The 54290-nt window shown below is 69.5% G+C and carries 62 protein-coding genes and 2 pseudogenes (1 of these 64 running past the window's edge); 22 read left to right on the forward strand and 42 right to left on the reverse strand.

Features of this window, described 5'->3' with window-relative positions:
• Nucleotides 1-80 precede the first annotated feature (80 nt).
• The 4 genes from ACWC09_RS21825 to ACWC09_RS21840 form a co-directional block, all read right to left on the reverse strand.
• Nucleotides 81-2588: a heavy metal translocating P-type ATPase gene (locus tag ACWC09_RS21825; protein ID WP_450852229.1), complete on the reverse strand. Its 2508-nt coding sequence runs from the start codon at nucleotides 2586-2588 to the stop codon at nucleotides 81-83.
• Nucleotides 2589-2668: 80 nt separating this feature from the next.
• Entirely contained in the window at nucleotides 2669-2833 is a 165-nt protein-coding gene (locus ACWC09_RS21830) for a hypothetical protein (RefSeq protein WP_450852230.1), read from the reverse strand.
• A 179-nt stretch (nucleotides 2834-3012) separates the two neighbouring features.
• Nucleotides 3013-3300 carry an SHOCT domain-containing protein gene (locus tag ACWC09_RS21835; RefSeq protein WP_450852231.1) on the reverse strand — a complete coding sequence of 96 codons (288 nt, stop codon included), beginning with the start codon at nucleotides 3298-3300 and terminating at the stop codon, nucleotides 3013-3015.
• A 135-nt stretch (nucleotides 3301-3435) separates the two neighbouring features.
• Entirely contained in the window at nucleotides 3436-4329 is an 894-nt protein-coding gene (locus ACWC09_RS21840; RefSeq protein ID WP_450852232.1) for an LVIVD repeat-containing protein, read from the reverse strand.
• 306 nt (nucleotides 4330-4635) lie between these two features.
• On the opposite strand from ACWC09_RS21840, the gene ACWC09_RS21845 reads away from it, so the two are divergent.
• Nucleotides 4636-4953 (forward strand): metal-sensitive transcriptional regulator, encoded by a 318-nt coding sequence (locus tag ACWC09_RS21845; RefSeq protein ID WP_450852233.1) that lies wholly within the window; start codon nucleotides 4636-4638, stop codon nucleotides 4951-4953.
• Nucleotides 4954-5262: 309 nt separating this feature from the next.
• Here the strand turns inward: ACWC09_RS21845 and ACWC09_RS21850 are convergent, their stop codons facing one another.
• From ACWC09_RS21850 to ACWC09_RS21860, 3 genes are all read right to left on the reverse strand, one after another.
• A complete protein-coding gene (locus tag ACWC09_RS21850) occupies nucleotides 5263-5481 on the reverse strand; it encodes a heavy-metal-associated domain-containing protein (protein WP_450852234.1) in 219 nt (72 codons plus the stop codon).
• Between the two features lie 1222 nt (nucleotides 5482-6703).
• Nucleotides 6704-8980, reverse strand: a complete 2277-nt coding sequence (locus ACWC09_RS21855) for a heavy metal translocating P-type ATPase (protein WP_450852235.1) — start codon at nucleotides 8978-8980, stop codon at nucleotides 6704-6706.
• A 109-nt stretch (nucleotides 8981-9089) separates the two neighbouring features.
• Complete coding sequence (locus ACWC09_RS21860) at nucleotides 9090-9398, reverse strand: heavy-metal-associated domain-containing protein (RefSeq protein ID WP_450852236.1); 309 nt, start codon at nucleotides 9396-9398, stop codon at nucleotides 9090-9092.
• Nucleotides 9399-9721: 323 nt separating this feature from the next.
• On the opposite strand from ACWC09_RS21860, the gene ACWC09_RS21865 reads away from it, so the two are divergent.
• On the forward strand, nucleotides 9722-9898 hold the full coding sequence (locus ACWC09_RS21865) for a hypothetical protein (protein WP_450852237.1): 177 nt from the start codon (nucleotides 9722-9724) through the stop codon (nucleotides 9896-9898).
• Here ACWC09_RS21865 and ACWC09_RS21870 read toward each other — a convergent pair whose 3' ends face one another.
• From ACWC09_RS21870 to ACWC09_RS21930, 13 genes are all read right to left on the reverse strand, one after another.
• A complete protein-coding gene (locus ACWC09_RS21870; RefSeq protein ID WP_450852238.1) occupies nucleotides 9899-10777 on the reverse strand; it encodes a transposase family protein in 879 nt (292 codons plus the stop codon). It lies immediately after the preceding gene.
• A gap of 368 nt (nucleotides 10778-11145) precedes the next feature.
• Nucleotides 11146-11679 (reverse strand): cupin domain-containing protein, encoded by a 534-nt coding sequence (locus tag ACWC09_RS21875; RefSeq protein WP_450852239.1) that lies wholly within the window; start codon nucleotides 11677-11679, stop codon nucleotides 11146-11148.
• Nucleotides 11680-11830: 151 nt separating this feature from the next.
• The gene (locus ACWC09_RS21880; protein WP_450852240.1) at nucleotides 11831-12202 is read right to left on the reverse strand and encodes a DoxX family protein; all 372 of its coding nucleotides are present in this window, start codon (nucleotides 12200-12202) and stop codon (nucleotides 11831-11833) included.
• Nucleotides 12203-12258: 56 nt separating this feature from the next.
• Nucleotides 12259-13029 carry an SDR family NAD(P)-dependent oxidoreductase gene (locus ACWC09_RS21885; RefSeq protein WP_450852241.1) on the reverse strand — a complete coding sequence of 257 codons (771 nt, stop codon included), beginning with the start codon at nucleotides 13027-13029 and terminating at the stop codon, nucleotides 12259-12261.
• 47 nt (nucleotides 13030-13076) lie between these two features.
• Nucleotides 13077-13370: a hypothetical protein gene (locus ACWC09_RS21890; RefSeq protein WP_450852242.1), complete on the reverse strand. Its 294-nt coding sequence runs from the start codon at nucleotides 13368-13370 to the stop codon at nucleotides 13077-13079.
• Between the two features lie 192 nt (nucleotides 13371-13562).
• On the reverse strand, nucleotides 13563-13757 hold the full coding sequence (locus ACWC09_RS21895; protein ID WP_450852243.1) for a hypothetical protein: 195 nt from the start codon (nucleotides 13755-13757) through the stop codon (nucleotides 13563-13565).
• 9 nt (nucleotides 13758-13766) lie between these two features.
• Entirely contained in the window at nucleotides 13767-14057 is a 291-nt protein-coding gene (locus tag ACWC09_RS21900; protein ID WP_450852244.1) for a nuclear transport factor 2 family protein, read from the reverse strand.
• A 74-nt stretch (nucleotides 14058-14131) separates the two neighbouring features.
• Entirely contained in the window at nucleotides 14132-15070 is a 939-nt protein-coding gene (locus ACWC09_RS21905; protein ID WP_450852245.1) for a dioxygenase family protein, read from the reverse strand.
• A 1-nt stretch (nucleotide 15071) separates the two neighbouring features.
• The gene (locus ACWC09_RS21910) at nucleotides 15072-15461 is read right to left on the reverse strand and encodes an NAD(P)H-binding protein (RefSeq protein WP_450852246.1); all 390 of its coding nucleotides are present in this window, start codon (nucleotides 15459-15461) and stop codon (nucleotides 15072-15074) included.
• Nucleotides 15462-15672: 211 nt separating this feature from the next.
• Nucleotides 15673-16395 (reverse strand): SDR family NAD(P)-dependent oxidoreductase, encoded by a 723-nt coding sequence (locus ACWC09_RS21915; RefSeq protein WP_450852247.1) that lies wholly within the window; start codon nucleotides 16393-16395, stop codon nucleotides 15673-15675.
• A 90-nt stretch (nucleotides 16396-16485) separates the two neighbouring features.
• A complete protein-coding gene (locus tag ACWC09_RS21920) occupies nucleotides 16486-17151 on the reverse strand; it encodes an NAD(P)-dependent oxidoreductase (RefSeq protein WP_450852248.1) in 666 nt (221 codons plus the stop codon).
• A gap of 36 nt (nucleotides 17152-17187) precedes the next feature.
• Nucleotides 17188-17832 (reverse strand): FMN-dependent NADH-azoreductase, encoded by a 645-nt coding sequence (locus ACWC09_RS21925; RefSeq protein ID WP_450852249.1) that lies wholly within the window; start codon nucleotides 17830-17832, stop codon nucleotides 17188-17190.
• Between the two features lie 68 nt (nucleotides 17833-17900).
• Nucleotides 17901-18614 carry a DsbA family oxidoreductase gene (locus tag ACWC09_RS21930; RefSeq protein WP_450852250.1) on the reverse strand — a complete coding sequence of 238 codons (714 nt, stop codon included), beginning with the start codon at nucleotides 18612-18614 and terminating at the stop codon, nucleotides 17901-17903.
• Nucleotides 18615-18733: 119 nt separating this feature from the next.
• Here ACWC09_RS21930 and ACWC09_RS21935 point away from each other — a divergent pair, with 119 nt between their 5' ends.
• The 3 genes from ACWC09_RS21935 to ACWC09_RS21945 all read left to right on the forward strand — a co-directional run bounded on the left by ACWC09_RS21935 (nucleotide 18734) and on the right by ACWC09_RS21945 (nucleotide 20154).
• Complete coding sequence (locus ACWC09_RS21935) at nucleotides 18734-19144, forward strand: winged helix-turn-helix transcriptional regulator (protein WP_387533094.1); 411 nt, start codon at nucleotides 18734-18736, stop codon at nucleotides 19142-19144.
• 237 nt (nucleotides 19145-19381) lie between these two features.
• Nucleotides 19382-19603: a hypothetical protein gene (locus ACWC09_RS21940; RefSeq protein WP_450852251.1), complete on the forward strand. Its 222-nt coding sequence runs from the start codon at nucleotides 19382-19384 to the stop codon at nucleotides 19601-19603.
• A gap of 86 nt (nucleotides 19604-19689) precedes the next feature.
• Entirely contained in the window at nucleotides 19690-20154 is a 465-nt protein-coding gene (locus tag ACWC09_RS21945; protein WP_207921682.1) for a DUF2231 domain-containing protein, read from the forward strand.
• 554 nt (nucleotides 20155-20708) lie between these two features.
• Here the strand turns inward: ACWC09_RS21945 and ACWC09_RS21950 are convergent.
• The 3 genes from ACWC09_RS21950 to ACWC09_RS21960 form a co-directional block, all read right to left on the reverse strand.
• Nucleotides 20709-20942, reverse strand: coding sequence for a hypothetical protein (locus ACWC09_RS21950; RefSeq protein ID WP_450852252.1), 234 nt, complete (start codon nucleotides 20940-20942; stop codon nucleotides 20709-20711).
• A 1-nt stretch (nucleotide 20943) separates the two neighbouring features.
• Nucleotides 20944-21237, reverse strand: a complete 294-nt coding sequence (locus ACWC09_RS21955; protein WP_450852253.1) for a DedA family protein — start codon at nucleotides 21235-21237, stop codon at nucleotides 20944-20946.
• A 186-nt stretch (nucleotides 21238-21423) separates the two neighbouring features.
• The gene (locus ACWC09_RS21960; protein WP_450852254.1) at nucleotides 21424-22356 is read right to left on the reverse strand and encodes an oxidoreductase; all 933 of its coding nucleotides are present in this window, start codon (nucleotides 22354-22356) and stop codon (nucleotides 21424-21426) included.
• Between the two features lie 114 nt (nucleotides 22357-22470).
• Between ACWC09_RS21960 and ACWC09_RS21965 the strand changes: the two genes are divergently transcribed.
• On the forward strand, nucleotides 22471-23064 hold the full coding sequence (locus ACWC09_RS21965) for an acyl-CoA-like ligand-binding transcription factor (RefSeq protein ID WP_132888402.1): 594 nt from the start codon (nucleotides 22471-22473) through the stop codon (nucleotides 23062-23064).
• A 215-nt stretch (nucleotides 23065-23279) separates the two neighbouring features.
• A pseudogene (locus ACWC09_RS21970) lies at nucleotides 23280-23714 on the forward strand (CbtA family protein); the annotation flags it as partial.
• Nucleotides 23715-23724: 10 nt separating this feature from the next.
• Here the strand turns inward: ACWC09_RS21970 and ACWC09_RS21975 are convergent.
• Both ACWC09_RS21975 and ACWC09_RS21980 read right to left on the reverse strand, forming a co-directional pair.
• Entirely contained in the window at nucleotides 23725-24603 is an 879-nt protein-coding gene (locus ACWC09_RS21975; protein WP_450852336.1) for a DUF5134 domain-containing protein, read from the reverse strand.
• A 223-nt stretch (nucleotides 24604-24826) separates the two neighbouring features.
• A complete protein-coding gene (locus ACWC09_RS21980) occupies nucleotides 24827-25222 on the reverse strand; it encodes a hypothetical protein (protein ID WP_450852255.1) in 396 nt (131 codons plus the stop codon).
• Nucleotides 25223-25547: 325 nt separating this feature from the next.
• Between ACWC09_RS21980 and ACWC09_RS21985 the strand changes: the two genes are divergently transcribed.
• A complete protein-coding gene (locus ACWC09_RS21985) occupies nucleotides 25548-26051 on the forward strand; it encodes a hypothetical protein (RefSeq protein ID WP_450852256.1) in 504 nt (167 codons plus the stop codon).
• Nucleotides 26052-26848: 797 nt separating this feature from the next.
• Here the strand turns inward: ACWC09_RS21985 and ACWC09_RS21990 are convergent.
• On the reverse strand, nucleotides 26849-28063 hold the full coding sequence (locus ACWC09_RS21990; protein ID WP_450852257.1) for a L,D-transpeptidase: 1215 nt from the start codon (nucleotides 28061-28063) through the stop codon (nucleotides 26849-26851).
• Nucleotides 28064-28501: 438 nt separating this feature from the next.
• Between ACWC09_RS21990 and ACWC09_RS21995 the strand changes: the two are divergent.
• Nucleotides 28502-28714: pseudogene (locus ACWC09_RS21995) on the forward strand (multicopper oxidase domain-containing protein); the annotation flags it as partial.
• A gap of 163 nt (nucleotides 28715-28877) precedes the next feature.
• Here the strand turns inward: ACWC09_RS21995 and ACWC09_RS22000 are convergent.
• The 9 genes from ACWC09_RS22000 to ACWC09_RS22040 form a co-directional block, all read right to left on the reverse strand.
• Entirely contained in the window at nucleotides 28878-29681 is an 804-nt protein-coding gene (locus tag ACWC09_RS22000) for a C40 family peptidase (RefSeq protein ID WP_450852258.1), read from the reverse strand.
• Nucleotides 29682-30251: 570 nt separating this feature from the next.
• Nucleotides 30252-30608 (reverse strand): hypothetical protein, encoded by a 357-nt coding sequence (locus ACWC09_RS22005; protein WP_450852259.1) that lies wholly within the window; start codon nucleotides 30606-30608, stop codon nucleotides 30252-30254.
• A 182-nt stretch (nucleotides 30609-30790) separates the two neighbouring features.
• Nucleotides 30791-31612, reverse strand: a complete 822-nt coding sequence (locus ACWC09_RS22010; RefSeq protein ID WP_450852260.1) for a tyrosinase family protein — start codon at nucleotides 31610-31612, stop codon at nucleotides 30791-30793.
• A gap of 488 nt (nucleotides 31613-32100) precedes the next feature.
• Entirely contained in the window at nucleotides 32101-32376 is a 276-nt protein-coding gene (locus ACWC09_RS22015) for an aminotransferase class V-fold PLP-dependent enzyme (protein ID WP_450852337.1), read from the reverse strand.
• Nucleotides 32377-32594: 218 nt separating this feature from the next.
• On the reverse strand, nucleotides 32595-33632 hold the full coding sequence (locus tag ACWC09_RS22020; protein WP_450852261.1) for an NlpC/P60 family protein: 1038 nt from the start codon (nucleotides 33630-33632) through the stop codon (nucleotides 32595-32597).
• Between the two features lie 397 nt (nucleotides 33633-34029).
• The gene (locus ACWC09_RS22025; protein WP_450852262.1) at nucleotides 34030-34590 is read right to left on the reverse strand and encodes a hypothetical protein; all 561 of its coding nucleotides are present in this window, start codon (nucleotides 34588-34590) and stop codon (nucleotides 34030-34032) included.
• A gap of 255 nt (nucleotides 34591-34845) precedes the next feature.
• Complete coding sequence (locus ACWC09_RS22030; protein ID WP_450852263.1) at nucleotides 34846-35757, reverse strand: M56 family metallopeptidase; 912 nt, start codon at nucleotides 35755-35757, stop codon at nucleotides 34846-34848.
• Nucleotides 35754-36128: a BlaI/MecI/CopY family transcriptional regulator gene (locus tag ACWC09_RS22035; RefSeq protein ID WP_450852264.1), complete on the reverse strand. Its 375-nt coding sequence runs from the start codon at nucleotides 36126-36128 to the stop codon at nucleotides 35754-35756. Before ACWC09_RS22035 ends, ACWC09_RS22030 begins: the two co-directional genes overlap by 4 nt.
• A 192-nt stretch (nucleotides 36129-36320) precedes the next feature.
• Nucleotides 36321-36971 carry a hypothetical protein gene (locus tag ACWC09_RS22040; RefSeq protein ID WP_450852265.1) on the reverse strand — a complete coding sequence of 217 codons (651 nt, stop codon included), beginning with the start codon at nucleotides 36969-36971 and terminating at the stop codon, nucleotides 36321-36323.
• 78 nt (nucleotides 36972-37049) lie between these two features.
• Between ACWC09_RS22040 and ACWC09_RS22045 the strand changes: the two genes are divergently transcribed.
• A complete protein-coding gene (locus tag ACWC09_RS22045) occupies nucleotides 37050-37568 on the forward strand; it encodes a helix-turn-helix transcriptional regulator (RefSeq protein ID WP_450852266.1) in 519 nt (172 codons plus the stop codon).
• Between the two features lie 153 nt (nucleotides 37569-37721).
• Here ACWC09_RS22045 and ACWC09_RS22050 read toward each other — a convergent pair whose 3' ends face one another.
• The 4 genes from ACWC09_RS22050 to ACWC09_RS22065 all read right to left on the reverse strand — a co-directional run bounded on the left by ACWC09_RS22050 (nucleotide 37722) and on the right by ACWC09_RS22065 (nucleotide 40582).
• On the reverse strand, nucleotides 37722-38723 hold the full coding sequence (locus ACWC09_RS22050) for a glycoside hydrolase family 43 protein (RefSeq protein ID WP_450852267.1): 1002 nt from the start codon (nucleotides 38721-38723) through the stop codon (nucleotides 37722-37724).
• Nucleotides 38723-39040, reverse strand: a complete 318-nt coding sequence (locus ACWC09_RS22055) for a DUF1905 domain-containing protein (RefSeq protein ID WP_450852268.1) — start codon at nucleotides 39038-39040, stop codon at nucleotides 38723-38725. The genes ACWC09_RS22050 and ACWC09_RS22055 overlap by 1 nt, the downstream gene beginning before the upstream one ends.
• Nucleotides 39041-39146: 106 nt before the next feature.
• Complete coding sequence (locus ACWC09_RS22060) at nucleotides 39147-40322, reverse strand: flotillin family protein (protein WP_450852269.1); 1176 nt, start codon at nucleotides 40320-40322, stop codon at nucleotides 39147-39149.
• Nucleotides 40323-40333: 11 nt separating this feature from the next.
• Nucleotides 40334-40582, reverse strand: a complete 249-nt coding sequence (locus ACWC09_RS22065) for a hypothetical protein (protein WP_450852338.1) — start codon at nucleotides 40580-40582, stop codon at nucleotides 40334-40336.
• Between the two features lie 157 nt (nucleotides 40583-40739).
• On the opposite strand from ACWC09_RS22065, the gene ACWC09_RS22070 reads away from it, so the two are divergent.
• Nucleotides 40740-41855 carry an acyltransferase family protein gene (locus tag ACWC09_RS22070; RefSeq protein WP_450852270.1) on the forward strand — a complete coding sequence of 372 codons (1116 nt, stop codon included), beginning with the start codon at nucleotides 40740-40742 and terminating at the stop codon, nucleotides 41853-41855.
• A gap of 33 nt (nucleotides 41856-41888) precedes the next feature.
• The gene (locus ACWC09_RS22075; RefSeq protein ID WP_450852271.1) at nucleotides 41889-43922 is read left to right on the forward strand and encodes a heavy metal translocating P-type ATPase; all 2034 of its coding nucleotides are present in this window, start codon (nucleotides 41889-41891) and stop codon (nucleotides 43920-43922) included.
• A gap of 24 nt (nucleotides 43923-43946) precedes the next feature.
• Here the strand turns inward: ACWC09_RS22075 and nac are convergent, their stop codons facing one another.
• On the reverse strand, nucleotides 43947-44885 hold the full coding sequence (gene nac, locus ACWC09_RS22080) for a nitrogen assimilation transcriptional regulator NAC (protein ID WP_450852272.1): 939 nt from the start codon (nucleotides 44883-44885) through the stop codon (nucleotides 43947-43949).
• A gap of 275 nt (nucleotides 44886-45160) precedes the next feature.
• Between nac and ACWC09_RS22085 the strand changes: the two genes are divergently transcribed.
• From ACWC09_RS22085 to ACWC09_RS22115, 7 genes are all read left to right on the forward strand, one after another.
• Nucleotides 45161-45943: a LamB/YcsF family protein gene (locus ACWC09_RS22085; RefSeq protein WP_450852273.1), complete on the forward strand. Its 783-nt coding sequence runs from the start codon at nucleotides 45161-45163 to the stop codon at nucleotides 45941-45943.
• Entirely contained in the window at nucleotides 45936-46658 is a 723-nt protein-coding gene (locus ACWC09_RS22090) for a 5-oxoprolinase subunit B family protein (RefSeq protein WP_450852274.1), read from the forward strand. Before ACWC09_RS22085 ends, ACWC09_RS22090 begins: the two co-directional genes overlap by 8 nt.
• Nucleotides 46651-47637: a 5-oxoprolinase subunit C family protein gene (locus ACWC09_RS22095; RefSeq protein WP_450852275.1), complete on the forward strand. Its 987-nt coding sequence runs from the start codon at nucleotides 46651-46653 to the stop codon at nucleotides 47635-47637. Before ACWC09_RS22090 ends, ACWC09_RS22095 begins: the two co-directional genes overlap by 8 nt.
• Before the next feature lie 66 nt (nucleotides 47638-47703).
• Nucleotides 47704-49023 (forward strand): MFS transporter, encoded by a 1320-nt coding sequence (locus ACWC09_RS22100; protein ID WP_450852276.1) that lies wholly within the window; start codon nucleotides 47704-47706, stop codon nucleotides 49021-49023.
• Nucleotides 49024-49072: 49 nt separating this feature from the next.
• On the forward strand, nucleotides 49073-49816 hold the full coding sequence (locus ACWC09_RS22105; protein WP_450852277.1) for an SDR family oxidoreductase: 744 nt from the start codon (nucleotides 49073-49075) through the stop codon (nucleotides 49814-49816).
• Nucleotides 49816-51015: an aspartate transaminase gene (locus ACWC09_RS22110; RefSeq protein ID WP_450852278.1), complete on the forward strand. Its 1200-nt coding sequence runs from the start codon at nucleotides 49816-49818 to the stop codon at nucleotides 51013-51015. The genes ACWC09_RS22105 and ACWC09_RS22110 overlap by 1 nt, the downstream gene beginning before the upstream one ends.
• A gap of 9 nt (nucleotides 51016-51024) precedes the next feature.
• A complete protein-coding gene (locus tag ACWC09_RS22115) occupies nucleotides 51025-51699 on the forward strand; it encodes a 4-carboxy-4-hydroxy-2-oxoadipate aldolase/oxaloacetate decarboxylase (RefSeq protein WP_450852279.1) in 675 nt (224 codons plus the stop codon).
• Here ACWC09_RS22115 and ACWC09_RS22120 read toward each other — a convergent pair.
• A complete protein-coding gene (locus ACWC09_RS22120) occupies nucleotides 51686-52162 on the reverse strand; it encodes a winged helix-turn-helix transcriptional regulator (protein ID WP_450852280.1) in 477 nt (158 codons plus the stop codon). The genes ACWC09_RS22115 and ACWC09_RS22120 overlap by 14 nt on opposite strands.
• A gap of 112 nt (nucleotides 52163-52274) precedes the next feature.
• Here ACWC09_RS22120 and ACWC09_RS22125 point away from each other — a divergent pair, with 112 nt between their 5' ends.
• Complete coding sequence (locus ACWC09_RS22125; protein WP_450852281.1) at nucleotides 52275-52769, forward strand: PaaI family thioesterase; 495 nt, start codon at nucleotides 52275-52277, stop codon at nucleotides 52767-52769.
• Between the two features lie 19 nt (nucleotides 52770-52788).
• Here ACWC09_RS22125 and ACWC09_RS22130 read toward each other — a convergent pair whose 3' ends face one another.
• Nucleotides 52789-52986 carry an aldehyde dehydrogenase family protein gene (locus ACWC09_RS22130; RefSeq protein ID WP_450852282.1) on the reverse strand — a complete coding sequence of 66 codons (198 nt, stop codon included), beginning with the start codon at nucleotides 52984-52986 and terminating at the stop codon, nucleotides 52789-52791.
• On the opposite strand from ACWC09_RS22130, the gene ACWC09_RS22135 reads away from it, so the two are divergent.
• Nucleotides 52985-53152 carry a hypothetical protein gene (locus ACWC09_RS22135; RefSeq protein ID WP_450852283.1) on the forward strand — a complete coding sequence of 56 codons (168 nt, stop codon included), beginning with the start codon at nucleotides 52985-52987 and terminating at the stop codon, nucleotides 53150-53152. The two genes, ACWC09_RS22130 and ACWC09_RS22135, sit on opposite strands and share 2 nt — an antisense overlap.
• A 310-nt stretch (nucleotides 53153-53462) precedes the next feature.
• Nucleotides 53463-54290 carry the beginning of an MGH1-like glycoside hydrolase domain-containing protein gene (locus tag ACWC09_RS22140; protein WP_450852339.1) on the forward strand. The gene runs 1935 nt beyond the window's last position, so only the first 828 of its 2763 coding nucleotides appear in the window; its start codon is at nucleotides 53463-53465; the stop codon falls past the right edge of the window.

Consider the following 54290-nt stretch of genomic DNA (forward strand, 5'->3'; position numbering starts at 1 on the left):
TGCTGGTGCTGGTGCTGGTGCTGGTGCTGGTGCTGGCGCGGTGAGGGAGGCTGCCTGTCGTCACTGCCACCGTCGCCTGGTCAGACGCTGTCGGCCGTTCTCGGGCCGGCAGGCGTACGCGGCGCGGGTTCGGCGGGTGCCGCGGGCAGCCGGAGCCGTTTGAGGGCGAGGGCGTTGACGGCGACGATGATGCTGGAGCCGGACATGGACAGGGCGGCGATCTCGGGGCGCAGGACGAGGCCGAGGGTGGGTTCGAAGACGCCGGCGGCGATGGGCAGGGCGATGGAGTTGTAGCCGATGGCCCAGCCGAGGTTCTGGCGCATCTTGCGCAGGGTGCCGCGGCCGATGCGCAGGGCGGTGGGGACGTCGAGCGGATCGGAGCGCATCAGCACCAGGTCGGCCGTCTCGATGGCGACGTCGGTGCCGGCGCCGATGGCGATGCCGAGGTCGGCCTGGGCGAGGGCGGGGGCGTCGTTGACGCCGTCGCCGACCATGGCCACCGTGCGGCCGTCGGCCTGCAGTTCGGCGACCTTGGCGGCCTTGTCGCCGGGCAGGACCTCGGCGATCACGGTGTCGATGCCGAGTTGCTCGGCGATGCGGTCGGCGGTGGCCTGGTTGTCGCCAGTGAGCATGACCACCTCGACGCCGAGGGCGTGCAGTTCGGCGACGGCCTGCGCGGAGGTTGCCCGGGGCGCGTCGGCGATGCCGATGAGACCGGCGGCGCGGCCGTCGACGGCGGCGATGACGACGGTCCGGCCGGTGGTGGCCAACCCCTTGCGGCGCTGGTCCAGTTCGCCCAAGTCGATGCCTTCCCGCTCGGCCAGGCGGTGGCTGCCCACTATCACGCGGTGGCCGCCGACGTCGGCGATGGCGCCGTGGCCGGGGACGTTCTCGAAGCGCCCGGCGCGTACCCTGCCGACGCCGCGCGCGTCGGCGTGGCGGACGACGGCTTCGGCCAGTGGGTGTTCGGACTCCCGCTCCACCGCGGCGACGAGCCGTAGCAGACCGGTCTCGTCCGTGTCGTCGGCGGTGATGACGTCGGTCACCTCGGGCTCGCCCTTGGTCAGGGTTCCGGTCTTGTCCATGACGACGACCTGGATGCGGGCGGAGGCCTCCAGGCCCACGGCGTTCTTGAACAGCACCCCCCGCTTGGCGCCCAGCCCGGTGCCGACCATGATCGCGGTGGGGGTGGCCAGGCCCAGGGCGTCGGGGCAGGTGACGACCACGACCGTGATGGCGAACAGCATGGCCGTGCCCAGTGAGCGGTCGGTGGCCAGCAGCCAGACGGCCAGCGTCGCGGCGCCGCCGAGCAGGGCGACGAAGACCAGCCAGAACGCGGCCCGGTCGGCGAGGCGTTGCCCGGGCGCCTTGGAGTTCTGGGCCTGCTGGACCAGCTGGACGATCTGCGCGAGCGCGGTGTCGGCGCCGACTTTTGTGGCGCGGATGCGCAGGGTGCCGTTGGCGTTGATGGTCGCGCCGACCACCTGCGAGCCGACGGATTTGTGCACGGGCAGGCTCTCGCCGGTGACCATCGACTCGTCGACGTCGCTCTCGCCCTCTTCCACCACGCCGTCGACGGCGATCTTCGCGCCGGGGCGGACCAGCAGGAGGTCGCCCACCATCACCTCGGCGGTGGGGACCTCGACCGGCTCGCCGTCGCGCACCACCAGCGCCTTGGGCGGGGCGAGGTCGAGGAGGGTGCGGATGGCGTCGTTGGCGCCGCCGCGGGCGCGCATCTCGAACCAGTGGCCGAGCAGCACGAACGAGGCCAGCACGGTAGCCGCTTCGTAGAAGACGTCTCCGCCCCCGGCGAGAGTGACGATCAGTGAGTACGTCCAGCCGGAGCCGACGGCGACCGCGACCAGCACCATCATGTCCAGAGTGCGGGCGCGCAGGGCCCGCCAGGCGCCGTCGAAGAAGATCGTGCACGAGTAGAAGATCACCGGCAGGCTCAGCAGCAGCGCCCACACGTCCTCACGCAGACCGAACGGGACCGGTACGTCCAGTCCGAACACGTCCTTGCCGATCGGCGACCAGATGACGATGGGGATGGAGAACAGCACGGCCACCAGGAAGCGGTTGCGCATGTCCGACACCATCGCCGCCATTGACATGCCCGCGTGTCCGCCGTGGCCCATCACGTCGTGCGGAGAGGGCATCGCATCCGGTGCGGCGTGTGCCCCGTGCTCTTCACGGGCGACATGTCCCGCGTGCGCGGCGGGGATTGGCGGCTCGGCGACAACCGTATGTCCCTCATGGCCCACGGGTCCGGCTGCGGTGGCGGCACGGGGCGGATCCGGCTCGGCCATCGGATCGCACAGATGGGCCGGCACGGACTGGCCCGCGCAGTGGTAGCCGCACTCCTCCACCCAGCGGCGCAGCTCGGCCAGCGAGGTGAGGTTCGGGTCGAAGACCACGGTCGCCGTCTCCGCCACCGGGTTGACCTCGACCTCCAGCACCCCCGGACGGCGCCCCAGGGCGGCGGTGGCGACGTTCTGCTGGGATGCCCAGCGCAGCGCGCCCAGTTCGAGCACCGCGGTGCTGCGCTCCTTGCGGTGGCCCATCGGGTGATCCACGTGATGCTGCACGGGCGCTTCTCCTTCGAGTGACAGATGTGCGTGTGGAGCATCGGCCGCAGCCCCCGCCCGCAAACTAATGGCTTTAGTATTCATGCGCGAGTGCAGAACCGTCCCAGCGCGCTGACAGCCACGAGAAGGCTGGTGCCGGGACCGGGGTCGGCGCGTAGGCCCTGCAAGGCGCCCATGGCGAGCACGGCGATGGTGGGCAGGGCCCAGAACCAGCGCCGGGCACGCCGGGCGTTGATCACGTCCATCAGTGCCCCCTGGGGTTGCTGACCCGCACGTTGACCGTGATGGCGGCCACCGCCAGGAGCACGACCACCGCCGTGGCAGTGGCCACCTTCCGTTCCCGCCACCGGTCGTTTCGGACTGCGGTCGAGGAACGGCACCAGGAACGGCAGCCCGAAACGCACCGGCGATGGCAGGGGTGCGGTCACTGCTTGGTCAGACGGGGCCCGCCACTGCGCAGCACCTCGAAGCGGCGCCGGTACTCCTCCTCGTCGATCTCGCCGCGGGCGAACCGCTCGGCGAGCAGCTGCTCCGGCGTACCGGACACGGGGGAGGCAGGGGGTGCGGTCGAGGCACCGGTGTGCTCGGGCGGCCGGTTCACTGTGCGGAAGAGCAGGACTGCGGCGGCGATGATCAGGCCCCAGAAGACGATCATGCTCAGGGACATGCCGAACCATCCCCATCCGCTGAGGTCGTGGTCGATCCAGAACATCATGACGATCCCGTCTCGTAGGGAAGGGCGGAAGAACTCCGTCGGCCCGCGCTGGCGGCGGGGTACTACCAAGCTCCCTCGTAGAAGTGGGCGGCCGCATGGGCCGGCCGGCCCTATGGCCAGGACAAGCGACCCCTACGTGGTGGGGGTATCCGAGGCGAGGGTGGATGACAGGACATAGCCCGCGTCCCAGTAGGGGGCCAACATGACCTGGCGGCCGTGGATGTTCTTGACGACCGTGTCGTGCAGGAAGATCTCGGTGAGGTTCTCTGGTGCCGCGTGGACGATCTGCGGGAAGGTCTCGTCGAGGTCGTACTCGGCGACGAGTTGTGGCTTGGCCGGGTCGGTGATGTCCATGATGTCGACGTCCGTGCCTTCTTCGTTGTCGACGATCACGGCGTACGCCCTGCGGCCGGTGTCCCACGCGAACACGCTGTGGATCTGGCGGGCGATCTCCGTCGGCTCGCCTTCGAGCGTGAAGTCGCCGACGCCCTCGGCCGGCGTCTTCGGCTTGGTGGGGTCGGAGACGTCGTAGATGTTCATGCCGCCGTCGCCGCAGATCTCATTGTTGCTGACGAGGATGTCGCCGTTGAAGGACGGGGTGGACCGGTGCACCGTCTGGATGCCCTCGCCCGGGGTGTTGCCCGCCGGGGCCGGGATGAAGCCGACCTCCTTGGGCTTGCTGGGCTTGCGGATGTCAACGACGTGCACGCCAGTGTTGTCGCAGCCGACGCCGCCCCACGAGGCGAGGTAGGCGTAGGCCTTGGAGACGCCGACGTCGGCCATCTTCCCCTCGACAATGTTGCTCAGCTTGAGCTTGCTGATCAGACGGACGTTCTTCCGGGTGGCCGGCAGGTGTCCTCCGCTGCCACCGTGTTGGTCGTGGCCGTGTGTGGCCGCCGCGTTGTCGATGGCGCCGTCGGTTGCCGAAACCCCGTCATGTGCTTGGGCTGAACCGGCGAGAGCGGTCGAGGCGAAGAGCATCGCCGCGAACACGCCCACGCCGGCCCGTCTGTGGGTCTTGCGCATGCTTGACCTCCACTCGTGCGGCCGGGGTGACCGGCCCTTGACGAGGTGAAGCCGGTCATCAACTGACCGGCATCGCGGAGGTACTTAGTGGATTCATTAACCGAAGGGCGTTTAACCAGACTGTATTTTGCAGGGACTTGATGGGATTGATGCGCCGCAGGGCGATCGATTCCCCTTGCCTGTGAGTGGCGGTGTCCGCGGTGGTGGGTGCCATGGCCGGTCGACCTCCGCGATGCGCGGGCTGTCTGCGGTGCAGAGGTGCCTTCTTCTTCCGCCTGACGTCGACATGTAATACCCTCGGGGGGTATGGAGCACCTTGGACATGTCGAGGCCGAGCAGGCGTCACCGGGCTATCGCGACGACAAGGACGCCGTCCTCAAGCGACTCCGCCGCATCGAGGGGCAGGTGCGTGGACTGCAGCGCCTGGTGGAGGAGGATCAGTACTGCATCGACGTGCTCACCCAGGTCGCGGCCACTACCAAGGGCTTGCAGGCGGTGGCGATGCAGCTGCTGGAGAAGCACCTGGACCACTGTGTGCGCGAGGCCATGGTGGCCGGAGGGGATCTGGCTGAGCAGAGGGTCACCGAAGCTTCGCAGGCCATCGCGCGACTACTGCGGACCTGATCCCGGCCTGGGGCTCTGTGCGGTATGGGGGTGGACCCTTGGGCCCGGTCGACCGGGCGAGTCCAGCGGCTCGGGCGGCCTGATCTCAACGACGGAGCTGGCCTGAATCCCGCCGAGTGGGAGTGCTGCGAGTCCGACGGCGCCTTTCGCTTGTTGAGGATCGTGGAACCCCGAGGCGGGGGACCATCGGTCTCGGCCGGGAGGTGTCGAAGGGCTGACGCCGTCCTGGCCGGCAGGACGGCGTCAGTGACCTCCAGGGCGGGCAGGGGTGGGAGCTGGGGATGAGCGCCCTCTGCCCGGCGCGTGTCGTCAGTGGGCGACGGCCGAAATACGGCCGGACAGGGTGTAACTGCCGGCGCTGCCGACCGCGGCCCCGATGGCGGCGTCGTTCGGCTCCGCGGCGGAGACGACGGTGACCAGGCCGATGGCGGCGTCGGCCCTCACTGCGTTCACGCCGTCCACGGAGGAGACCGCCGCGCCGATCGACTGCTCGCAGTAGCCGCAGGCCATGCCTGTGAACGTGTACACGGTCATGATGCCGGCGGGCCCGCCGAGTGCCGTACGGACCGGTGGGTCGGGACGGGGAATTGGTGGCTGGAGATGCACCTGTCCATTAAGCCAGTTAGTATTGCGGGGCGTGAAAGGGATGGGACGTGTCCCCGTTTCGAGCCGCGCTGCTGCGTCGTCTGCCGGGCCCTGGAACTCCTTGGCGACCCGCAGCAGCGCGGTGTGTTCGCCGAGCAGCCACCGCGACACCGGAATGCCGACTGGGCGAAGGGGCAGGCGGGCAGAGCCCCGAACCGAAGTGGCACCACCGGCCGCGCGCACGGGCAGGGGAGGTTGACACGTCCTCCAAGAACGCCTGCCCGTGCGCGCACTCTCCGGCGGAGACGTTCGTCCTTGTCCACGGGATGGGCGGGCGCGGGCAGCACTGGCTGGAGAACACCCCGACCTTGCCCGCCGGGGCCGCGTGGTCGCCCTCGACCCGCCCGGCTTTGGCCGCTCCCAGCCGCCGAGGCCCGGTTACGCGCTCGACGGTTCGCCGATGCCGCTGCGGCGCTGTGCCGCGAACTGGAGCTGAAGCGCGTGGTGTTCCTGGGGCACTCGCTCGGTGGGCCGGACCGCCGTGCGTCATCCGGAGCTGGTGCGGGCGGTCGTGATGGTGGCCGGCGCCGTTGGCCTTTTCAGCAACGTACTGAGCGTCCGCCGGATACCGAAGGCCGTACGGGCCTCACCCGGTACGGTGGCCCCCACTCTCTTCGAAGTACTGACCGCCGGCCCGCCCCGCTGCGCCGCCGCATCGCCGCTTCGCCACAGCTGTGGCGGGCCGTCCTCCGGCCCTACCTGAGGGACCCTGTCCAGGTCCCCTCCGACACGGCGGCCCTGCTCGTCGACGGCGCTGGTGCTCGCGGTGTATGGCCGACGGTTCGTGCCGTGGTGGGGGAGGGCACCTTTGCGGGGATCGGGAAGGTGCGGTGCCCGGTCTTCTCGTGGTCAACGCCGACCGTGATCCCATCTCGCCCGTCTCGCGTCTGGTCGGCTTCGCGCGGGGCCGGAGCCCCGTTGGAGACCGTCGTCCTCGAAGGCACCGGCCGCATGTCGGTGCTGGAGCGCCCGGATGCGTTCAACATCGAGGTGGGGCGCTTCCTGGAGACGCTGGGCGATTGAGCGGCGTTCCGGAGACGGCGCAACGCCGAGGCGCCGGGCCGGAAGGGGGCGGGCGCCTCGGTCAACCGTGTTGCTCGCGCGCCTATGTGAAGGACCGCAGCCGCAGGCTGTTGGTCACCACGAAGACGGACGAGAAGGCCATCGCCGCGCCCGCGATCATCGGGTTGAGCATGCCGAAGGCGGCCAGCGGCAGAGCTGCCACGTTGTAGCCGAAGGCCCAGAAGAGGTTGCCCTTGATGGTGGCCAGGGTCCGGCGGGAGAGGCGGATCGCGTCGGCGGCCACGCGCAGGTCGCCGCGGACGAGGGTCAGGTCGCCCGCCTCGATGGCCGCATCCGTGCCGGTGCCCATGGCCAGGCCCAGGTCGGCGGTGGCGAGGGCGGCTGCGTCGTTGACGCCGTCACCGACCATGGCGACCGTACGTCCCTCGTCCTGCAGTCGCTTGACGACGTCGACCTTGTCCTGGGGCAGGACTTCGGCGATCACCTCGTCGATGCCGACGGAGCGGGCGACCGACTCCGCGACGAGCTGGTTGTCGCCGGTCAGCAGGACGGGCTTGAGGCCCAGTCGGCGCAGTTCGGCCACGGCCTCGGCGCTGGTCTCCTTGATGCCGTCGGCGACGGTGAGGACGCCGCGTGCCTCGCCGTCCCAGGCGACGGCGACCGCCGTACGTCCCTCGGCCTCGGCGGCGGCCTTGGCCTCGGCGAGCTCTTGGGGCAGGTCGATGACCCACTCCTTGAGGAGCTTCTCTCGGCCGACGAGGACGGCGTGACCGTCGACGACGCCCTGGACGCCGAGGCCGGCGACGTTCTCGAAGTTCTCCGGCACCGGCAGGCTTCCGGCCCGCTCGGCTGCACCGGCGGCGATGGCCTGCGCTATCGGGTGTTCGGAGGCGTGCTCCAACGCGCCTGCCAGCAGCAGCAGTTCGTCCTTGTCCACGTCCGGTGCGGTGAAGACGTCCGTCAGCTGCATCCGGCCCGTGGTCACCGTGCCGGTCTTGTCGAGGACGACGGTGTCGACGCGGCGGGTGGACTCCAGGACCTCGGGGCCCTTGATGAGGATGCCCAGCTGGGCGCCGCGGCCGGTGCCGACCATGAGGGCGGTCGGGGTGGCCAGCCCCAGCGCGCACGGGCACGCGATGATCAGCACCGCGACGGCAGCCGTGAACGCGGCGGTGGCGTCACCCGTCACGAACAGCCAGGTCAGCAAGGTACCGAGGGCGATGAGGATGACGACAGGCACGAAGACCGCCGAGATCCGGTCGGCGAGGCGCTGCACCTCGGCCTTGCCGTTCTGCGCGTCCTCGACCAGCCGGGCCATCCGCGCGAGTTGCGTGTCGGTGCCGATGCGGGTCGCCTCGACGACCAGACGGCCGCCCGCGTTCACCGTTGCGCCGGTCACGGCATCGCCCACCGTCACATCCACCGGCACGGACTCACCGGTCAGCATGGACGCGTCCACCGCGGACATGCCCTCGACGACAGTCCCGTCGGTCGCGACCTTCTCCCCGGGGCGTACGACGAAGATGTCGCCGACCGCCAACTGCCCGACCGGGATGCGTATTTCCTGGCCGGCGCGCAGCACCGAGACGTCCTTCGCGCCCAGCTCCAGCAGCGCCCGCAGCGCCGCACCCGACTTCCGCTTGGCGCGGGCCTCCAGGTAGCGCCCGGCGAGGATGAAGGTGGTCACTCCGGCCGCCGCCTCCAGATAGATGGACGAGGAGCCGTCCGTGCGGGAGACGGTGAACTCGAAGGCATGCCGCATGCCCATCATGCCCGCGTGCCCGAAGAACAGCGCCCACAGAGACCAGCCGAACGCGGCGAGCGTGCCGATCGACACCAGCGTGTCCATGGTCGCGGCGCCGTGCCGGGCGTTCGTCCAGGCAGCCCGGTGGAAGGGCAATGCTCCCCAGACCACGACCGGAGCGGCCAGAGTCAGTGACAGCCACTGCCAGTTGTCGAACTGCAGCGACGGCACCATCGCCATGAGCACCACGGGGACAGTGAGCACCAGTGACACGTACAGGCGCTGGCGCAGCGACAGCAGCTCACCGTCGGCCGCCGGGGCGGCCTCGCCCTCGCTCTTGCCGGTGGTGGCGGGTGGGGGCGGCTCCTCGGCGGTGTAGCCGGTCTTTTCGACGGTGGCGATGAGGTCGGCGACCTGGACGCCTTCCGGGTAGGCGACCTTCGCCTTCTCGGTGGCGAAGTTGACGGTCGCGGTGACGCCGTCCATGCGGTTGAGCTTCTTCTCGATGCGGGCCGCGCACGAGGCGCAGGTCATCCCGCCGATCGCAAGCTCGACCTCGGAGGAGGGCGCGGGCGCTGTGCCGGGAAGGGCCTTCTCGGGAGCCGTGCTGGTCATGGGCGTATCTCCAGGGGGAGGCCGGGACGCACGGCGTCCGTATCAGCGGAGCGGCGCGTCCCGGCGCGGGGAGGAATTCGCGTATCCGGGCTGTGAGCCCGGGGAGCTGTCAGGCGCGGCCGACGAGCTCGTAACCGGCCTCGTCGACGGCGGCGCGGACGGCCTCCTCATCCAGCGGGGCGGCGGAGGTGACGGTCACCTCGCCGGTCTTGGCGACGGCCGTGACCGCGCTGACGCCGTCCAGAGCGGAGATCTCCTTGGAGACCGCGCCCTCGCAGTGGCCGCAGGTCATGCCGGACACCTTGAAGACGGTGGTGGTGGCACCCGTGCCCTCGATCTGGACGTCGGACGTGGTGCCGGAGCCGCAGCCGCCGGACCCGCAGCAGGAGCTGGTGCTGGTGTTCGTCTCGGTGGTCATGGCTTCTTCCTCCGGTGTGGGTGCGTGGGATCGCTCGCCGGCAGAGGGGGTGTTCACCCCTCCGACCGATGCCAACACTATACCCCCTGGGGGTATTTCGCCACCGCTGGTTCTGCCCGCACGATCTGTTTGAAAGGCGCCCAGCCCGCTAATTCACTTAGTAGGCATCGCGACCTGCGACGACAACTTCACATCGAGGCGACGGTGAGCGGGAACCCGGTGAGAATCCGGGACGGTCCCACCACTGCGACTGCGGTTGCCCCGGAGTCAGACACTGACCCGTCATCCACCCGCTGCGAGACGGCCTGATCGCCACAGCGGCGGTGATCCTTGCCCTGGTCGCTCTGGACGCGATCTTCCTGGACCAGGGCGCGCTGCTGTCGCCGGTGCTGGGCAAGATCGCGGCATCCCAGCTTTCTCTGAACTACGCGGAAACCAAGCCAGGGACGTGGGCCTGCCCCGCCGGGCAGCGGCCAAGGAGACAGACCACGCTCAGGTGATCATGCTCGACTCGTCTGCTCCGTCTTGGGTGTGACTATCGCTGGCCCTACCGGCGCCATCACGTCCACCGTGCCGTCGGGCCCGACGGTGACTCTCAGCGGGCGTCCGCCGACTTGGAGTCCGCTCACTGGCAGAGGCCCGTACGCGTGCGCGAACGCGGGCACAACGGTCACCGTGCCGCTGGGCACGTCCGGCTCGAGGTCGAGGGCGGCCTGAAGTACGAGGACCGACGCTGCAGATGCCCATGCCTGCGGTCGGCACGAGGCGGGGTAGGGCGCAGGGCGCGAGCCGCCTTCGGCTGCGTGGCCGGCGAAGAGTTCGGTCAGGCCGAGGGTGTCCAGCAGCGGGGCGAAGGCGGGGATCTCGTTGCTCTTGTCGGCGACCTGGCGCTGGGCGAGGACGTCTCCGGTGTGGGTCATGGCGGCCGGCAGGGCGATGGCCGGGAAGGTGGCGGTGCGCGAGCCGCGTACGGTCTTGCCGTCCACGGCGATCGGCCGCCGCGCGCCCGCGACGGTGGGGGTATTCCGGGCAGTGAGGAAGGAGCCGATCGCGGCGTCCAGCGCATCACCGTCCAGACGGGCCAGCAGCCGGCGCACGGTGCCCGGGTGTGGCACCGGGATCCGGCCGGTCAGCGGGTCGGGCGCGAAGCCCAGGGCTCGCAACGCCCAGCGCGGAGCGTCGGCGAGCCATTCACCGATCGCGGTCAGCGACCGTGCACCGGCCAGGACGCTCGCCGCGGCGGCCGACAGCAGCGGGACCAGCGGGTACAAGCGGCCCCGGCGACCCCTCGGGTCGGGTACGAGGGCCAGGTAGTGGTGCAGTCGCACGGCATCGGCGACGGGCGCGGCGGCTTCGGCGCGGGTCAGTTGGTCCAGCACGCAGGGCATGGGAGATGATGCGGGGGCAGGCACGGTCTCGCTCGGTTCTCATGGGTCTCGACAACCACACGATCACCGGCGCCGTGCCTGCTCTGTTACCGGCCCCAGACCAAGACATGACGGCACGTCACGGATCACTGCTCCGAACCCGGACCGATCGCTTTCATACAAAGCCCCTGGTCCCGCCGGAACCCGCTGACCAGTGGCCTCGGCCGGACCCGCGCCAAGCTGCGGACCCTCGCCGGCTCGGCCGATTGCCGCTCAACCGTTGCTCGCGGCTCTTTTCAAATGCCATCAAGGCAACAATTACAGGAGGATCATCCACCCGTCATCAAATTGGAAAAGGGCCGGCCCGGATTCCGGAGCAGCTACGAAGCCTGCGGTTCGTCAGTGTTGGGATCAGCGCTTCCAGCCGACCCGAGCAAGGTCCAGTCGTGCTTACGCGAGAACTCTCGGAACTCCTCCGAATCCAAGTCCATCGCCTTACCCTTGGCTTGAAGCTCAACCATATCTTCGATGAAGTGCTCGAAACCTCCGGGAACCGAGATCTGCAGAAGACGCGGCACGGTCTCCCCTACCGTCTTAACCGCATGGGGAATCCCTGCAGGCAGGAACATAAAACTACCCGGGCCGACCTCATGCTGCTCGTCGTCAAAGGTCACCCGTAGCGTGCCTTCCAGCAGGAAGAAGAGTTCGTCGGCGGTTTCGTGGATGTGGAGTGGGAGGTCGTGGTTCACGGAGACCTCAAGGACTGAGTACTGGCCGTCGGTATGGGCGGCGCCCGCTTTGAGCAAGTAGATCGGTGCGATGTTGACGCGAGTTTCCAGACCCTCGCCTGGTCCAAGTTTGATGAATCGAGCCTTCTGCGAGGATCGATCGGAATTGGTCTGCTCTGCATTCATCTTTGGAACTCCTTTTCTCGTGATTCGATCACTTGTACAACGCCGGTGGGGCGGTCAGGGCGGAGAAAGTAAGAAGTGGGGCGGGCGATGGGGCCCGGTTGTCTGTGACGAACCGGGCCTCCGTACATGGGAATCGGAGCGGATGGCGGCTTCAGAGGCTGTACGGGCCGAAGCGTCCCCAGGCCACCAGTACGGCAAGGATCAGCAGGACGGCGTTGAGGCCGATCGCGGGGAATTCCTTCTTGCGGGCGTGGTACGTCGCGGCCAGCAGCATTGTTATACCGAGGCCGACGGCGGCCAGTGGTGTCAGCACGGTGGCGATACCGGTGGCCGCGGGCAGGATCAGCCCGAGGGCGCCGGCGAATTCCACGATGCCGATGAAGCGGACGGTGCCGGCTGAGAAGTCGGCGACCCAGGGCAGCTTCTCGACGAGCTTGTCCTTGGGCCGGGTGGTTTTCATGACACCGGCCATGGCGAACATGACGGCCAGTACGGCCTGCACGATCCACAGGAAGATGTTCATCAGGGGTGGAGTCCTTCGGGGAGAGAGCGAGGGAGGGGGCGCGGCGGAGCGGGCTGCTAGCCGAGGAGGCTGCCGCCGGTGGCGTCGAGGGAGGCTCCGGTGATCCAGCGCGCCCGGTCGGTGACGAGGAAGACCACCACATTGGCGACCTCCTCCGGCTCACCGAGGCGCTTGAACGCCGACAGCTGCGACATCTGTTCGCGCGCCCCGGGCATCTGGAAGACCGCGCTGCCGTTGTCCGTGAGACCGGGGAGCACGCTGTTGACCGTGATGTGCCGAGGGGCGAGGTGCCGGGCGAAGTGCAGCGTGAGCTGGTCGAGCGCGCCCTTGGACATCGCGTAGACGACCTGCGACGGCTCAGCCATGCGCGTGACCGCGGAGGAGATGTTGATGATGCGTCCGCCGTCCGGGATCAGCCCGAGAGCTCGCTGGACGAGGAGGAAGGGGGCCTTGGCGTTGACTGCGAAGATCTCGTCGATCTGCTCGGCGGACACCTCTTCCGGGGCGCTGCCGGCGGGCATCGTCGCGGCGGCGTTGTTCACCAGGATGTCGAGGACGGTCTCGCCGGTGTGTTCGCGCAGTCCGGCCTCCAGCTGGTGGAACAGCTGGTCGACGGCGCCGGGCGTGCCCAGTTCCGCGCCGACGGCAAAGGCCCGTCCGCCGTCCTTCTCGATAAGGTCGACGGTCTGCTGGGCGGCCTGTTTGTCGCGCCCGTAGTGCACGGCGGCCAGGGCCCCCTCGCGGGCGAGGCCGAGGGCGGTGGCCCGGCCGATGCCGCGGCTGGATCCGGTGACAAGAGCGGTCTTGCCGCTGAGCGTGCTGGTCATGCTGGTGTCCTCGCGGTGTTCGGGAAGTGGGGGGGGTGGTGGGGGTGTCAGCCGTTGAAGACGGCTTCGGCCTGGTCGCGGCGCTCGTACAGGTCCCAGTACAGGGGCGCGACCTGCTCGGGGCCGGCCGAGGGGATGCCCTCGGGGCCGCCCTCGCCGAGCCAGGTGTTGATGGCAATGTGCGCGGCGTGGATACCGGATCCCGCCAACTCGTTGTGCAGGTTGAGCACCCAGTTGCGCAGGGCGCCAGCGGTGGCGTTGACATTGCCGAACATGGGGACGGGGTGGATCGATCCGCCGCCGGTGGTGAACAGCAGCGTCCCCATGCCGGCCTCGCGCATCACTGAAGACCTGCTTGGCGGCGAGAACACGGTCGTCGTCCGAGTCTCAAGCTCGTTGAACAACCGGCTCATCGCGCGGGGCTACTACGACGACATACCTGACGTCGGAATGAGGCTCTTCGGAAGGGACGGCCATACACACATCACGCGGGTGCGCGATCACGGCCTCGTGGGACCGGTGCGACGGCTCACTCAATGAGGAGACTCAACCACCCCGACCTGCTGCAGGGACGAGTCAGGGGCCGCGTTGGTCTGGAGGATGGTCATGACCCTCTGGTCGAACAACCAACCGTCGTCCGTCCTGACCAGTCGATCCTCGAAGCGCTCGATGGCGATGACGAGCCCGCCGCTCACGACCTCGCGCGGGACCTGACGGAACACCATCATGAACGACAGCTAGGTCGCCTCGTCGCCCTCGATGGTGATGAGGTTGTCGGTCGTGGCATGAACGGTCGTTCCCAAACGTCCCGTCACCCCGAAGCCGATGTTCACAGGCGCGCCCAGTTGCTGGGTGTCGAAGTAGGCTTCGATGGCCGGCCTGCCCTCGAAGCGCTCGTCCCGAGCCACGAACACACCGTTCTCCACGAAGGTCGCGGCCAATTCACTGTTTCGCTTCTGGGAGTCCAGGTGATTGAAGCGTGCGGTCAGTTCACGGATGGCCAGCTCGTCGGCAGTCTTGCCAGGCATGTGGATTCCTCCCTTGTCGGCCGTGGGCGGCGCTGTCAGGCGCCGCCCACATCCTGTTGTTCACCTGCTGCGGGTCACTGCTTCCAGAAGCCTTCGAGGTGGTAGGGGTCTTTGACCTCGTCGAAGCCGATGGGGCGGAGTGTGTAGTCGCAGGTGAGGGTGCGGTAGGGGCCGGTCAGACCGCGTGCTTCCCACTCGGAGGGGTCCTCGTGGAGTTCGGTCTTGTGGATCATCTCCCGGGCGATGGCGCCCTCGGTGACTATGTCGACGAGCGGGTCGCCGTCGAAGTGGATCTGGTGGGTGAGCATGTGATGGTCGTCGTGGGTGATGTGCGCGTGGATGTGCCTGGCGCGGGAGTTGGCCCGTCCCAGCATGAGCAGGAGGTTGTCGAGCAGGCTGCCCGGCACCGCCGAGGCTTCCTCGCCGGGTACGACGGTGCGGTACTCGTAGCGGCCTTCGGCATCCGTGACGATCTTGCCGCGCAGGTGGTACTTGGGGAGGTCGAAGCCGACGACGTCGAGGCCGTCCAGGGGTCCCGCCTGCTCGGGTGTCAGGCCCGAGTACTGGCCGTTGGCGGTGGTCTGCCAGAGATCGATGACCGCGCCGGGCAGCGGTTTGCCCGAGGTGGACCGTACGGTGCCGGACACGATCAGGGTCTCGCCGGGCTCGTCGGGTGCCATCGGCAGCACGCCGGGGTTGCCGATCTGCGGTGCCCCGGGGACGTAGGCGGGCCCGGTCGCCATCCAGGTGGAGGCGCCGTCCTTCTCCGGGTGGGCGTAGGCCCTGCCGTAACTGACTTCCATCGTGCGGTTGGCGAGGAGCTGGATCGTCGCCAGCGGGAACTCCCCTGACGCGACCAGCTTCGTCACGTAGGTGATGGCCTGGCCCAGCTCCTCGAACGTGATGCCCTGCCTGAGCGCCACGTCCCCGAACGTCTTCTGGAGATCGTCGAACACGACGCGCAGGCGCTGGTTGAACGCGATGTCGGTGTGGGGGGTGTCGGTTGTTGTCATGTCACTCCAGTCCGGCGTCGCCGTCGGGGGACGGCGCGCCTAAGGTCGGACAGCTGTGGTGCATGAGGTGGGTGTGGATCATGGGGTGGGTCATCCTCGTGTGCTCCAGACGAGGGGGCTTTGCGGATCCAGGTGTCGTCCTCGATTTCTGGACGAGGAAGTGGGCGAGGTCGGCGCGGTTGATCCGGGCGCCGGGCTTTTCGGTGCCGGCCTCGGCGGCCCGTAGGGGGCCGCTGAGGGGCTTGTCGGTGAGGGCGACGGCGCGGGCCAGGGTCCAGTCGATGCCGGACGAGGCGCGGACGGCCTGGTCGAGGGCGGTGTGGTCTTCGAAGCCCGCCTTGATGTTCGACAGCTTGAAGCGGACCTCGCGGAGCGACTCGCCCCCAGGCAAAGTTGACAGTGTGTGGATCACGGCAGGGATGAGGTCGGGTGAGCTGATGGCGGGGCGGCTGAGGGCTCGGCAACGCGGGCTGCGCTGCCGGGCCGCGGAGGCTCGTGGGCTTTCCCGCTCGACTACCGTCGGGGCACGGCTGTGCGTCCGGGGCCGCACCCCGCGCGGTGTCCTATTGGGCCGGTAGGGGAGCACCTGCCCAGCCGTTACCTCAGGCGGCGTCGTACTCGGGGAAGAGCTGCTCGACGCGGTCACGCTTGGTGTACATGTCCCAGTACTGGTCGGCCAGCGCGTCCGGGTCGACGTGCGGGCCCGTGCCGGAGCCGGTCTTGGCCAGGCTCCTCGCGGCGAGTTCGCCCATCTCGCTCCGGGCGATGAACGCGGCGATGGACAGGGTGCCGGCGTAGATGCCGGCGTCGGCCAGCTCGCCGTTGAGCGAGAAGAGCCAGTTGCGGGCGGCTGCCATGAGCGGGCCGACGCCGCTGGCGAAGGGGCGCGGGGAGCCGGCCGTGGCGCCGGTGGTCATCAGGAAGGCGCCATCGCCGCGCTCGTTCCACTCCGGCAGCACAGCCTGGGCCACCTCGACCGGGGTGAGCAGGAGCAGCGGGCTGTCCTTGCGCAGAGTGGCCGCGTCCAGCTTCGCGGCGGGAGCGAAGGCCTGCTCGCCGCTGATCGGACCGTACTCGACCACGTCGATGCGACCGAAGTGGTCACGGATGGCCTGGACCGTGGCGCCGGCCTGCTCGGGCTTGGACAGGTCGGCGGTGAAACCGGCCGCGTCGATGCCTTCGGCCTTCAGCTCCTCGACGAGGGCGTCGAGACGCTCCTTGCCGCGGGCGACGAGCGCCACACGGAAACCCTCGCGGGCAAAGCGGCGCGCGACGGAGGCGCCGAGGCCCTTGCCGGCGCCGAAGATGGCGATCACCTTGGACATGGGATGTTCTCCCCTTCACTGTTCGGATTGCGGTGCGGTGGTGGGGTGGGGTGGAACAGCGTCCGGTTCATGTCGGACCGCCCGAGGGCGTCAGCCGCGGGTGTTCCAGACCAGGGGCGCCCTGCGGATCCAATCGTCGTCCTCGATCGTCTGGACGAGGAACTGGGCGAGGTCGGCGCGGTTGATCCGTGCGCCGGGCTTTTCGGTGCCGGCCTCGGCGGCCCGTACGGGGCCACTGAGGGGCTTGTCGGTGAGGGCGACGGCACGGGCCAGGGTCCAGTCGATGCCGGACGTGGCGCGGACGACCTGGTCGAGGCCGGTGTGGTCCGCGAAGCCCGCCTTGACGTTCGACAGGTTGATGAACGCCTTGACCAGCGGGTTGAGCCGGGCCCAGTCGTCGCCGGCGCCCTGCGTGGACGTCAGCACGATGCGGGGTATGCCCTGTTCGCGCATGACGGTGAGCGTGTTGCGGGCGGCGTCGGTCATGAACGTCGGCGGGCTGACCGGCTTGGCCCACGGGTTGTCGGAGGCGCGGGCGTTGGCCAGCGCGCTGATCACCCCCTGGGTGCCTTCGGCGGCCCGGCGGATGTCGTCGATGTCCGCGGGCGTGCCCTGGATCAGCTCGACGCCGGCCGGTGCCTGCACCGTGTCGGGGTTGCGGACCAGGGCGCGGACGCGGTGGCCGCGCCGGGCCGCGTGCTCCAGGACGTGGGCGCCGGTGCGGCCACTGCCGCCGAGGACCAGGAGGTTACTCATGGTGATCAAACGCCTTTCGGGCAGTTCAGGGGTGGATCAGGCGGCCTGTCGGCCGGTCAGGGCAGAGCCCAGGCGGCGGGCCTCGTCGTGCGCCTTGGTCATGGACGCCTCGTGCACCGGCAGCAGCGGGGCCATCATCGGCACGTACGGGGCCATGGTCAGTTCGGGCAGGACCGTCGTCAGGTCGAGGCCGAGGTTGGCCGTGTGGCCCAGGACGGTTTCCAGCGTCGGCACCAGGTGGTCCATGCCGTGCTTGGGGGCGCCGGGGCCGTAGCCGCCGCCGCGCGCGGAGATCAGCACGGCCGGGCGGCCGAGGGTGGGAGGGGGTCCGTCGAAGCTCAGGGTGCGCCCGGCGACCATGATCTGGTCCAGCCATGCCTTGAACACGGACGGCATCGTGAGGTTGTACATCGGCACGGTGAAGAGGTAGGCGTCGGCGCCGAGGAACTCCTCGATCAGCTCGTCCTGGACCGCCGCGGCCTTCGCCTGTTCGGGGGTGTGCTCGGCGGGGTCGGTGGTGCGGGCGGTGATGCCCGCCGCGCTGAGGTGCGGGGCGGGGGAGGCGGCCAGGTCGCGGTGGACGACCGGGCCCTTCCACTCGTCACGGAAGGACCGGGCGACCTGACGGGAGACGGATGCCTCGTCGAGCGAGGAGGCGTCGATGTGCAGCAGGTAGGACATGGACAACTCAGCCTTTCGAAACGATCAAGGGTGGGTCGGGGGGCGGATCGGGGGGTGAACGGTGGAGGTCAGCTGCGGGCCGGTACGGCGCAGCCGTCGGGGCCGCAGACCGCAGCGTCGCCGTCGGTCGTCAGGGTGAGCGGGTGGGACTCGTCCCAGGCCGTGCGCAGCACGTCGAGAAGGCCGTCGCTGTCCTGCGCTCCGGGGATGCCGTACCTGCCGTCGATGACGATGAAGGGCGCGCCGGTGGCGCCCAGGCGCTGGGCGCGGGCGGCATCGTCGCTCACCTGCCGCTGGTAGCGGTGCTCGGTGAGCGCCCGGCGGGTGCTCTCGCGGTCCAGGCCGATCTCCTGGCCCAGGTCGAGCAGGTCGTCCATGCTGAAGACGGGGCGGGCCCGGCCGAAGTAGGCGCGGAAGATCGTGTCCCAGGCTTCGCGGTTCTTGCCCTCGGCGGAGGCGTGGGCGAGGAACTCGTGCGCCAGGTCGGTGTTGCCGACCAGGTTGTCCAGCACCTGGTAGGGGCGGAGTCCCTCGGCCTCGGCCAGCGCCTCGATCCGGCGCGTGGACGCCTCGGCCTGGGAGCCGCCCATGCCGTGCCGGCGCAGCAGCGCGTCACGGACGCTGAACGTCTCATCCACGGGGAAGGAACTGCTCAGCGGGAACGAGTGGTGGACGACCTCCACCTCATTGCCGTGCTCGAACCGCTCCACAGCCCGGTCCAGACGGTGGCTGCCCAGTCCGCACCAGGGGCAGGTGACCTCGGCCCAGATCTCGATCTTCATGACGCGCCTCCCATGCCTGCGCTGTGATTCCTACGTTTTGTTCGTAGCGCCATGATGGGCCAGTATGGAAGTCGATACAAAAGGCACATCGGTGTTCGTGCCGGAGAGGAATGTGTGTCATGGAGGTCACCGGCAGTTCGGGCGGCGCGGCGGCGGTGGGGCCCTGTGCCCGCATCCCCGCCGAGCACATGGAGTTCATCCGGCAGGTCCTCGACCGCGTCGGCGACAAGTGGAGCCTGCTGCTCATCGCGGTCGTGGAGGCCGGCCCGCTGCGCTACACCGACCTGCAGCGCCAGGTCCCCGGAATCTCCCAGCGGATGCTCACCCTCACGCTCCGCCAGCTCCACGAGGACGGTCTGATCACCCGCACCGCGTACGCGGAGGTTCCACCGCGCGTCGAGTACGCGCTCACCCCGCTGGGGCGCGGCCTCCACGAGATCGTGACCTCCCTGATCGGCTGGGCCACCGACCACCATGACGAGATCCGCGCGCACCGGGCCCGCGCCGCGGCACCAGCAGCCCGGTCCTGACCGCAGGATCAGCGATCGGCTGTCGGCGTCGGGGGCAGCGCGGATGCCCGACGCATCGTCTAGATAGATCACATCGGGCCGACATTGACACACTGTGCCATCTGATGCATGTTGGGCCACATGCCGAGAGCGAGCGGACCGTCGGCCAGGTCCTCTTCACCGGGGTCAACAGCGGCTTCGGTCCGGGCCGGATGCACGTACCGATGCCGAACACCGCACTGTCCGGCCTCGGCAACCATGACGCCGACGCGCCCGGCGCACCGGGAGCCGCCCCCGACAGCCGGGCGCCTCGCTCGGCAGACCCTGCTGAACACCCTCGTCACCACGGCGGTGGCCGGTCCCATGGCCATTCGAGGCGTCTCGCCGGGCAACCAGGCCAACGGCGCCGCCACCGTCGCCACGGTCCAGCTGGGGACCGGTGTGGAGCAGACGGCCGCCGTTCGTCCGCATGTCGGCTGACTTGTCAGAGGGCTGGCACGAGTCGACCACGGCCGAGCCGGCATTCACGCACTAGGGAACGAGAGCGAGCAGTGTTCAAAGAATTCATGGGTCTCCCCCTGCACCCGCTTGCGGTGCACGCGGCGGTAGTGCTCATCCCGTTGCTGGCGCTGGGCGCTGCTGGATACGCCATGCTGCCCCGGTTCCGCCCCCAGTTGGGCTGGGTGGTGTGGGTGCTCGCGGTGGTGACTCCTCTCATGGCGATCGTCGCCCGGGAGTCCGGTGAAAGCCTGCAGGAGGTGGTCACCGAGAAGCACTACCCGAGCAGCGTGCTTCACAAGGTGGCGCAACACGCGGACTACGCCGACACGTTGCAGCTTCTCAGTCTGGGACTCGGCATAACGACCATTCTGTTGTTGCTGCAGGTTCGATCGAAGCGCGGAGCCCGTATGCCACGCTGGGCGCCTGCGGCGCTCGTGGTCGTCGTGGTGGGCCTCTCCGGCCTCAATCTCGTCTACTCGTACCTGGCCGGTGACTCGGGCGCCAAGCTGGTCTGGACCGGCGTGCTCTGACGCGCCGTCGGGCTTCGCCGGCGGTCAGGCAGTTCGCCGCCGTCCACGCAGGACGGGGTGGCGGTGGACGGCCTGACCGGAAACGCCGGAGCGGTTCGAACCGCTGCCCGGGGCCTGCGAATGGGGGGCGTGGGCCGAGGGCGTGACGGACGGCTGATCGTCGCGACCAGCTCCACACCGGTCTGGCCTTCGACGGCATTCAGCGTCCGTGGGAGCGTCGAGGCGGCTGCTCCGCCGCCCGCCAGTGCCCCGGTCGTCCCGTCCGACCTCGCTCCGCGGTGCTGAGAAGCCTCATTGCCGTTCTCACCGAGTTCGCGCCGGGTGCTGACATGCGCGGCCGCTGGGGTACCGGGGGAGAAGGGCGGGACGTCGGCGATCACCAGCGTCGGTGCCGAATCCGACGCCTTTGGCGTGCGGCGGCGTGGGTCTGTCGAGCGTGCGGGCGACCCGTGCCTACGTCGGTGCCGCGCGGTCAGTGCAGGTCCCGCCGGAAAGTTCTCGGGGTGGGCGAGCTGGCTGCCGGTTTCCATGCGCTGCCCGGCGCGTCCCATGGACTACTTCTCCTCGGAATACGTGACGACGCGCATTGGCCGCTGTTCGGAGGTTCGAGGAACCCCGCCCGACGCCACCACGGCACTCGCCGCCTGCACGCGGCCGCGACGGCGCTTGTGGACCCACACAACGCAGAACAGCGCCACAGCAACGGCGGCAAGCGCGGCGGCGCCGATCAGCCCCGCCGAGTGCAGGACCCTGGTCGCCGCCGTGCCGACGAAGTAGCCGAGGAGCACGTTACCGGTGCCCCAGACCAGCGATGCGTGCCGCGCTGGAGAAGAAGAAGCGGCGGTACGGCATGCCGGACGCTCCGGCGGCGAAGGGCAGGAAGGCCCGGATGACTCCGACGAACCTGCCGGTGAGCACGGCGGTTCCGCCGTGACGCGTCAGGAACGTCTGGGCCATGCCGCTCCAGCCGTCGGATCGGAGCCGGCGCGCCAGCCAAGTGCCCGGATGCCGTCCGCAACGTCGGCCCAGCGCGTAACCGAGGCCAGGGGCCGCCGACCTGACGGTCGGCGGCCCCTCAAGCATGTCTCATACTCCCCACCCTCCCCACACCGTCCGAAACCGGAACAAGTGAGGAAGAGAAGCAGCTCTGGCCGATTTCAAAGAGTCTCATCACCGTTCGGAGCCGTGAGGCCGAGGCACGGCAGCACGCACTCCTCAGGGCACTCCCCCCACCGCTGCCGCTGTATGCGGGCCGAAGATGGCCTTGGGTCATGCCGAAGGGGCGGGTGCGTAGACCACACCGGTCAGCTCCTCGGACAGCACCCACAGGCGGCGTGCGGTGTCAGGGTCCTCCGCCGCAGGGTCGGGGCGGACGATCGTGGGATGTCCGCGCAACTCCTTCCATCCGTCGGGGCCGAAGAACTGCCCGCCCTCGACGTCCGGTGCCGTCGCGGCGTGCAGTTGGGGGAGCGTGCCGATCTCGACGTCCTGGGCGAACAGCCGGTTGACGAGGGCGCCTCCCACCCGGAACAGGCCGGTCGGGCCAGTTTGCTGGAGGTTGGTGGCTGTGATCCCGGGGTGGGCGAGCAGGCTGCGTACCGGGCTGTCGGCCGCGCGGAGCCTGCGGTCGAGTTCCAGGCCGAAAAGGACGTTGGCGAACTTCGACTGGTCGTAGTACTTCACGCGCTGGTACTTCCGGGCGCCGGAGAGGTCGTCGAAGTGGATCTGCCCGCCGTGATGCCCGATCGAGCTGACGGTCACCACACGCGGGTCACGCCCCTGCCGCAGCAGGTCCATGAGCAGGCCGGTGAGGGCGAAGTGGCCGAGGTGGTTACCGGCGAACTGTGACTCGTGGCCCTGGGGGCTCAGCGTTCGGGGTGGCGTCATGACACCCGCGTTGTTGATCAGGACGTCGACCTGCAGGGCGTCGTCGTGCGCGCGGGCGGCGAACGCCTTGACCGAGTCCAGATCGGCGAGGTCGAGATGGCGCATCTCAAGGCTTGCGTCGGGATCGGCGGCGCGGATGTCGGCGACGGCCCGGCGGCCCTTGGCCTCGTTGCGTACGGCCATGACGACGTGCGCACCGTGCCGCGCCAGGTGGCGGGTGGTGGCCAGGCCGAGGCCGCTGTTGGCTCCGGTGACGACGAAGGTCCGGCCCGTCAGGTCGGGGATGCGGGATGCGGTCCATTTGCTGTCTGACATGAGACTTAGACTGCCGTCAATGACACAGTGAGTCAATAATGGCCTGGAGGGACTCACCTGGCTCGGACTAGCATCGGTGTCGTGGGAGATGCGAAGACGGCCCCGGCGGCCAACATGGCGGAACGCAAGCGCCTGCTCGTGCGCAGCGAACTGGCGGAGGCCGCGGTCAAGCTGCTGGCCGACCAGGGATTCGAAGAGACGACGGTCGACCAGATCGTGGCCGCCGTGGGAATGTCACGCCGTACGTTCTCGCGCTACTTCGATTCCAAGGAAGACGTGATCGTGCACATGCTGGCGGAAGCCGGCGTGAAGTTGTGCGCGGAGCTGAACGCCCGGCCCGCCGACGAGCCGCCCGCGGTGGCGTTGCGTCGTGCCCTGTCGGTGTTCACCTCGATGAGCGTCGGCAATCCGGCCAAGATGCTGCGCGTGAGCAGGCTGATCCTCGACACCCCGGCCCTTCTGGCCCGCTTCCTGGAGCGGCAGTCCCAGTGGCAGGCCGAGATGACCGGCATCCTCGCCCTGCGTGCCGGACTGGACCCGGACGTCGACCTGCGTCCTGCCGTCGCTGCCGGTGTCGCCCTGACGGCCTTCCAAGCCGCCCTGCGCCGCTGGGTGGACAGCGACGGCAGCGAAAGCCTGGACGAGGTCGTCGATCAGGCTCTTGCCCTGGTTGGACCGGTGATCGAACTCGGAGTCGATGCGGGCTGACCGACTCCGAACTGCATATCGGCCCGTCACAGGGCGACTGGTCAACGCGGAGAAAAACCCGGCTGTGGGCTGGATCCTGTGCGTCCTGCCAGGTCGGAGAACGTGGGCATGCCGAGGTCGATGGTGCGCTGACGAGTCTTCTCCGCGTCGAGCTGGGCGAGATCCGGACGGTGCGCCGTGGCGGCGTTCGCTGACACTGGCGGGCCGGATTCACCGGGGACTGGCTGCTGCCCTTCCCCCGCTACCCGGCCAATCCGCCCGGCGTGGGTGATCCGGGAACGCTCGACACCCGCGTCAGCGCATGGCTCGCGGCCATCGGGATCGAAGTGATCGCCGTCGTCCTGGCCTGGCGCGTCCACGGGCGGTTGGCGGAGCGCGGTCGTTCCGCACCGCAGCGACAGCTGGCCGACATCGGACCGGACCCTTCGGATCGGTGGCCGTGGGTGGCCTGCCCTGGTGATCGCGGAGTCCGAGCCCGCCCGGGCACGTGGATCGCTTTGCATCCATTCTCTCCGTCCCGGGCGTTCCATACGAATCAGCTTCGCGGGTCGGTTTCCTGCCGAGTCCGGTCCGTCGTGAGGGACGGCCGATGTCGACCATGGTGCTGTGCGCTTCCGACTGGAGAGTGTCGTCGCCATGACGGTCAGTGACGAACGGCTGTCATGCGACCATCATCAGCAGCATCGCGGACATGGTCCCGCCCATACCGATGTGGGCCGCCAGCGCCGCATCCGGCGCGGCTCCGGACTTGCGTCGCCGCCCGCGACCCGATCGCTGCGCCATCCTGCTCCTGTCCCACACCGAGAGCGTCAGCGATGCCAGGAAGACCACCACTGTGTCCGGCATGGCGAGTAGCCAGCGACTCCAGGCGGCCCCTCTCCCGACGCGCCGGTCGGTGCCCCGAACCCTGGCCCAGACCGAGGCGCCGATCGACAGGAGGAAGTAGAGCGCGAGCGCCGCGAACATGAGGCGCCAGGCAGAGGTGGAGAGCCCCAGGGTGCTGGTGTCGGCGGCTGTGGTGGTCGCGCCCGACATATCCATGCCCCGCATGGATCCCATTCCCGGCATGGACCCCATCCCCTCCATGGAACCCATGCCGGCCATCTGATGCGCGCCTGTCGTGCTCGCCATGTTCTCCATACCCGGCATGTTCGCCATGGAGGAGCCACCCAGGGCGAGCACAGGTCCGGACGACGTACTCGTCATGGCGAGCGTCATGATCACCATGCCGGCACTCCCGACGATGAGGTGCACCCAGTGGCGGCCGTGCTTCCACCCGCAGGTGCGTGTGTGCTTGACGGCCATCGCCACGCCGCCGAGCCCGAGGATGCCGAACGCCGCCGCCCACCACATGCCGTAGCCCGCGTACCAGCCGACCGTCGCGGGCAACGCCATGGCGGCCATACACAGGCCCATCAGCAGGTCACCGCCCGCCGCGAAACGGATCTCACCGCTCGTGGTTGCCACCCGGACCACGCTCACGGCGGCCACCAGGGCGGCGACCACCGCCACGGTCCAACTGAGCGCCAGAGTTCCCATCTTCACCTTCCCGATCGTCCGAGCATGGACGGTTCCGCGCTGCCGACCCGCCTCGTCGTGCGAAGCGTGAAGGGCACCACGTGAGCGTTATCTGCTAGTTCCCTTAGTACGTTTCGGGGTCGGAGGGCGTTCAGGTGGCCGGTGGGATTTCGTGCCACCGCCACGCTGACCGCTTGTTTCGGTGGTCAGTTCGGCCGCTGGGCCGTACGCCGGCCAGGCATGCCTAACCGAGGTCGTTGACCTGATCGAACGTCGCGGGGCGGGTGCCCTGCCACTGCTGTGGGCTGAGCAGACGGGTTCGCGAGGCGAGTCGGCGCAGGGCGGCAACGGCCCCCTGGTCGAGGGCGGCGCCGCTGTAGCCGACGTAGGCGACGACGCCGGGTTCCGGCTCCCAGGCCAGCACGGCGTTGCCGACGAGTCCCGAGGTCACGACCGCGGGCTTGCCGCGCACGGTGCCGGCCGCTTGGGCGTCCACGGCGTACAGCCGGTCCTCGAAGCCGCCGCAGCGGACCACGCCGGTGAAGGTCAGGCCGTTGGAGAGCGCCCCGGCCTCGCCCACATCGTCCGAGCCGTAGCGCGCCTCGCGGACGACGTGCGGCCGTATGGAGCCCGTGGACACCACAGAGAACCCGGACGGTGTACGAACTTCCGGGCGCCCGGACGCGACGGTGGTCGCGGAGGCGATGGTCACCAATTGCGATCGCCGCAGGTCCCCTCGGACTCGCGCGTACGAGCCTGCCAGAGGCCAGACGATCTCACCGTTCCGGTCCCATCCCGCCACATCGCCGATTCGGATCGGGCGACCAACTCGAGGCTTCGACACAGGGAACGTCACCAACGCGCCGTTGCGCGCCAGTGATCCGTCCGTACGCCGCACTGTGACCGTCCACGGACCGGCATTCGCCGTCCTGTCGTGCCGGTTCAGCGAAGAACCCTGCTCCAAGGTGACGCCCCTGATCACCAGGCCAGGCGTCCTGTCCCGCGCGGCAGAGGCGTCCGAACCGTTCGAGGAGGGGGTGTTGGTCGGCGACGGCGACGGCGAACGCCGAGGCGCGGCCGAAGACGAGGTGTTTTCCCCATTCATGGCGACGAGGCCCACCACGATCGCGGCGACAGCCACCGCGGCCGCCATCGCCACGATCCACCAGCGCGGCGGTTTCCACGGTGGCCGCTTCGGGCCGCCGCTGAGAACCTCGCTCATCGCGCCCACCTCCCAGACCGCGCTTCCCTCACGGGGTCGCGCTTCCCCCACGGGTTCGCGCTTCGCGAAACCCTGTCCTGCCCTATGTACACCGCTCGCCGCCCATCGGTTCCAGGCCAGACAGAGCCGCGCCGCCACATGGGAGCAGAGGGAGACGGGTGCCTTCGTTGCAGCGGATTTCTCAACACTCAACTGCGACCAGCAGTCGACGGCGGCAGACGCCGCTGTGACGCCGACGTGTTGCTGACACGACTACGTCGGGTCAAGTCCGTGGTTGCGCAGCCACGCCGGCGGATCCACCGTGGCTTCTCCGCCCGGGTGGACGTCCAGGTGGAGAGGGGGACTCTACGTAGCCGGAGCGGATCCGGGTACTGGCGAGATGGGCGTACCAGGTCTGCGTGGCGCCGTGGGCGGTCACCCCGACGATGTCCCCGCAGTACGGCAAGTCGAGGTCGGTGTGCCGACTCGACCACATCGAGCCGACCGCCCCGAACAACTCGCCAACTCCCTTCTGCGCGACGGAGAGTACGAACTTCGGGCGCAGCGCCTCCTTGCGCGCGGCCTCCGCCTTCTTGCAAGCCGCTTCCGCTGTCCTGCGCCGCTCCTCCTCGCACCGCTGCTGTTCGAGATCGACGCGTAAGGGGTGCGGGTGGCACGATCGGCGAAGTCATCGACTCCCCGGCTCAGCGTGCGGAGCCGGGTGTCGAACTGGCTGTTGACCGTGGAGGGTTCGACGGCCGGGTCGCCGACGGCTCGCACGGCCTTGCCTCCGTTGCCGAGGTCGATGGAGGCCGCGGATATCCCGGCCATGCCCACGAACGCGACGGAGGGGGCGACGACGGTCAGGAACGCGGATCCCCGGCGAGGCGCCCGGCGGCCTCGCCCGCCCGCCCGGGCGCGTCGCAGGCCGGGCCAGAGGAGCGCTGGAGGTGGATGCAATGGATGCAACCTGATGAGCGGGTCCATGTCCTCGTCCGACTTCAGGGTCGACGATGGCCGATACAGGGAGCGTATACCCCTAAGGGGTATACGGGAACTGCTGGGTCAGCCCAGGGCGCTGCCCTTTTTCCATGCGGCCCAGTCGACGTTCCAGTCCCCGTAGCCGTTGTTGGTCGCCACAGTGTCAACGGAGTTGACGACCGTGACCGGGTCGCCGAGGTGGACCTGGTCGTAGAACCACTTCGCGTCGCTGGTGCTCATGCCGATGCAGCCGTGGCTGCCGTTGACCACCCCGAACTTGCCCGCGTTCCACGGCGCCGCGTGCGCGTAGGTGCCGGACGGGGTGAGCTGGACGTCCCACTTCACCGCGCCGAGGTCATAGGCCTCGGGGCCGAAGATGCCGACGGTGTCGGAGTTCATGCGGATGGTCGGGACCTTGCTGAGCACGACCATCGTGCCGTTCCACGTCTCGAAGCCCTTCTTGCCGGTGGAGACCTTGAGCGTTCGCAGAGCCTTGCCGTTCTCCGCCACCGTCATGGTCTTCTTCTTGGTGTCGACGGTGCTGGTGACGGCGTCGCCGATGGTGAAGTTCACGACGCGCTGCTGGGTGCCGTACATGCCGCCGCCCGCATTGACACCGGCCAAGTCCATGCGGAGGGTGACCTTGCTGCCGGGCTTCCAGTACGTCTCGGGCCGGTAGTCGATGCGGTCCTTGCCGTCGCGATCCTTCATCCAGCTCCAGGCGCCTTCGATCGCGGGGGAGGCGGTGACCTTGAGCCTGCGCTCAACGGCCGCCTTGTCGTGGACCGGCCTGTTGAACGTGATCGACACCGGCATCGCGACGCCGACCTTCGCGCCCTTGTCGGGGTAGTACTCGCCGACGAAGGTGTTCTTCGCCGCCTCGGTGGAGAAGGATGCGGTCTTGCTGAGTGCCGACCCGCCGGACGCCCTGCCCTTCGCTTTCACCGTGTAGGTGGCGCCCGGGGCGAGCGGCGTGGTGGAGGTCCACGCGGACCTGTCCTTCGACCAGGTGCCGGAGAGCTTGCCTGGTCCGGGGGATGTGACCTCGACGGATGTCAGGGATCCGCCCTCGGCGCGCACCGTGACCTTCCGGCTGACGGGTATCCTCGCGCTGTCGGCGCCAGGCGCCACGACTATCGCGGCCGGCTTGCCGTTCTTGCCGCCGCTGCCCGACAGATCCGAGCCGCTGTCCGCCTTGCTGCCGGTGCTGCACGCGGCGAGGACCATGGCGGCGGCCGAGGCGAGCGCGAGCGACTGTATGGTCCGGCGGCCCAGTCGTGCTGTCAGGCGCTGTCGCATGAGGCCCCTCTCTCGTTCCCTAATGGACTAAGCGTCTTCGTAGACGATCGACGTCGCCTCGCGGTTCCCTGTCCCTCCGCGGTGTCGTGTGTCAGACCCTCGCCTGAGCTACTAAATATATTCGTAGACGGGCCGGTCAATGCACGCAAGGCCATACTCCTACGAGCCGATCCGGGCCGCAGACGGGCGAGCCCAAGGGGCTCTGACTGGTCGGCTGGCTGCGCCGGCGCTGCCGTTCGCTGATGTCGACGTCCACTCGGCGCCCTGGTTCGCCGCCGTCCACCCGGACGGCTCGATCGCGGCCGAGGAGGGCTACCCCCTCGAGGCCGGAACCTTGCTATTCCATACGGCCTGTTCGGGCTACGGAGGACTGTCGACCAAGTAAGAACGACTTCAGTCGACCGGGCGTTCGGGTACCCGCTGGGTATATGGGGGGGCAACGCCACCGACATGTGGCACCCGATGCATCTGCACGGCCACACGTACCAGCTCGATGGTTCCGGCCCCCGCAAGGACACCGCGATCGTGTTGCCCAAGAAGACGGTGTCGGTGTTCTTCGACGCGGACAACCCGGGCCAGTGGATGCTCCACTGTCACAACGCGTACCACGGTGAGGCCGGGATGATGGCGAACGTGGCCCGCAAGGCCTGACGTCCACTGCTGCGCCGTCCGGGCGGACTCACTGGGTTCGACGGGGACGACCGGACCGGCGTGGCCGGCTCATGGGCAAAAGCGGATCGAGGGCCACTTTTCCCGTTCTCCCGGCCAGAGAACTGTGCGGGAAAAGTGGCCCTTCTCGTGACCTCGTCGCGCGTCAGAGCACCCGTACCGCGCCGGTCGGCGGGTCCCAGGAAAGTGGCTTCTCGACGATGCCCGTGGAGGGGTTCTCGGCTCCGACGAAATTGCCGTCACCGACGTAGAGCGCCGTGTGGTACGCGCTGCCCGCGCTGCCCCAGTAGAGGATGTCGCCCGGCTGGAGGTTGCTCAGCGAGACCGGAGTGCCGACGGTCGACTGGTCCTGCGAGACGCGCGGCAGGCTGATGCCGACCTGCTTGAACGCCGCCTGCATGAGGCTGGAGCAGTCCCAGGAGTTGGGGCCGGTGGCGCCGAGGACGTAGGCGTCGCCGATCTGCGCCCGGGCGAAGGCGATGACCGCTGCTGCCGAGCCACTGGCGGTGGATGAGGAGGCGCTCGGGGCGGAGACGGTGCTGGAGGAGGAGGCCGGCGTGGTCCGCTCCGAGGAGCGCGAGGCCGCGGCCTTCTTGCGCGCGGCCTCAGCCTTGCGCGCGGCTTCGGCCTTCTTCTTGGCCTCTGTGAGGTCCGCCTTGGCCTGCTTTGCGGCCTTCGCGGCGGCCGCGTCACGCTCGGCCTGCAGTTCGTAGTTGGCCGCGGCCTGCTGGGTGGCGTCGGCGGACTGCGCGACCTGAGTGGCCAGATCGGCCGTGAGGGTGGGCAGTTCGATCGTCTGCGTCACCGGCTCGGCTGCGTTCGCGGAACCAGAGGCCCCGGCGACTGCCAGGCTGCCGAGGACGCCGCCGGCGACTCCGGCTCGCAGCGCGATGGTCGACGCGCTGCGGCGGGGTTTGCGACGGCTTCGTGTGTGAGCGGTGGTGGACATGAGTACAACCGGTATCAGGGGCTCCTCGGAAACTTCAAGGAATGTGTGGCGCAGCACAGTTGAGTGCTCAGTACCCCGAATCCCGGGTGCGGCGGCCTTTATTGACGCCGTAGTGGACATTGTGGACTCCACCCGCAGGTCTTCAACTAAGGAGCTTCGTTTTTACGTCCGAATTGCCCATCGCCATACCATCGTCCCGAGTTCGTGGCCAACCCCGACTTCTTGAGGCCTGCAGGGTGTGATGGAGGTCACGGAACGGGTCGGCTGTGGGCCCGCTGTCGTAGTGGGCTGAGGTGGCGACGGCCTCGTGATCGCCGATGTCATGGAGTAGCGGATGTCGCGCGGTGAACCGTCGGATCGTCCGCGTTTTGGCGGATCGACGCTGTGTCGTTGGTGGGCGGTGTCAGGCGAGGGTGCGCCCTTGGGGAGGACGGGAGCGAGGTAGTAAACGGTCACGCGCTGGTGCGCGAGAACTCGGCCGACGTGCCACTGGTGACCGTCTGGCTGTCCACGGAAGGTGATCCTCTTTGACGTGACCTGCCGTGACGCACGCGGTGATGCGTGGCAGCCCTATAGATCTGCCCATACGTGACCGGGCACATAGGGCGAGACGCCTGTGACGAGCCAGTACTGCAGATCCCTCAGCCTCTTCAACGCGGCTTCGTAGTACGCCGGAGGCTCGGGACGGGGAAAGCGGGGATGGGCCGTGTGATCGGGTAGCCAGTCCACGCAGATCCAGAACCCCTCCACCAGCCACCGCGGCAAGTCCTGCTGATCGCGTTGCTCGAACGTCTCGCATATCTGCCGCATGGCCCACTCCAGCCGGGAGAAGGCGCCCTTGTCCCAGTGCTGGTCACGGATCATGATCGCGAGAAACGCGTCGTCATCCTCCGAGAACTCACGCCGCAGCAAAGCGAGATCATCCATCGCTTCATGATGGCGGTCCCCACTGACAACCGTTGCCCGGCGATCCGCGGAGGACACCCCCGTTCACCTACCGTGACGGTTCCCCGCGGTCGCTGCCAGAGCGGCGAGTGGCCCCGGATGGCCGTTTGATCTGGGACCACCGGGGCCGTGCACTGATGTCATGCGGGGCACACCGCGGACCGTCAGCGGTAGGCGTAGTGGAAGTTGGCGATGTTGCGGGTGGTCGGCTCGGTGACGCGCCAGGGGTCCATGACCGCGTCGTCGCCGTTCAGCGCAGGGTTCTCGTTCTGGTGTGTCGGGTGCCAGGTCCACCAGAGGCGGTCGACGTTGGCGTGGTGCATGTAGAAGAGAGGGTCAGCCGCGGCGGTCGTAATGTCCGTCATGGTGGCACCCACCCACACGTGTACGTCGTCGTGGATGGATTCCAGGCCGTCCACGAAGTTGCTGAAGGTACCGCTCTGCATCACGCCGTCGATACGGTCGGTGATCTGCCGGAGTTCCTCCTGGCTACCGGGTGACCGCGTCACCTGGATCACCCCGCCCATCGAACCGGGCACGATCACGGTGGGCCGTACGTCGGCCAGCCACTGCGGGACCTGCTGGTCGGCAGTCCAGTCCCAGTACGGGATGGCGACGTCGGCGTGGATCCTGCGCAGGGCCGTCTCCACCCGGTCCAGGAAGACTCGGTGCCAGGGCAGGAACCGCTGGGCTCCCAGGTCGTCCGGAGCGTTGCTCATGCGGTGTTGGTGATGGTTCATGTTGGCGTGGATGGCGACGAATCTTCCCAGCACACCGGACTGGTTGATCATGTTGAACGCGTCGATCAGTCGGGACCGCTCGGCCTCGGTCAGGTCCTTCTCGTTCTTGCGGACCTTCTCCAGCGGTTGGGTGCGGCGCATGGCCGCCAGATCCGCGAACGTCCTGGGCCCTGGACCGTCGTGCGTCGCGGTGGCGTGTGCGAGGAGATCGGGGTGAGCGATCGTGGCAAGCTGATGCTCGGTCATCTGGGTCACGGCGCAGCCTCAAACTTTTCGTCGTCTCGTCGGAGGGTGCTCCGAAGGCACCCCTAGAAGGATCACCTCCGGTGACGAGGCCTGCACGCCGGGCTACGCCGAAGGAAGGGAAGGGATGTGATCGTCTCCCGAGGAGAGACGGGCGATCTCTGTGGCGGCTTGGCTGTGGGCTGTGCCGGACCGCACATGGACGGACGACGCCAACCGATGGGTCGTCCCGGTCTTCGGTCTTTCCGTCGACTTCGGCGCCGGATTGTTCCAGAGCGATCTGGATCAGACGTACGTGATCTCCCGCAACCCCGGGCTCGGTGACTCTCTTCACGAGTGCCGCAGCGGCCGTTCAGCACTTCGGGAGGAACCCGGTTCGGGCCACGCTTGATGTTCACGGACGACACCCGGGCAACCTCGGCGCGGCGGACCAGGCCACCGTCCCACCGCAAGAGCCAAGGTGGGGCCACGTCGGGCCTCGCCAGTACCTCTCAGTGCGCCCGAACGCCTACTGTTGGGGCCAGTTGGAGTCGCCTCGGTGGAGTCCGCTGGAACCCGCCCTGGTCACCCTGCGGGCGTGCGCCCTCGCGACGCCGGCTCGGCAGCCGACGACGGGGAGCAGGTCCACGCTCAGGGTGCGGACGTCGAGGGGGGACCTTCTCTGTCGTCTGGGCGGCGTCGCACTGGAACGGTGCGCCGTACTCGTGGGTGAGTTCGGCCAATTCCCGGATGGGCCGGAGGGCGCCGGTCTCGTTGTCGGCGGCCATCACCGGCACCAGCACTGTCTCCTCGTCCAGCTAGGCAACTCCGGCTGCCGTCCATCACTACGCCGGGCCCGCTGCGGTGCTGTGATGCGGCACGGTGTGGTTCGGTCGACTCCTTGGTCAGGCGGCAGGGCGTGGTCGCCGTCCTCCGCTACCGCGGGGAGAGCGGTTCGGACGGGAGGTTCTGTGACGCGATCCAAGGCCCTGACCAGCCGAGTGGATCAGACCCGGACGCCGAACATGAACGGGCCGCCGATCGTGCTCATCGACTCGTACCGGACGACCGTGCCGGTTCGGGGGGCGTGCAGAATCTGGCCGTTGCCCGCGTAGAGGCCGACGTGGTGCAGGTCGTTGAAGAAGAAGACCAGGTCGCCGACCCGGAGGTCGCTCTGCGAGGTGATGCGGGTACCGATGTTGGCCTGCGCCTCGGAGGTGCGCGGGATGGAGACGCCGGCCTGCGCATAGGCCCAGGAGGTCAGGCCCGAGCAGTCGAAGGAGGACGGGCCGGAGGCGCCGTAGACGTAGGGGGTGCCCAGCTTGCTCTGGGCGGCCTGGAAGGCGGCGGCGGCCCGGCTGGAGGCGGCGGTGCTGTTGCCGAGGTTCACCCTCTCGCTGGAGGAACGGTTGGCCCGGGCCTCCTCGGTGGCGAGCGCCGCTTTCTCCTTGGCGGTCAGGGTGTTGAGGAGCTTCCGCGCCGCGGCGAGGTTGGCCTGGACCTCCGTCTTCTGCTGGCCCAGTTCGGTGCGGGTGGCGGCCAGGTCCTTGAGCTTGCCGGAGGCCTCGGTGCGCTCCTGCGCGAGCTCGCGCTGTTTCTCCTGGATCTTCTTCAGCGCCTCGACCTGCTGGGCGCTCAACTGATCGAGTGTGGATGCCTTGTCGAGGTAGTCGTCCGGGTCGGAGGCGAGGAAGAGCTGGACGGAGGGGTCCATGCCGCCGGTGCGATACTGGCTCGCGGCCATCGAACCTATGCCCTCACGCAGCTTGTTGAGCTCCTCCTGGCCACGGGCGACGTTGTCCTGAATGGTGGAGATTTCCTGCTGCAGTTTCTGCTGCTTCTCCTTGGCCCCGTCGTACTGCTCGGTGGCCTGCTCTGCCTCTTCGTAGAGCTTGTCGACCTTGGCCTTGACCTCGTCCTTGGCCGGTTTCTCGCTCGGTGCGGCGTTGGCGGTGTTCGTGCTCAGCGCTACAGCGGCAGCTGCGGTAGCCAGCACGGTCGCGCGCGTGCGGTTCGGCTGTTTGGGTCGACGGTGGGACGCCACGGAGGCGAGCTCCTTCTTCCTTCAGCCGCCTACCGACACGCCGGCGGGCGGTGCCCCTCCGCCGCCACCCACCCGTGTGAGCGATCTCCCGAGCGGAGGTTCGTTGCAGAATCTACTAAGTTCATTAAGAGTAGTTCAACTCTGGGGTGCCCCAATCGCTTCCGCGAAGCGCATTACTTGGCTGTGGCTCGCTGGTCGTGATGGCGACGGTGACGCTATGTGTGTTACGAAAACGACCCGAGGTTCGCGGGCGTCTGCGCACTCTGGACCCCCGGCTGTAGGACTCGTTGATCCTGGTCAGGGGCGAGGTCGCTTCGCGGCAGAAGTTCGTCGAGAGCAGGGGGGCGGGCTGTCCTCTGACGGCCTGTGGCACCGCCCCACGGCTGCACGGCCTCGCTCAGCCCGTCATGGCGGATTTCTTGCCGGCCGGAGTGACGGCGAACCACATCTTGTCCTTGCCCTGGCCGTTCATCTGTCCGGCCTTCGTGTCGCCCATGTACCGGTACAACGGCCAGCCGCCAAGGGTGAGCTGTTTCATGCCGTCCGAGCGGTTGACGCTGCCGAGGAGGCTCTTCTCCACCCCCATCGTCTGCACGGAGTCCTGTGCCATGACGGGCATCCAGGTCTTCGCGCAGGCACCCGTGCACATCGACATGGAAGGGGTCGCCTGGTCCATGTCGGAGCGGTAGAGCGTCATTCCCTTGTCGTCGGTGACCACGCTGCCCATGCCCTTCATCGACTTGGCCATCAGCATGGTGGTCGTGGCCATATGTCCGCTGTCGGAACCGCCGCTGTCGGCCGGCGCGGAGGTCGCGGGAGCCGAACTGGCCGTGGCGACCGGCGCGGCGTTGCCGGGGCTCGTGCTGGACGCGTTGTCCGACGAGGAGCCGCATGCCGCCAACAGGAGCGTGGAGGCGAGCCCTGCGGCTGCTGCGAGGACGGTGCGTTGGCGGATCACGGAGTTTCCCTTCGCCGGGAGGCTGTTTCTACTTACTTCCTTAGTACGTCGGGCAACTTCGGTTCCGTTCAGTCACCAGTGGCACATGGCAAAGTCTTGACCGTCGGTGCCGCCGAGCCGACTCAGCTCAGGTCGCGCGCCAGGGCCTCAATGGGATGCGGTCCCTTGCCAAACCGCATGATCGCCTCCCGGTTCGACGGGAGTTCTCCGTACGGCAGGTACCGCACCTTGAGGTCCGCGACCCGGCTGGAGCGTTCAGCCGAGACCGGGCGGGCAGGCGACCAGCAGAGGCAGTAGCGGGACCGCCATCGCCGCCGCAGCGACGGAACCCCACAGGACGGGGTGCGGTGCCTCGCGCGGGCCGAGGATGCGCTTCAGGCGGATCAGGGCGTTCGGGCCGCCCGCTGCCAGTGCGCCCTTCGGGGTGCGGGCCGCGGCCATCTCGTACATCGCGGTGGCCAGCACCTCGTGGGAGTGGCTGCGCAGCGCCCGGTCGTCCGCGATCATCTCCAGCAGCAGTGCCGTCTGCTCACGGGCGTGGCGGGCCAGTGGCACCCAGCGGAAGACGGAGTGGAAGGCCTCTATGGCGGCGAGGACCAGGTGGTGGCGGCCCGCGATGTGGGCCTGCTCGTGTTCCAGCACGGCGTCGAGCTGCTCGGGCGTCAGGTGGCGTACGGCCGCGTCGCTGATCACGATCCGCGGGCGGCGGCCGGGCAGGCAGTAGGCGGCAGGGGTGTTGTACGGCAGGATCGTGGCGCACAAGCGGGCCGAGTGGCGGCCCACCAGGTCGAGGGCTTCCCGGTGCTGCGTGCGCTGCCGATGGGCTCGTACGACGTGGAAGGCGAAGGTCCCGGCCAGGGCGATCCCGATCGCGGCGGGAATCCCGACGGCCAGCCGGTCCGCCATGTCGGGATCGGGCCCGGTTGCGCTTGTGCTCAGTCCGCAGTTGTGCAGGAGCCCTACCAGCCCCGCGTGCAGATGCTCGGTGGGCATGGCCAGGGTGGCCGCGGTGAGGGCGGCCGCGATCGAGAAGGAAACCGCGAGGGCGTGCCATACGGCGGCCGCCAGCGCAGGGGCCCGGTGCGGCCAACTGGTGCGCAGCAGCAGACGCGGGACGACGACGCCCACCGCTGCCGTGTAGCCGACGAGCGCCACGGCCGCGTTCACGACTCGGCCTTCGCCTGCCGACTCACGTTCCGCAGAGCCTTGCGCAGGGCCGCGACCTCATCCTCGGACATGTTCTCCACGAAGTGGACCAGCGCGGTGGAGCGGTCCTTGCTCTCGCCCAGACCGTCCTCCATCAACGCTGCGGCGTAGGCCTCGCGGCTGCGGACCGGAGTGTAGAGCCAGGCCCGGCCCTGCTTGCCGCGCAACAGCCAGCCCTTGGTGTAGAGGATGTTGGTGACGGTCATCACTGTGGTGTACGCGACGGGGCGGACCTTGTTGATGTCGTCGACGACCTCACGCACCGTCGCCGGACGGTTCCACGTCCAGAGACGATCCATGATCTCTGCCTCAAGATCCCCCAGCCGTCGCATGGGCCTGACTCCCTTTCGCCACCGAATACGCACGGCCATAGTAGACGCCGGTCCTGTCGGGCTTGCGGGGCGAAGGCCGACGGTCACACCCGTCCGGTGAACTGGTAACCCGCTTCGTCGATCGCCTCGCGCATCCGGGCGTCGTCCAGCGGGGTGGCGGTTGTCACGGTGACGTGGCCGGCGGGGAGACCCTCATGGCAACGGGTCCCCTTGTGTGACGGTCGCGCTGTGCCGGGCGCGGATGACCGCGATCACCGTGTCGGCGGTGCGGTCGAGGTGGCTGCGGCCGTCGGGCAGCGGAGCAGTCGGGTTGATGTAGCCGCGCGGCCCGAAGTGGGTGGCCGGATCGAGCCGATGCACGGTGATCTTCCCGGCGCGGCGGGCCCGGTTCCATCCGCTACGACGGAGCAGCCGCCAGCGCTGGGGGAAGATCCAGGTACCGATCCGCTCGATCTGGTCGTTCGCGCTGGTGAGCTGATACAAGTGCTCGGCGTGGGTGAGGTCGTTGGCGCCGTTGTGGAACCCGCCGAGTGTGATCAGCAGGAGCGGGCAGCGCAGCTGGGTGTGCAGTTCGTCGACCGCGCCGGTGGCGACCTGGGCGCCGCCGCTGTAGCTGAGCAGCACCACGGGGATACCGCTGTCGGGCCGGTAGCCGGCGAGCCGGAGCTGAGTGGCGATCTGGGAGCCGACGGCCCGGTTGTACAGGGGGCGGTAGCGGTGGTCGGCGGCGACGAAGGTCTGCACGACATTGTGCAGGAACAGCAACAGCCCGATGCGGCGGCGCAGCCACGCCCACACCGGCCGATCGGCAAGGGGGTCGGCCAGTGGTGAGTAGGGCTGCACCTGTCCCAGGACCCGCAGCTCCGGCGCTCCGGCGATCAGGGCCTTGACCAGCTGGCCGCAGTCCCGGCTGTCGCGGACGTGGCGCTTGCCGATGCCGTCGAGGTAGACCAGGTAGGCATCTCGGCGGAGGAGCGCTGTACCGCGGCGCCGGCCGCGCTGCCCGCCGGCTGGGCCCTGTCGCGGGCCCGGCTGCATCTGCACCACGGCCGCTGGCTGCGTCGGCAACGGCGCAACGTCGACGCCCGGAGCCCGCTGCGCAGCGCCCGCGACGCGTTCGACCGGGTCGGCGCGCGGCCCTGGGCCGAGATGGCCCGCGAACAACTGCGCGCCGCCGGCGAGTCGAGCGGTCGGCGGCAGGCGAACACCAGCGACCGGCTGTCGGCCCAGGAGATGCAGATCGCGGTGCTGGCGTCGCAGGGGCTCAGCAACCGGGAGATCGGCCAGCGCCTGTTCATCTCGCACCGCACCGTCGGAGCCCATCTGTACCGCATCTATCCCCGCCTGGGCATCACCAGCCGCGGCAAGCTCGCCGCCGCGCTCGCCGCCCTGCGCGACGGACACCCGGCGGACGACTCGCCGGGCGCCAACGTCGGCTGACAGCGTGTGGCACACCGGCATGCCGTCGGCCGGAGAGGACGCCGTCGAGCCTTCCACGGTCGCAGGTTCACATCCTGTCGTCCCGACGGTGCGGAGGGTCTTCGCGGGTGGAGGCCTGCGGGGCCCTTCTTTCGTCGGCCACCGGTCCGCCCGTCACCCACCCCCGTCGAGGTCGGTCCGCTGCCGGAGCACCCGGAGTTCGTCGCCGGTGAGCTCCATCTCGTACAGCTTTCCCCGGGCGTTCTCGAAGGGCCGGTGCAGGATCATCATCAGCCGGTCGTCGAAGGTGCGGAACAGCATGCCGTGACCGCTGTCCTCGCGGACGAGGGGGCGTCGCTGTCGCCAAGGACCCTTGAGGTCACCGGAGTTGGAGACGGCGTAGGTCTGCACATAGCCGCCGGTGAGGGTGCCGTCCTTGCCCACCACGTTCTTCTCGTACGTCGACCACAGCATGAGGAGCGAGCCGTCGGGGGCGCGGTGGAGTTGGGGGCCGTCGGTGACGTAGGGCGGGAGTTGGTGCGGTACGCCGGCCGGTATCTGCTCGCCGAGCCAGGGCGCGTCCGAGCCCTTGAAGAGGAAGACGGGGTCGCCGATCGTGCCGGTCAGGTCCGGAGCCAGCCGGATCGCTTCCATGGTTCCGTCGATGGTCTGGAGCCACTCGTGGGCGTACACCATCCAGGGCTGTCCGGACGGGTCGACGTAGAGCGTTCCGTCGAGGGTCATGAGGTGGGCGGGCGGGGTGGGGCGGGCGGTGTCGACGACGGTGAACGGGCCCAGCAGGGAGTCCGAGACCGCGGTGACCGTGCCGCGCGGATGGGTCGTCGTGGGGAACGGGGTGCCCCACTGGCCGGGCGGAGGGGCCGGGAGCTGGCCGTCCTGGTTGTGCAGGGTGGTGAACAGGTAGTACCTGCCCTCCCACGGGTGCACCTCGGGTGCCCAGCCGCCCTCGGTCGCCCAGAGTCCCTTCTGGCCGGCGGTCCGGAAGACCACGAGGGGGCGTTCCCAGTCACGCAGGTCCCGGCTGCGGTAGACCATCGTGCCGACACCGTCCACGCCGGACACGGACGGGTCGTTGGACGTGTAGAGGTGGTAGGTACGGGTCGCCTCGTCGGCGACGACGAACGGGTCGTGGAGCGGCATGTCGGGAAGTCGCATCAGATCGCTCCGTCGAACTCGCCGTGGACCTGGAGCCGTACCGTCATCCGCACCGCCACCTCGTCCCCCGCCGACAGCCCCCGAGGCCTGCGCACGGCGATCTTGAGCGGCAGCAGATATGCGCCGTCCCTGGGGAAGAGCGACGTCTCGAAAGCGGTGTCGCCGATGTGGGCCTGCACCGGGATCACGCCCCAGCCGTACGTGGCCGCCGCGGCCACCGACCGGATGTCGGCGGACTCCTCCTCGGGAACGGGGACGAAGTAGTACGGCGCCGGCCCGCGCCATTCGATCACCGTGCCGGTGAAGGCGAGTTCCACGGTGTCAGCCCCGTTTCTGGAGTTCGGGCAGGTCGTGGCCAGCGTAAAGGGCTGCGGGCCGGCGCTGAAGCGCCGGCCCGCAGCCCATGAACCGCGTTCACCTCCGTCAGTCGACGTCCACCGGACCGTCGTCCGACTTCCGGTCGTTGTTCGCGCGCAGTTCGAGAACGCCGCCGCCCCTCGAGGGACGCCCCTCGGACTCGTCCCCGCTGAGGTTCTGCCGGACCGAGTCCAGGATGGTCAGGCCCTGGGAGACCAGGCCGGCGGCGATCTCACCGAGGCCGTCGGCGCCGTTGAGGACGTTGACGTTGGCTCCGGCGAGGCCGCCCGCGGCCTCCTTCACGATCTGCGGGAGCTGGTCGATCAGCATCCGGTCCAGCGCGACCCGGTCGTACGAGGCCGCCGCCTCGGCCTGGATCTTCATCCGCTGGGCGTCCGCCTGGGCGAGCAGCTTGATCCGCTCGGCCTCGGCCTCGGCCGGCTTCACGATCTCCGCCACCAGCTGCTGCTGACGCAACTTGGCCTGCCGCTGCGCCAGTTCGGTCTGTGCGGCCAGCACCTCCTGTTGGGCGTGGGCCTGGGCCAGCGGTCCGGCCTGAGCGGCCTTGGCCTGTGCCCGGTCCACCTCGGCCGAGTACTCCGCCTTGACGACCGCGGTCTGCCGGGCGTATTCGGCCTGGTTGCGCGCCGCCACCTGCTCCGCCTCGGCCGAGGCCTGGGTGGCCTGCGCCTGGGCGATTTGGGCCTGTCGCTGGATGGCCGCCTTGTGCGGGGCGGACATCGCGTCGATGTAACCGGTGGCGCCGTCGTCGATCGACTGGATCTGCAGCGAGTCGACGATCAGGCCGATCTTCGCCATCTCGATCTTCGAGGTGTCCAGGACCTCCGCGGCCAGCTTCTGCCGCTCGGTGACAATCTCCTCGACCGTCATCGAGCCGATGATCGCCCGCAGGTGGCCTGCGAAGATCCGGCCGGTCAGCACCGACATCTGGTCCTGGTCCGAGAGGAAACGCTGGCCCGCGTTGATGATGCTCTCGGTGTCGTTGCCGACCTTGAACGCGATGACTGCGCGGACGTTCAGGGCGATGCCCTGCCGGGTCACACAGGTCTCCGTGACCTCGGCCTCGCACATCGCCAGCGTGAGGAAACGGGTCTTTCGGAAGATCGGAAGCACGAACTTGCCGTGCCCCGTCACCACCCGGAACGGCGCGCCCCCCAGTCCCCGCCTGCCACCCGAGATCAGCATCGCCTCGTCGGGAGCGGGAACGCGGTAACCGAACATTCTGCTACTCCTCAGTCTGCGTCGGCACAGTCGCCGAACGCCGAGAGTGGGTCCTCCCACTCGATGACGCCGACCGCACGACGTCCACGTGACTCGATCACGAGCACCGTCGCCCCCGTCGGCAGGGGATCGTCGGACCAGGCGAGGAAGGTCTCGGAGCCGCCCCGGACAGGCACCAGGACCTCGCCGGGCCCCGCTGAACCGCGGGTGCCGATGAGCACCTTCCCGATACAGCCGATCACAGCCTCGTCCTCCGGCATCACCCGGCCGACCTCCCACCTATGGCCCACGATTCCGACGATAGACCCACCAGTAGCGCGGGCCTAACACCAGGGACGATTCCAATGACGCCCTCCGTTCGTGTGACGTTCCCTACGGCACCGATTGGAAGATGGTGAACCGGCAACGCTCCCTCTCATGTCGTCGTCCGCCACCCTCGTTGCTCCCGCCCCGTCCACCGCCAGGCCTGCCCGGATCCCCTCGGCTCCCTCGTTGCCGTCCCTCACCGGGCTCAGATGGATGGCCGCCCTGCTCGTCTTCGGCCTGCACATCCACAACTTCCGCTACTTCGACGGCACCGCCCAGTCCCTCGCGACCTGGGCTTTCGGCGCCGGCGGCACCGGTGTGTCCTTCTTCTTCGTGCTGTCGGGGTTCGTGCTCATGTGGTCCGCCAGGCCCGGCGACCGCGCCCCCGCCTTCTGGAGACGGCGCGTCGCCCGCATCCTGCCGGTGCACCTGGTCACCGCCGCGGTCGCACTGCTCATGGCCTGGACGCTGCCCCATCTGGCGCAGCCGACCCTGGGCCAGGGCGTGGCGAACGTCCTGCTCGTCCACTCCTGGTGGCGCCCCTGGTGGCAGACCCTGGACCCGGTCAGCTGGTCACTGGCCTGCGAGGCCTTCTTCTACGCCGCCTTCCCGCTGCTCGCGCTGCTGCTCCGCCGGCTCGGTGCCCGCGGGGCGGCGGCGCTGGCCGGGGTCTCGCTGCTCGCGGTCTTCGTGCTGGCCTGGGCGGACGCCCACCACTGGTTCTCGCAGCCGCTCTACTCCCTGCCCGCCGCCCGGCTGCCCGAGTTCGTGATCGGCGCCGCCGTCGCCCGGCTGGTACTGCTCGACCGCTGGCGTGGACCGGGCCTGGAGGCCTCGCTCGCCCTGGCGGTCATCGGCTACTTCCTGGTCCCGCAGGTGACCCCCGGCTACCCGGCCACCACCTGCACCGTCATCGGCTTCGCCCTGCTCATCCCGGCGGCGGCCGTCGCCGACCTGCACGGACTGCCCTCCCTGTGGCGGCACCGGCGCATGGTGCGGCTCGGGGAGTTGTCGTTCGCCTTCTACATGGTCCATCTGCTGGTGCTGCGGGCGGGCACCGGCCTGCTGGGCGCCCGCCCCGGCTTCGGGGTGGTCGAGGGCCTGGCGGTCACGGTCGTGGCCTTCACCGTGTCCCTGGGACTGGCGTGGGTGCTGTACGAGGCGGTCGAGCGCCCCGCACGGCGGCTGCTGCTCCGCCGGCGTACGAATGAACCAATGAAGAGATGAATGACTCTTCATGTGTTCCTGTATGGTGAGCCGGTGACCTCGACCCTCACCCCGCCCCGCCATGCCCCCGCTCCCGACGCCCCCGCACCCCGGCGCCGCACCCGCTTCCTCGCCCTCCCCGAGATGCGCTGGGCGCTCGCCGCGACCGCCTGCTTCCTGCCGGCGCTGCCGCTGCAGTTGACGGGGCAGTCGGCGTGGCTCTGGGGGCCGTTGTACGCGCTGGCGTATGTCACCGGGGGCTGGGAGCCGGGCTGGGAGGGGCTCAAGGCGCTGGCGGAGCGGACCCTCGACGTCGATCTGCTGATGGTCGTCGCCGCGCTCGGCGCCGCCGCGATCGGGCAGGTCGTGGACGGTGCTCTGCTGATCGTCATCTTCGCGACCTCGGGCGCCCTGGAGGCGCTGGCCACCGCCCGCACCGCCGACTCGGTGCGCGGTCTGCTCGACCTGGCACCGGCCGGCGCGACCCGGCTGGCCCCGGACGGCTCCGAACAGGCCGTACCGGCCGAGGCGTTGACGGTCGGCGACCTCGTTCTCGTACGGCCGGGGGAGCGCGTCGGCGCCGACGGACTGGTACTGGGCGGGGCGAGCGAGGTCGACCAGGCGTCCATCACCGGTGAGCCGCTGCCCGTCGCCAAGGAGCCCGGCGACCCGGTGTTCGCGGGGACCGTCAACGGCACGGGTGCGCTGCGCGTCCGCGTCGAACGGGACGCCTCCGACTCGGTCATCGCCCGGATCGTCCGCATGGTCGAGGAGGCGTCCGAGACCAAGGCACCCACCCAGCTGTTCATCGAGAAGGTCGAACAGCGCTACTCGCTCGGCATGGTGGCGGCCACGCTCGCCGTCTTCCTCGTCCCGCTCGTCTTCGGCGACGACCTGAAGGGGGCGCTGCTGCGGGCCATGACCTTCATGATCGTGGCCTCGCCCTGCGCGGTCGTACTGGCCACCATGCCGCCCCTGCTGTCCGCCATCGCCAACGCCGGACGGCACGGTGTGCTGGTCAAGTCCGCGGTGGTGATGGAGCGGCTCGGACAGGTCGACGCGGTCGCGCTGGACAAGACGGGCACGCTGACCGAGGGCGTGCCCCGGGTGACGGACGTGCGGCCGCTGCCCGGATCCGGCCTCGGGGAGCGGGAGCTGACGGCCCTCGCGGCATCGGCCGAGCACCCCGGCGAGCATCCGCTGGCGCGGGCGGTGGTGCAGGCGGCGCGTGAGCGGGGGCTGCCGCTGGCACCGGCGGAGGACTTCGACTCCACGCCGGGAGTGGGGGTGACGGCGACGGTCGAGGGGCGGCGGGTCGCCGTGGGGGCTCCGGGGCGACTGCTCGGCGGTGCGACGAACGCCGAAGCCGCACGCGACGGCGCCCGCGGTGGCGATGGCGTGTCCGACAGCGCGGGCGGTGCTGCCGCCGCACACGCCATCGCCCTCGCCGCCGAACTGGAGGCGTGCGGCCGCACCGCCGTCCTCGTCGTCTCCGACGGCACCCCCGCAGGCCTCCTCGGCCTCGCCGACCGCCTGCGCCCGGACGCCGCCGCCACCGTCGGCTCCCTCACCGGCCTCACCGGCACCGCCCCCATCCTGCTGACCGGTGACCACGCGCGCGCCGCCGCCCACTTGGCCGCCGAGGTCGGCATCGAGGACGTCCGCGCAGGGCTGTTGCCGCAGCACAAGGCGGACGCGGTAAGGGAGTTGGAGGGCGCCGGGCGCAAGGTGCTGGTCGTCGGGGACGGTGTCAACGACGCCCCCGCCCTGGCCGCGGCTCACGCGGGCATCGCCATGGGCCGGGCCGGTTCCGACCTGGCGCTGGAGACCGCGGACGCGGTGATCGTGCGCGACGAACTCGCCACGGTACCCGCGGTGATCGCCCTCTCCCGCCGGGCCCGGCGACTGGTGGTGCAGAACCTCGTCATCGCCGGGGTCTTCATCGCGGGCCTGGTCGCCTGGGATCTTGTCGGCGCCCTGCCCCTGCCGCTCGGCGTCGCCGGCCACGAGGGCTCGACGGTCCTCGTCGGGCTGAACGGGCTGCGCCTGCTGTCGTACGAATTCAAGGACCCTGATCGACCGGAATAGCAGGTCGGCCGAGATACCGGAGATTTACCTGGCGCCCGCGGAATTCACGTCCCCGGCGTCGGACTCGCCGAATTCCGTAATCAGTTCATGGAAGAGGTCGTGCACCGCGAGTGCCGGTTCCGACAGCGGCTGACTGTCGGACGTGCACAGAGACAGCTTGACCGTGATCGTCGGCTCGACGATCCGCCGTACCACCAGATTCCGTACGTCCAGGATCGCCCGCGCCGCCGACCAGGGCAGCACCGTCGCCCCCAGGTCGGCGCCGACCGCGCTGACCAGGGTCAGCACCGACTCGATCTCCCCGACCACCCGCGGTGTCAACGAGGCCTGCTGGAAGGCGCCGTCGACCACCTGCCGGATGGTGTGGATACGGCTCGGCAGCAACAGGCCCACGTCGGCCAGTGCCTCCAGCGGGACGTCGCCCGCGCCGGGCGGCACGGACGCGCCGGGCGCGGCGATGAGGAACAGGTCCTCCGTGCGCAGCGGCTCGAACTGCACACCGCGCAGCGGCCCGGCGCCGTAGATGAACGCCATGTCCATCCGGCCCGTCATGATCGCCTCGCTGATGACACCGCCGAAGTTCTCGTTGATGTGGAGAAGGATGTCCGGGTAGCGCCGCCGCACGCTGGTCAGCAGGGGCAGCGCGAGGGCGGCGCCCATGCTGTACGGGGCCAGACCGACGGAGACGTTGCCGGCGGGCGCCCGCCCCGAGACGTCGACCGCCGCGTGGGCCAGCTCGACCTGGCGCAGGATGAGCTGGGCGTGCCGGTACAGCGCACGGCCCGCCTCGGTCGGAGCGACCCCGCGCTTGCTGCGGATCAGCAGCTGCTGCTTGAACTGGCCCTCCAGCGCGGAGAGCTGCTGGCTGAGGGCGGGCTGCGCGATGTGCAGGATGTCGGCCGCGCGCGTGATGCTCCCGGCATCCACGATCTTCACGAACGAGTAGAGACGCCTGGTGTCCATGCGCGGGCCTTCCAGCTGGGGCGGGGCCTCATCGTAGGGGCCGGATCGCGGGACCGGCCCCGAGGCGCCGGACGCCCGGTCATAGCGAGCGGTGATTGCGTCACGCAGAACCCGTATTTGTCGCAACGTGCCGTTGGTATTACGTTCACCGAAACGCGGATTTCCGGCCGACCCGACCGGAACTCGCCAGTGCATTCACGGGAATTGCAACGGCCTTTTTCTGATGCTGTGTTCTCCCTCGACATGCCGTTTCTTCCAAGCGCCCGGAGGATCTCATGACGCACACGGTGGATCTCGTGGCCGACCTCGGAGAGGGGTTCGGTGCCTACACGATGGGTGACGACGAGGCGCTGCTCGATGTGCTGACCTCGGCGAACATCGCGTGCGGGTTCCACGCGGGCGATCCGCGGATCATGGACGCCACCGTCCGCCACTGTGTGCGGCGCGGTGTCGCCGTGGGCGCGCACCCCAGCTTTCCGGACCTCGTCGGGTTCGGCCGCCGTGCCATGGACCTCACCCCGGACGAGGTCCGCACCGACGTGCTCTACCAGGTCGGCGCGCTCCAGGCCTTCGCGGCGGCGCACGGCACCCGGGTCCGGCACATCGCCCCGCACGGCCGGCTCGGCAACCTGGTCGCCGTCCGCCCGGACTACGCGGCCGCCGTGGCCGATGCCGTCGCCTCCCTCGACCCGTCGCTGATCGTGCTGGCCCAGGACGGCGAGCTCGCCGACGCGGCACGCGCGCGTGGCCTGCGCGTCGGCATCGTCGGGATCGCCGACCGGGCCTACCGGGACGACGGCACCCTGGTGCCCAGGAGCGAGCCCGGCGCCGTCATCCACGACGAGACGGAGATCGCCGAGCGCACCGTCCGCATGGTCACCGAGGGCGTCATCCGCAGCGTCGGCGGCCACGACCTCCCCGTCCGCTGCGACACCGTACTGCTGCACGGCGACACCCCCGGCTCGGTCGACCTCGCGCACCGCATCCGGGACGAACTCCTCGCCGCGGGCGTCAAGTTCACGGCCCTCACCGACGTACTGGACGGCCGCGATGACTGAGCCGGACGGCGACGTGGTGATCGTCGACTGCGGTGACTCGGCCGTCGTGGCCCGCGCCGTGAGCCGGGACGCGGAGCGCGACTGGCGGCTCGTGCACGCCCTCGCGGACGCCTTCGACGCGGTCCGGCTCGACGGGATTCAGGGGACCGTACCGACGTACGACGCACTCCTCGTCGAGTTCGACTGCACCCGTACCGACCACGACACGGTACGGCGTGTGCTGCGGCGCGAGGCCGACCGGCTGGGGGAGCGGCCGGAACCGGCCGTCGCGCCCCGGCGGTTCGTCGTCCCCGTCGTGTACGGCGGCGAGTACGGCCCCGATCTGCCGGTCGTGGCCGGGCAGTTGGGGCTCACCGAGCAGGAGGTCGTGGAACTGCACTCGGCCTCCGATCTGACGGTCCGCTGTCTCGGCGCCCCGGCCGGCGCCCCGATGATGGACGGCCCCGCGTTCCCGCGGCCGGTGCCCCGACTGGCCTCACCGCGGACGCGCGTCCTTCCAGGGTCGGTCGCGGTGGCCGGCCGGCAGGCGGTCATCTGCCCGATGCCGTCGCCCGGCGGCTGGCCGCTGCTCGGCCGTACGCCGTTGTCGGTGCTCGACCTCGACGCCGACCCGCTGACCCCGTACCGCCCGGGGGACACCTTCCGCTTCCACCCGATCAGCCCCGACGAGTGGGACGACCACACCGGACGGTCCCTGGCGGCGGCCCATGGCTGACACCCTCACCGTCCATCGCGCCGGCCTCGCCACCGTGCAGGACCTGGGCCGCCCAGGACGCTCCCGCTACGGTCTGCCCGCCAACGGCGCCCTCGACCAGCACTCGGCCCGCGTCGCCAACGTGCTCTGCGGCAACGAGGAGCACGCACCCCTGATCGAGATCACCGCCCTCGACTTCGGCTGTACCCCCTCGACCGACATCCTCATCGCGCTGACCGGCGCACCGGCGGACCTGACGGTCGACGGTGTGGCCCGCCCCCAGTGGGAACCGATCTCCGTCCGCCGCGGCCAGACCGTCCGCATCACCGGCATCCGACTCGGCATCCGCGTCTACCTGGCCGTCCTCGGCTCGGTCAACACACCCTTTCTGCAAGGCAGTTGCGCCCCCGACACCATCCTCGGCTTCGGCCACGCCCTGCGCGACGGCGACGAACTCGCCCTGCGTACCCCCTGCCCGCCCCTCGACCACCCCCACTTCCGTATCCCCCTTTTCCGACTCCAAGTCCCCGTCCACCACTTCGACCCCACCTGGACCATCGACGTCACCGACGGCCCCGACCTCGCCGAGTTCGGCGACACCGCGGAACGGCTCTTCCGGGAGCCGTACACCGTGAGCCCGCAGAGCAACCACATCGGCCTGCGCCTGGGTGGGGAGGTGCCGCGCCGGGTGGCGACCGGCGAGGTGCTCTCGCGCGGGGTCCCCGTCGGAGCCGTCGAGGTGCCCACGGGCGACGAACTCCTCGTCCTGCACCGAGGGCGCGGTGTCACCGCCGGCTACCCCGTCCTCGCGGTCGTCACCGCGACCGGACTGTCCCTCCTCGGGCAGGCCGGGCCCGGCCGCACCCTCCGCTTCCGCCGCCGCACGATCACCGAGGCCGTGGCCGCCCACCGGGCGCAACGGCACGCCGTGGACGCCCTGAAGACACGTGTGCGCACGGTCTTCGAGGCCCTGCGCATCCCCGTCCCCGCAACCCCCTAGACCCGGCACCCGCACAGAGCTGTGAGCAATGCAGTCCCCGCCCCTCCTCCAGACAGGAGACGCCACATGAGTACCGTGGCAGCCGCTCAGCCGGTCCCCAACACAGTCGACCCCAGAACGGCCAGGAAGGTCACCCTCGCCGGCTGCGTCGGCATCTTCGCCGAGCTCTACGACAACGGCATCTTCGGCTTCATGGCCGGCACGCTGGCCGCCGTCTTCTTCCCCGGCACGGACAACGCCACCGCCGTCCAGTTCGTCTTCCTCGGCTACGCCGTCTCGTTCTTCTTCCGCCCGCTCGGCGGCATCATCTGCGGCCACCTCGGCGACCGCATCGGCCGGCAGCGGATGCTGGTCTTCGTCATCATGCTGATCAGCGTCGCGACGGCGGCGATCGGTATCCTGCCCTCGCACGCGAGCATCGGCATCGCGGCACCGATCCTGCTGATCCTCCTGCGGGTCGCGCAGGGCTTCTCGGTCGGCGGCGAGGCATCCGGCGCGATGAGCTTCCTCGCCGAACACGCCCCCGAGGGCAAGCGCGGCCAGTACACCAGCTACGCCCAGATCGCCTCGTTCCTCTCCCTGCTGACCGGCACGCTCATCGCCGCCGCCATGACCAGCGGCCTGGGCGCGGACCGCATGGAGGCGTGGGGCTGGCGCATCCCGTTCCTGCTGGCGATCCCGCTCGGCATCACCGGCATCTACATCCGCAAGCGGATCAGCGACACTCCCAACTTCACCCGTCTGCAAGAAGGCGGCGGCCTCGCGAAGAACCCCCTCAAGGAGGCCTTCTCCTCGGCCGAGCACCGCCGCGCGATGCTGCTCGCGCTGTTCATCCCGCTCATGAACGGCTCCGGCTACTACGTCCTGTTCAGCTACATGCCGACCTTCATGAACACCGAACTGCACTTCAGCAAGGTGCAGGGCCTGCTCGTCACCGCGACCAGCCTGGTGGCCATCTCGATCGCGATCCCGTACATGGGCCGCCTCTCCGACCGGATCGGCCGCAAGAAGGTCCTCGCGGGCGCCGCGATCGCCATGGCCGCGGCGGGAGTTCCCTGTTACCTGCTCATAGGCACCGGCAGCGTCCCGCTCGCCATCGTCGGCGCCTGTGTCATGGCGGTCATCTTCGCCGGGCACACCGGGGTCATCCACATCCTGCTCGTCGAGCTCTTCCCGACCCGCGTCCGCTACTCCGCCTACGGCCTCGGCTACAACGTCTCCGCCGCCCTCTTCGGCGGCACGGCGCCCCTGCTGATGACGTACCTCATCGACAAGACCGGCAACACCAACATGCCCGCCTTCTACGCCGTCCTCACCGCCCTCGGCACGCTCCTCGCGGTCTCCCGGGTTGAGGACAGGGCTCACCTGCCACTGCGCGACGCGTAACCCCCACCTCCCTCACCCCCCACCCCCGACTCCCAGGAGACAAACCCACATGCCCTTCTCCGACTACAGGACCGCCCTGGTGACCGGTGCCTCCACCGGGATCGGCGCGGAGGTCGTCGAGCGGCTGGCCAAACAAGGGCTCCAGGTCCATGCCGTCGCCCGTAACGCCGAGCGCCTCGACGACCTCGCCCGGCGCACGGGCTGCGTCCCGCACGCCGTCGACATCACCGACACCGCGGCGCTCACCTCGGCGGTGGCCGGACTGGAGATCGACGTCCTCGTCAACAACGCCGGGGTCTCCCGCACCGGGAACATCCTCACCGCCGACGAGTTCGCCGTCGACGAGCAGATCGCCGTCAACATCCAGGCGGTGCTGCATCTGGTACGGCTGCTCATGCCGGGGATGGTCGAGCGCGACCGCGGCCACATCGTCAACATCAGCTCGATCGCAGGGGTCTACAACTTCGGCGGCAACACGATCTACCACGCCACCAAAGCCGCCGTGCACACCCTCTCGCGCCAGCTCCGGGTCGACGGCTACGGCCGCCGGATCCGGGTCACCGAGATCTGCCCCGGCCGGGTGGAGACGGAGATCTTCGGCCGGCTCCTCGGCGACATGGAGGAGGCCCAACGCCAGTTCTACGACGGCTACGAGTCCCTCAAGCCCGAGGACATCGCCGACGCCATCGAGTTCGCGGTCGGCTCGCCCCGCCACGTGAACATCGGGCACATCGAGATCCTGCCGACCTTCCAGGTGCCCGGCGGGCTCAACTTCGAGAGGAGGGCCGACTGATGACGACCGCTCAGCGCGTACGACGCATCAAGCCCTCCCCGAGCACGGCCGCCGCCCAGCGCGTCCGTGAACTCAAGGCGCAGGGGCTGCAGATCCTCGACCTCACCGTCGGCGAACCCGACTTCGACACCCCGGACCATGTGAAGGCCGCCGCGATCGAGGCCATCCGGCACGGCGAGACCAAGTACACGCCGGTCAACGGCACACCCCAACTCCGCGACGCCATACGGCAGAAGCTCAGGGAACGGCACGGACTGGACTACCCGGCCGACCGGATCGCGGTCGGCGGGGGAGCCAAGCAGGTCATCTTCCTCGCCCTGATGGCCACGGTGGACACGGGCGACGAGGTGATCGTCCCGGCGCCGTACTGGGTGTCGTACCCGGACATGGTCCTCGCCAACGACGGCACCCCGGTCGTCGTCGACTGCCCGGAGACGGACGGCTTCAAGCTCACCCCGCGGCGCCTGGAGTCGGCGCTCAATGACCGCACCCGCTGGCTGATCCTCAACGCCCCGAGCAATCCCACCGGCGCCGCCTACACCACCGCCGAACTCCAAGCGCTGGCCCAGGTGTTGCTCGCCCACCCGCACGTCCAGGTCCTCACGGACGAGATCTACGACGAGATCTGGTACGAGCCCGGCGAGGTCCCGAGCCTCGCCGCCGTCGAACCCCGCCTGGCCGACCGGGTGTTCCTCACCAACGGTGTCTCCAAGACGTACGCCATGACCGGCTGGCGCATCGGCTACGGCGCCGGGCCCGCCGAACTGGTCGCGGCCGTCAACGCGTTGCAGTCCCAGATCTCCTCCTGCCCGTCCTCGATCAGCCAGGCCGCCGCCACCGCCGCACTCACCGGCGACCAGACCTTCGTACGCGACTGTGTGGCCGTCTACCGCGGGCGCCGTGACCTGACGGTGAAGCTGGTCGACGACATCCCGGGCCTGTCCTGCACCGCACCGAGCGGCGGCTTCTACGCGTTCGTCAACTGCACCGGCGTACAAGGCAAGTCGACTCCCGAGGGCGCGGAGATCCGCTCCGACGAGGACTTCGCCCGGTACCTCCTGGAGTCGCAGCGGGTGGCGGTCATCCACGGTGGCGCGTACGGGGCGCCGGGCTACGTCCGCATCTCGTTCGCGACCTCCACCGAGGTCCTCACCGAGGCCTGCGAACGCGTCGCCCGCGCCTGTGCCGACCTGTCCTGAAGGAGCGACATGATCCGCGTCAACACCAAGTTCGACCGCCCGGACCGGGCCCTGGTCGAGCAGCTCGGCACGTACTCCGCCGCCACCGTCCACGAGGCGCAGGGCAGGCTCGGCGCCCTCGACTCGACGATCAAACCGGTCGACCGTGCGATGTCCCTGTGCGGGCCCGCCTTCACGGTGCGCTGCGCCCCGCGCGACAACATCATGCTGCAGGTCGCCATCGCCCACGCTCAGCCCGGCGACGTCATCGTGGTCTCCGCCGGCGAGTACGCCGAGGCGGGCTCCTTCGGCGACGTGCTCGCCAACGCGTGCGTGGCGAAGGGCATCGCGGGGCTCGTCACCGACACCGGCGTCCGGGACACACAGGAGCTGCGCGCCCTCGGGTTCCCGGTGTTCTCCTACAGCGTCTGTATGAAGGGGACCGTGAAGGAGACCGTCGGCCCGATGGCCGAACCGGTGCTGATCGGCGGCGAGTTGGTCCGTCCCGGAGACGTGGTGCGGGCCGACGCCGACGGTGTCGTGGTGGTCCGGCGTGAGGACGTGGCCGACGTGATCCGCAGGTCTCGGGAGCGCGTGGAGGCCGAGGACGCCTACATCGCCGCCTACCGCTCCGGGAAGAGCGTCATCGAGGTCAGCAACCTCGCCGCCGTGCTGGAGGCGAAGGGGCTGGTCATCGAGGGGTAGCCGTGGGGCGAGCCGCCGGCCCCGGCAGGACCGTGACCTCGGACGGGGAGAGCGGGGTGTGGTCGTCGGGGCACTCGACCACGACGCGCACCGGGGAGCCGCAGTCGCTGTGCCGGAGGTCCAGGACCGGGCCCTCGGGGTCGGCGACGTACGTCTCGCCCCACTGCCGCAGCGCCACCAGGACCGGCCACAGATCGCGGCCCTTGGCGGTCAGCCGGTACTCGTGCCGGGTCCGGCTGCCCCGCTCCTGGTACGGCACGCTCTGCAGGATTCCGGCCGCCACCAGCTTCCGCAGCCGGTCGGCGAGGACCGCCTCGGAGAGACCCACATGGCGGCGGAAGTCGTCGAAGCGGCGCACGCCGTTGAAGGCGTCGCGCAGGATCAGCAGCGTCCACTTCTCGCCGACCAGGTCGAGTGTGCGCTGGACCGGGCAGTTCTCGGTGCTCATGTCGAGCCACTTCATACCGTCATCGTAGGGCACCTGGCTTCGACATTGACAGTCAGCTGCGGCGAGAGCTAGCTTCGACAAGCAGAGTCAGCCATGGAGTCATGGGTCAGGGAGGAAGCGCCGGCGCATGGAACGCTCTCGTACGTACGACTGGGACGACCCCGCGATCTCCGCGGCCGCCGTCGGTGAGGGCTCCGGCCTGCACTTCCTCCGGGAGATCCTCGCGGGGCGCCTTCCCGCGCCGCCGATCGCCGCCACGCTGGGCATGGACCTCGAAGAGGTGAACCACGGGCACGTGGTGTTCTCCCTGGCCCCCGGCGAGGAGCACTACAACCCCATCGGCAGCGTCCACGGAGGCATCTACGCGACGATGCTCGACTCGGCGACCGGCTGCGCGGTCCAGTCGACCCTGCCGCAGGGTATGGCGTACACCTCGCTCGACCTGACCGTGAAGTTCCTGCGGCCGGTCACCGCCGACACGGGCAAGGTCCGCGCCGTAGGGCGCGTCCTGAGCAGCGGCCGCCGCACCGCCCTCGCCGAGGCGCAGCTCCTCGATCCGGCCGACCGCCTCCTCGCGCACGCCACCAGCAGCTGCATGCTGTTCCCGGTGCCGGGAGCCTGACCGCCGACTCCCCTACGGTTCAGCCCTGTTGCTGCCGGTCGTCCATGCCGGCCATCAGCGCCTGGTGGCTGCGGCGGACGTACGACTCGACCTTGGCCGGCTGGTCCTGGAGGGCGAGCGGGCCCAACTCCGTCGATTCGTCGAGCGGATCGGCGATGCGGATGGTGGCGGCACGGGCCGTCACGCGGTCGAGTACCTCGTCGTAGACGTCCTCCATGCTGGAGGGCGAGATGGTCTACGGTCACGGCAAGTCCAGCTACATCCTGCGCCCCGGCGACGCCCTCCAGTTCGACGGCGAGGCGCCGCACGGCCCGGAGACACTGCTCGAACTCCCCATCCGCTTCCTCACCGTGACGGCCTTCGGGGACAGCCCGCACCACTGAGCCCACACCGAAGCTGCGCGACGGTCACGCCACCATCCTCGGCGCCCTCGACGTCGTCGGCATCCACCCGGTCGGCGGTATCACCGGCACCCCGCTCGTGGGCCTGCCGGCCACCTCCGACGCCCCCAACGGCGTCGACGTCCACCTGCACGCCGAGAGCGCGTACGACCTCGCACATCCGCCGGTCACCGCCAGGGCCCCCGAGCCGGCGGCCGCCGGATGGGGAAGTCGCCCCTCCGCCACACAGCCATTGCGGGACCGTCCGGCACGCCCGAGGCTGGGAACGGTGCCGGGCTACGAGGAGGCTGCGATGGTGGCGGACAGCGGCGCGACAGACGCCGAACGGCAGCGGCTCGCGGAGGCCGACGCATCCGGGACGGCATGGCGCCGCTGGGGCCCGTACCTCAGCGAACGCCAGTGGGGCACCGTCCGCGAGGACTACAGCCCCGGCGGCGACGCCTGGTCGTACTTCACCCACGACCAGGCACGCTCCCGCGCCTACCGGTGGGGCGAGGACGGCATCGCCGGCGTCAGCGACGACAAACAGCGGCTCTGCTTCGCACTCGCCCTGTGGAACGGCCGCGATCCCCTCCTCAAGGAGCGGATGTTCGGCCTGACCAACCAGGAGGGCAACCACGGCGAGGACGTCAAGGAGTACTACTTCTACCTGGACTCGACGCCCACGCACTCGTACATGAAGTACCTCTACAAGTATCCGCAGGGCGAGTTCCCCTACGCCGACCTCGTCGACACCAACAAGGCGCGCGACCGCCACGACTTCGAGTACGAACTCCTCGACACCGGCGTCTTCGACGAGAACCGCTACTACGACGTCTTCGTCGAGTACGCCAAGGCCGGCCCCGAGGACCTCCTGATCGAGATCACCGCCCACAACCGCGGCCCCGACGAGGCCACCCTGCACCTCCTGCCGACCCTCTGGTTCCGGCACACCTGGTCCTGGGCCGGCGGCACCGCCGTGCCCGGCCTCCGGTACACCGGCACCGCGATCCGCGCCGACCACGAGGAACTCGGCCCGCGCTGGCTGTACTGCGACACCGACGCCCCCGCCCTCTTCACCGGGAACGAGACCGACAACGAGCGCATCTTCGGCAGCCCCAACACCAGCCCGTACGTCGAG

Source organism: Streptomyces sp. NPDC001617 (genome assembly GCF_053596855.1).

Coding starts and splice junctions, on each gene's coding strand:
- ACWC09_RS21830 (WP_450852230.1), bottom strand. CDS start 2,833: ATGGACGTGATCAACGCCCGGCGTGCCCGGCGCTGGTTCTGGGCCCTG.
- ACWC09_RS21835 (WP_450852231.1), bottom strand. CDS start 3,300: ATGTTCTGGATCGACCACGACCTCAGCGGATGGGGATGGTTCGGCATG.
- ACWC09_RS21840 (WP_450852232.1), bottom strand. CDS start 4,329: ATGCGCAAGACCCACAGACGGGCCGGCGTGGGCGTGTTCGCGGCGATG.
- ACWC09_RS21845 (WP_450852233.1), top strand. CDS start 4,636: ATGGAGCACCTTGGACATGTCGAGGCCGAGCAGGCGTCACCGGGCTAT.
- ACWC09_RS21855 (WP_450852235.1), bottom strand. CDS start 8,980: ATGACCAGCACGGCTCCCGAGAAGGCCCTTCCCGGCACAGCGCCCGCG.
- ACWC09_RS21860 (WP_450852236.1), bottom strand. CDS start 9,398: ATGACCACCGAGACGAACACCAGCACCAGCTCCTGCTGCGGGTCCGGC.
- ACWC09_RS21875 (WP_450852239.1), bottom strand. CDS start 11,679: ATGAATGCAGAGCAGACCAATTCCGATCGATCCTCGCAGAAGGCTCGA.
- ACWC09_RS21880 (WP_450852240.1), bottom strand. CDS start 12,202: ATGAACATCTTCCTGTGGATCGTGCAGGCCGTACTGGCCGTCATGTTC.
- ACWC09_RS21885 (WP_450852241.1), bottom strand. CDS start 13,029: ATGACCAGCACGCTCAGCGGCAAGACCGCTCTTGTCACCGGATCCAGC.
- ACWC09_RS21890 (WP_450852242.1), bottom strand. CDS start 13,370: ATGCGCGAGGCCGGCATGGGGACGCTGCTGTTCACCACCGGCGGCGGA.
- ACWC09_RS21895 (WP_450852243.1), bottom strand. CDS start 13,757: ATGATGGTGTTCCGTCAGGTCCCGCGCGAGGTCGTGAGCGGCGGGCTC.
- ACWC09_RS21900 (WP_450852244.1), bottom strand. CDS start 14,057: ATGCCTGGCAAGACTGCCGACGAGCTGGCCATCCGTGAACTGACCGCA.
- ACWC09_RS21905 (WP_450852245.1), bottom strand. CDS start 15,070: ATGACAACAACCGACACCCCCCACACCGACATCGCGTTCAACCAGCGC.
- ACWC09_RS21915 (WP_450852247.1), bottom strand. CDS start 16,395: ATGTCCAAGGTGATCGCCATCTTCGGCGCCGGCAAGGGCCTCGGCGCC.
- ACWC09_RS21920 (WP_450852248.1), bottom strand. CDS start 17,151: ATGAGTAACCTCCTGGTCCTCGGCGGCAGTGGCCGCACCGGCGCCCAC.
- ACWC09_RS21925 (WP_450852249.1), bottom strand. CDS start 17,832: ATGTCCTACCTGCTGCACATCGACGCCTCCTCGCTCGACGAGGCATCC.
- ACWC09_RS21930 (WP_450852250.1), bottom strand. CDS start 18,614: ATGAAGATCGAGATCTGGGCCGAGGTCACCTGCCCCTGGTGCGGACTG.
- ACWC09_RS21935 (WP_387533094.1), top strand. CDS start 18,734: ATGGAGGTCACCGGCAGTTCGGGCGGCGCGGCGGCGGTGGGGCCCTGT.
- ACWC09_RS21940 (WP_450852251.1), top strand. CDS start 19,382: ATGACGCCGACGCGCCCGGCGCACCGGGAGCCGCCCCCGACAGCCGGG.
- ACWC09_RS21945 (WP_207921682.1), top strand. CDS start 19,690: ATGGGTCTCCCCCTGCACCCGCTTGCGGTGCACGCGGCGGTAGTGCTC.
- ACWC09_RS21955 (WP_450852253.1), bottom strand. CDS start 21,237: ATGCTTGAGGGGCCGCCGACCGTCAGGTCGGCGGCCCCTGGCCTCGGT.
- ACWC09_RS21960 (WP_450852254.1), bottom strand. CDS start 22,356: ATGTCAGACAGCAAATGGACCGCATCCCGCATCCCCGACCTGACGGGC.
- ACWC09_RS21965 (WP_132888402.1), top strand. CDS start 22,471: ATGGCGGAACGCAAGCGCCTGCTCGTGCGCAGCGAACTGGCGGAGGCC.
- ACWC09_RS21975 (WP_450852336.1), bottom strand. CDS start 24,603: ATGGGAACTCTGGCGCTCAGTTGGACCGTGGCGGTGGTCGCCGCCCTG.
- ACWC09_RS21990 (WP_450852257.1), bottom strand. CDS start 28,063: ATGCGACAGCGCCTGACAGCACGACTGGGCCGCCGGACCATACAGTCG.
- ACWC09_RS22000 (WP_450852258.1), bottom strand. CDS start 29,681: ATGTCCACCACCGCTCACACACGAAGCCGTCGCAAACCCCGCCGCAGC.
- ACWC09_RS22005 (WP_450852259.1), bottom strand. CDS start 30,608: ATGGATGATCTCGCTTTGCTGCGGCGTGAGTTCTCGGAGGATGACGAC.
- ACWC09_RS22010 (WP_450852260.1), bottom strand. CDS start 31,612: ATGACCGAGCATCAGCTTGCCACGATCGCTCACCCCGATCTCCTCGCA.
- ACWC09_RS22015 (WP_450852337.1), bottom strand. CDS start 32,376: ATGGCCGCCGACAACGAGACCGGCGCCCTCCGGCCCATCCGGGAATTG.
- ACWC09_RS22035 (WP_450852264.1), bottom strand. CDS start 36,128: ATGCGACGGCTGGGGGATCTTGAGGCAGAGATCATGGATCGTCTCTGG.
- ACWC09_RS22050 (WP_450852267.1), bottom strand. CDS start 38,723: ATGCGACTTCCCGACATGCCGCTCCACGACCCGTTCGTCGTCGCCGAC.
- ACWC09_RS22060 (WP_450852269.1), bottom strand. CDS start 40,322: ATGTTCGGTTACCGCGTTCCCGCTCCCGACGAGGCGATGCTGATCTCG.
- ACWC09_RS22065 (WP_450852338.1), bottom strand. CDS start 40,582: ATGCCGGAGGACGAGGCTGTGATCGGCTGTATCGGGAAGGTGCTCATC.
- ACWC09_RS22070 (WP_450852270.1), top strand. CDS start 40,740: ATGTCGTCGTCCGCCACCCTCGTTGCTCCCGCCCCGTCCACCGCCAGG.
- nac (WP_450852272.1), bottom strand. CDS start 44,885: ATGGACACCAGGCGTCTCTACTCGTTCGTGAAGATCGTGGATGCCGGG.
- ACWC09_RS22085 (WP_450852273.1), top strand. CDS start 45,161: ATGACGCACACGGTGGATCTCGTGGCCGACCTCGGAGAGGGGTTCGGT.
- ACWC09_RS22090 (WP_450852274.1), top strand. CDS start 45,936: ATGACTGAGCCGGACGGCGACGTGGTGATCGTCGACTGCGGTGACTCG.
- ACWC09_RS22095 (WP_450852275.1), top strand. CDS start 46,651: ATGGCTGACACCCTCACCGTCCATCGCGCCGGCCTCGCCACCGTGCAG.
- ACWC09_RS22100 (WP_450852276.1), top strand. CDS start 47,704: ATGAGTACCGTGGCAGCCGCTCAGCCGGTCCCCAACACAGTCGACCCC.
- ACWC09_RS22105 (WP_450852277.1), top strand. CDS start 49,073: ATGCCCTTCTCCGACTACAGGACCGCCCTGGTGACCGGTGCCTCCACC.
- ACWC09_RS22110 (WP_450852278.1), top strand. CDS start 49,816: ATGACGACCGCTCAGCGCGTACGACGCATCAAGCCCTCCCCGAGCACG.
- ACWC09_RS22115 (WP_450852279.1), top strand. CDS start 51,025: ATGATCCGCGTCAACACCAAGTTCGACCGCCCGGACCGGGCCCTGGTC.
- ACWC09_RS22120 (WP_450852280.1), bottom strand. CDS start 52,162: ATGAAGTGGCTCGACATGAGCACCGAGAACTGCCCGGTCCAGCGCACA.
- ACWC09_RS22125 (WP_450852281.1), top strand. CDS start 52,275: ATGGAACGCTCTCGTACGTACGACTGGGACGACCCCGCGATCTCCGCG.
- ACWC09_RS22135 (WP_450852283.1), top strand. CDS start 52,985: ATGCTGGAGGGCGAGATGGTCTACGGTCACGGCAAGTCCAGCTACATC.
- ACWC09_RS22130 (WP_450852282.1), bottom strand. CDS start 52,986: ATGGAGGACGTCTACGACGAGGTACTCGACCGCGTGACGGCCCGTGCC.